At 47.7% G+C, this 52,348-nt stretch carries 58 protein-coding genes; 9 read left to right on the top strand and 49 right to left on the bottom strand.

The features are described 5' to 3' along the window. Positions 1-89: 89 nt before the first annotated feature. The gene (locus PMG25_RS05035) at positions 90-272 is read right to left on the bottom strand and encodes a hypothetical protein (protein ID WP_283765817.1); all 183 of its coding nucleotides are present in this window, start codon (positions 270-272) and stop codon (positions 90-92) included. A gap of 172 nt (positions 273-444) precedes the next feature. Here PMG25_RS05035 and PMG25_RS05040 point away from each other — a divergent pair, with 172 nt between their 5' ends. Continuing rightward, positions 445-2,964: a mannose-1-phosphate guanyltransferase gene (locus PMG25_RS05040; protein ID WP_283765818.1), complete on the top strand. Its 2,520-nt coding sequence runs from the start codon at positions 445-447 to the stop codon at positions 2,962-2,964. A gap of 77 nt (positions 2,965-3,041) precedes the next feature. Here PMG25_RS05040 and PMG25_RS05045 read toward each other — a convergent pair whose 3' ends face one another. The 7 genes from PMG25_RS05045 to PMG25_RS05075 form a co-directional block, all read right to left on the bottom strand. After that, entirely contained in the window at positions 3,042-4,244 is a 1,203-nt protein-coding gene (locus PMG25_RS05045; protein WP_283765819.1) for an argininosuccinate synthase, read from the bottom strand. Positions 4,245-4,438: 194 nt separating this feature from the next. Beyond that, the gene (locus PMG25_RS05050) at positions 4,439-5,320 is read right to left on the bottom strand and encodes a mechanosensitive ion channel family protein (RefSeq protein ID WP_283765820.1); all 882 of its coding nucleotides are present in this window, start codon (positions 5,318-5,320) and stop codon (positions 4,439-4,441) included. Then, on the bottom strand, positions 5,321-6,508 hold the full coding sequence (locus PMG25_RS05055; RefSeq protein WP_283765821.1) for a hypothetical protein: 1,188 nt from the start codon (positions 6,506-6,508) through the stop codon (positions 5,321-5,323). It lies immediately after the preceding gene. Between the two features lie 53 nt (positions 6,509-6,561). After that, on the bottom strand, positions 6,562-6,735 hold the full coding sequence (locus tag PMG25_RS05060; RefSeq protein ID WP_283765822.1) for a hypothetical protein: 174 nt from the start codon (positions 6,733-6,735) through the stop codon (positions 6,562-6,564). 167 nt (positions 6,736-6,902) lie between these two features. Further along, positions 6,903-7,166, bottom strand: a complete 264-nt coding sequence (locus tag PMG25_RS05065; protein WP_283765823.1) for a DUF3226 domain-containing protein — start codon at positions 7,164-7,166, stop codon at positions 6,903-6,905. Further along, positions 7,166-8,254, bottom strand: coding sequence for an AAA family ATPase (locus PMG25_RS05070; RefSeq protein WP_283765824.1), 1,089 nt, complete (start codon positions 8,252-8,254; stop codon positions 7,166-7,168). Before PMG25_RS05070 ends, PMG25_RS05065 begins: the two co-directional genes overlap by 1 nt. A 53-nt stretch (positions 8,255-8,307) precedes the next feature. Beyond that, positions 8,308-9,048 carry an MORN repeat-containing protein gene (locus PMG25_RS05075; protein WP_283765825.1) on the bottom strand — a complete coding sequence of 247 codons (741 nt, stop codon included), beginning with the start codon at positions 9,046-9,048 and terminating at the stop codon, positions 8,308-8,310. A gap of 256 nt (positions 9,049-9,304) precedes the next feature. Here PMG25_RS05075 and PMG25_RS05080 point away from each other — a divergent pair, with 256 nt between their 5' ends. Next, the gene (locus PMG25_RS05080; RefSeq protein ID WP_283765826.1) at positions 9,305-10,819 is read left to right on the top strand and encodes a DUF3370 domain-containing protein; all 1,515 of its coding nucleotides are present in this window, start codon (positions 9,305-9,307) and stop codon (positions 10,817-10,819) included. Positions 10,820-10,835: 16 nt separating this feature from the next. On the opposite strand, the gene PMG25_RS05085 is transcribed toward PMG25_RS05080, so the two are convergent. The 32 genes from PMG25_RS05085 to rplC form a co-directional block, all read right to left on the bottom strand. Continuing rightward, positions 10,836-11,312, bottom strand: coding sequence for a DUF29 domain-containing protein (locus tag PMG25_RS05085; protein ID WP_283765827.1), 477 nt, complete (start codon positions 11,310-11,312; stop codon positions 10,836-10,838). Positions 11,313-11,330: 18 nt separating this feature from the next. Continuing rightward, entirely contained in the window at positions 11,331-12,431 is a 1,101-nt protein-coding gene (gene prfA / locus PMG25_RS05090; RefSeq protein WP_283765828.1) for a peptide chain release factor 1, read from the bottom strand. Positions 12,432-12,554: 123 nt separating this feature from the next. Continuing rightward, entirely contained in the window at positions 12,555-12,773 is a 219-nt protein-coding gene (rpmE, locus tag PMG25_RS05095) for a 50S ribosomal protein L31 (protein WP_283761647.1), read from the bottom strand. Between the two features lie 208 nt (positions 12,774-12,981). Further along, positions 12,982-13,398: a 30S ribosomal protein S9 gene (gene rpsI, locus PMG25_RS05100; protein ID WP_283755965.1), complete on the bottom strand. Its 417-nt coding sequence runs from the start codon at positions 13,396-13,398 to the stop codon at positions 12,982-12,984. Further along, positions 13,398-13,853, bottom strand: a complete 456-nt coding sequence (gene rplM / locus PMG25_RS05105; protein ID WP_283765829.1) for a 50S ribosomal protein L13 — start codon at positions 13,851-13,853, stop codon at positions 13,398-13,400. Before rplM ends, rpsI begins: the two co-directional genes overlap by 1 nt. Positions 13,854-13,888: 35 nt before the next feature. After that, the gene (gene truA / locus PMG25_RS05110) at positions 13,889-14,737 is read right to left on the bottom strand and encodes a tRNA pseudouridine(38-40) synthase TruA (protein ID WP_283765830.1); all 849 of its coding nucleotides are present in this window, start codon (positions 14,735-14,737) and stop codon (positions 13,889-13,891) included. Between the two features lie 97 nt (positions 14,738-14,834). Next, positions 14,835-15,224 carry a 50S ribosomal protein L17 gene (gene rplQ / locus PMG25_RS05115; RefSeq protein WP_283765831.1) on the bottom strand — a complete coding sequence of 130 codons (390 nt, stop codon included), beginning with the start codon at positions 15,222-15,224 and terminating at the stop codon, positions 14,835-14,837. A 48-nt stretch (positions 15,225-15,272) separates the two neighbouring features. Beyond that, the gene (locus PMG25_RS05120; protein WP_283765832.1) at positions 15,273-16,214 is read right to left on the bottom strand and encodes a DNA-directed RNA polymerase subunit alpha; all 942 of its coding nucleotides are present in this window, start codon (positions 16,212-16,214) and stop codon (positions 15,273-15,275) included. Positions 16,215-16,343: 129 nt separating this feature from the next. After that, complete coding sequence (gene rpsK, locus PMG25_RS05125; RefSeq protein ID WP_271938977.1) at positions 16,344-16,733, bottom strand: 30S ribosomal protein S11; 390 nt, start codon at positions 16,731-16,733, stop codon at positions 16,344-16,346. A 90-nt stretch (positions 16,734-16,823) separates the two neighbouring features. Beyond that, entirely contained in the window at positions 16,824-17,207 is a 384-nt protein-coding gene (gene rpsM / locus PMG25_RS05130) for a 30S ribosomal protein S13 (RefSeq protein WP_283765833.1), read from the bottom strand. A 105-nt stretch (positions 17,208-17,312) separates the two neighbouring features. Continuing rightward, positions 17,313-17,426 (bottom strand): 50S ribosomal protein L36, encoded by a 114-nt coding sequence (rpmJ, locus tag PMG25_RS05135; protein WP_271938971.1) that lies wholly within the window; start codon positions 17,424-17,426, stop codon positions 17,313-17,315. A gap of 89 nt (positions 17,427-17,515) precedes the next feature. Beyond that, positions 17,516-17,740 (bottom strand): translation initiation factor IF-1, encoded by a 225-nt coding sequence (gene infA / locus PMG25_RS05140; protein ID WP_271938968.1) that lies wholly within the window; start codon positions 17,738-17,740, stop codon positions 17,516-17,518. 139 nt (positions 17,741-17,879) lie between these two features. After that, positions 17,880-18,440: an adenylate kinase gene (locus PMG25_RS05145; protein WP_283765834.1), complete on the bottom strand. Its 561-nt coding sequence runs from the start codon at positions 18,438-18,440 to the stop codon at positions 17,880-17,882. A gap of 4 nt (positions 18,441-18,444) precedes the next feature. Next, a complete protein-coding gene (secY, locus tag PMG25_RS05150) occupies positions 18,445-19,752 on the bottom strand; it encodes a preprotein translocase subunit SecY (protein WP_283765835.1) in 1,308 nt (435 codons plus the stop codon). Positions 19,753-19,876: 124 nt separating this feature from the next. Continuing rightward, positions 19,877-20,323 (bottom strand): 50S ribosomal protein L15, encoded by a 447-nt coding sequence (rplO, locus tag PMG25_RS05155; protein WP_283765836.1) that lies wholly within the window; start codon positions 20,321-20,323, stop codon positions 19,877-19,879. A 54-nt stretch (positions 20,324-20,377) separates the two neighbouring features. Beyond that, positions 20,378-20,917: a 30S ribosomal protein S5 gene (gene rpsE / locus PMG25_RS05160; RefSeq protein ID WP_283765837.1), complete on the bottom strand. Its 540-nt coding sequence runs from the start codon at positions 20,915-20,917 to the stop codon at positions 20,378-20,380. Between the two features lie 18 nt (positions 20,918-20,935). Then, positions 20,936-21,301, bottom strand: a complete 366-nt coding sequence (rplR, locus tag PMG25_RS05165; protein WP_283765838.1) for a 50S ribosomal protein L18 — start codon at positions 21,299-21,301, stop codon at positions 20,936-20,938. Positions 21,302-21,303: 2 nt separating this feature from the next. Further along, the gene (gene rplF / locus PMG25_RS05170; protein ID WP_283765839.1) at positions 21,304-21,867 is read right to left on the bottom strand and encodes a 50S ribosomal protein L6; all 564 of its coding nucleotides are present in this window, start codon (positions 21,865-21,867) and stop codon (positions 21,304-21,306) included. A 73-nt stretch (positions 21,868-21,940) separates the two neighbouring features. Further along, positions 21,941-22,342: a 30S ribosomal protein S8 gene (gene rpsH, locus PMG25_RS05175; RefSeq protein ID WP_283765840.1), complete on the bottom strand. Its 402-nt coding sequence runs from the start codon at positions 22,340-22,342 to the stop codon at positions 21,941-21,943. A 25-nt stretch (positions 22,343-22,367) separates the two neighbouring features. Next, on the bottom strand, positions 22,368-22,913 hold the full coding sequence (gene rplE / locus PMG25_RS05180; RefSeq protein ID WP_283765841.1) for a 50S ribosomal protein L5: 546 nt from the start codon (positions 22,911-22,913) through the stop codon (positions 22,368-22,370). A 17-nt stretch (positions 22,914-22,930) separates the two neighbouring features. Further along, positions 22,931-23,278, bottom strand: coding sequence for a 50S ribosomal protein L24 (gene rplX, locus PMG25_RS05185; protein WP_347178747.1), 348 nt, complete (start codon positions 23,276-23,278; stop codon positions 22,931-22,933). Further along, positions 23,278-23,643, bottom strand: coding sequence for a 50S ribosomal protein L14 (gene rplN, locus PMG25_RS05190; RefSeq protein ID WP_283761664.1), 366 nt, complete (start codon positions 23,641-23,643; stop codon positions 23,278-23,280). Before rplN ends, rplX begins: the two co-directional genes overlap by 1 nt. 51 nt (positions 23,644-23,694) lie before the next feature. Further along, a complete protein-coding gene (gene rpsQ, locus PMG25_RS05195; protein WP_283765842.1) occupies positions 23,695-23,937 on the bottom strand; it encodes a 30S ribosomal protein S17 in 243 nt (80 codons plus the stop codon). A 3-nt stretch (positions 23,938-23,940) separates the two neighbouring features. Continuing rightward, positions 23,941-24,195, bottom strand: coding sequence for a 50S ribosomal protein L29 (gene rpmC, locus PMG25_RS05200; protein WP_283765843.1), 255 nt, complete (start codon positions 24,193-24,195; stop codon positions 23,941-23,943). 6 nt (positions 24,196-24,201) lie between these two features. Next, positions 24,202-24,618 carry a 50S ribosomal protein L16 gene (rplP, locus tag PMG25_RS05205; RefSeq protein WP_283765844.1) on the bottom strand — a complete coding sequence of 139 codons (417 nt, stop codon included), beginning with the start codon at positions 24,616-24,618 and terminating at the stop codon, positions 24,202-24,204. A 38-nt stretch (positions 24,619-24,656) separates the two neighbouring features. After that, positions 24,657-25,388, bottom strand: a complete 732-nt coding sequence (gene rpsC, locus PMG25_RS05210; RefSeq protein ID WP_283765845.1) for a 30S ribosomal protein S3 — start codon at positions 25,386-25,388, stop codon at positions 24,657-24,659. 32 nt (positions 25,389-25,420) lie between these two features. Next, positions 25,421-25,783: a 50S ribosomal protein L22 gene (gene rplV / locus PMG25_RS05215; RefSeq protein ID WP_283765846.1), complete on the bottom strand. Its 363-nt coding sequence runs from the start codon at positions 25,781-25,783 to the stop codon at positions 25,421-25,423. Between the two features lie 61 nt (positions 25,784-25,844). Continuing rightward, on the bottom strand, positions 25,845-26,123 hold the full coding sequence (rpsS, locus tag PMG25_RS05220) for a 30S ribosomal protein S19 (RefSeq protein ID WP_283765847.1): 279 nt from the start codon (positions 26,121-26,123) through the stop codon (positions 25,845-25,847). A 59-nt stretch (positions 26,124-26,182) separates the two neighbouring features. Then, on the bottom strand, positions 26,183-27,046 hold the full coding sequence (gene rplB / locus PMG25_RS05225) for a 50S ribosomal protein L2 (RefSeq protein ID WP_283765848.1): 864 nt from the start codon (positions 27,044-27,046) through the stop codon (positions 26,183-26,185). A gap of 13 nt (positions 27,047-27,059) precedes the next feature. Next, positions 27,060-27,374 (bottom strand): 50S ribosomal protein L23, encoded by a 315-nt coding sequence (locus PMG25_RS05230; protein ID WP_283765849.1) that lies wholly within the window; start codon positions 27,372-27,374, stop codon positions 27,060-27,062. Continuing rightward, positions 27,361-27,996, bottom strand: coding sequence for a 50S ribosomal protein L4 (rplD, locus tag PMG25_RS05235; protein ID WP_283765850.1), 636 nt, complete (start codon positions 27,994-27,996; stop codon positions 27,361-27,363). The genes PMG25_RS05230 and rplD overlap by 14 nt, the downstream gene beginning before the upstream one ends. Before the next feature lie 63 nt (positions 27,997-28,059). Beyond that, positions 28,060-28,710 carry a 50S ribosomal protein L3 gene (rplC, locus tag PMG25_RS05240; RefSeq protein WP_283765851.1) on the bottom strand — a complete coding sequence of 217 codons (651 nt, stop codon included), beginning with the start codon at positions 28,708-28,710 and terminating at the stop codon, positions 28,060-28,062. Positions 28,711-29,288: 578 nt separating this feature from the next. On the opposite strand from rplC, the gene PMG25_RS05245 reads away from it, so the two are divergent. Beyond that, positions 29,289-29,843, top strand: coding sequence for a DUF924 family protein (locus tag PMG25_RS05245; protein WP_283765852.1), 555 nt, complete (start codon positions 29,289-29,291; stop codon positions 29,841-29,843). Between the two features lie 53 nt (positions 29,844-29,896). Here the strand turns inward: PMG25_RS05245 and PMG25_RS05250 are convergent, their stop codons facing one another. The 3 genes from PMG25_RS05250 to hisD form a co-directional block, all read right to left on the bottom strand. After that, complete coding sequence (locus tag PMG25_RS05250; protein WP_283765853.1) at positions 29,897-30,952, bottom strand: hypothetical protein; 1,056 nt, start codon at positions 30,950-30,952, stop codon at positions 29,897-29,899. A gap of 88 nt (positions 30,953-31,040) precedes the next feature. Continuing rightward, complete coding sequence (locus PMG25_RS05255; protein ID WP_283765854.1) at positions 31,041-32,216, bottom strand: class I SAM-dependent methyltransferase; 1,176 nt, start codon at positions 32,214-32,216, stop codon at positions 31,041-31,043. Between the two features lie 6 nt (positions 32,217-32,222). Further along, positions 32,223-33,530: a histidinol dehydrogenase gene (gene hisD / locus PMG25_RS05260; protein WP_283765855.1), complete on the bottom strand. Its 1,308-nt coding sequence runs from the start codon at positions 33,528-33,530 to the stop codon at positions 32,223-32,225. 246 nt (positions 33,531-33,776) lie between these two features. On the opposite strand from hisD, the gene rpsT reads away from it, so the two are divergent. The 4 genes from rpsT (at position 33,777) to PMG25_RS05280 (ending at position 42,946) form a co-directional block, all read left to right on the top strand. Next, a complete protein-coding gene (gene rpsT / locus PMG25_RS05265; protein ID WP_283765856.1) occupies positions 33,777-34,076 on the top strand; it encodes a 30S ribosomal protein S20 in 300 nt (99 codons plus the stop codon). A gap of 226 nt (positions 34,077-34,302) precedes the next feature. Beyond that, on the top strand, positions 34,303-35,103 hold the full coding sequence (locus PMG25_RS05270) for a TatD family hydrolase (protein WP_283765857.1): 801 nt from the start codon (positions 34,303-34,305) through the stop codon (positions 35,101-35,103). Positions 35,104-35,266: 163 nt separating this feature from the next. Then, positions 35,267-38,617, top strand: coding sequence for a DNA-directed RNA polymerase subunit beta (rpoB, locus tag PMG25_RS05275; RefSeq protein ID WP_283765858.1), 3,351 nt, complete (start codon positions 35,267-35,269; stop codon positions 38,615-38,617). Between the two features lie 117 nt (positions 38,618-38,734). Further along, entirely contained in the window at positions 38,735-42,946 is a 4,212-nt protein-coding gene (locus PMG25_RS05280; RefSeq protein WP_283765859.1) for a DNA-directed RNA polymerase subunit beta', read from the top strand. 126 nt (positions 42,947-43,072) lie between these two features. Here the strand turns inward: PMG25_RS05280 and PMG25_RS05285 are convergent, their stop codons facing one another. Next, on the bottom strand, positions 43,073-43,243 hold the full coding sequence (locus PMG25_RS05285) for a hypothetical protein (protein ID WP_283765860.1): 171 nt from the start codon (positions 43,241-43,243) through the stop codon (positions 43,073-43,075). A gap of 154 nt (positions 43,244-43,397) precedes the next feature. Here PMG25_RS05285 and ald point away from each other — a divergent pair, with 154 nt between their 5' ends. Then, on the top strand, positions 43,398-44,486 hold the full coding sequence (gene ald, locus PMG25_RS05290) for an alanine dehydrogenase (RefSeq protein WP_283765861.1): 1,089 nt from the start codon (positions 43,398-43,400) through the stop codon (positions 44,484-44,486). A gap of 29 nt (positions 44,487-44,515) precedes the next feature. Here the strand turns inward: ald and PMG25_RS05295 are convergent, their stop codons facing one another. From PMG25_RS05295 to PMG25_RS05315, 5 genes are all read right to left on the bottom strand, one after another. Beyond that, positions 44,516-45,151 carry an acyl carrier protein phosphodiesterase gene (locus tag PMG25_RS05295; protein ID WP_283765862.1) on the bottom strand — a complete coding sequence of 212 codons (636 nt, stop codon included), beginning with the start codon at positions 45,149-45,151 and terminating at the stop codon, positions 44,516-44,518. An 8-nt stretch (positions 45,152-45,159) separates the two neighbouring features. Next, complete coding sequence (locus PMG25_RS05300; protein ID WP_283762217.1) at positions 45,160-45,375, bottom strand: hypothetical protein; 216 nt, start codon at positions 45,373-45,375, stop codon at positions 45,160-45,162. 138 nt (positions 45,376-45,513) lie between these two features. Beyond that, entirely contained in the window at positions 45,514-46,965 is a 1,452-nt protein-coding gene (locus PMG25_RS05305; protein ID WP_283765863.1) for a methyl-accepting chemotaxis protein, read from the bottom strand. Between the two features lie 25 nt (positions 46,966-46,990). Then, the gene (locus PMG25_RS05310) at positions 46,991-48,079 is read right to left on the bottom strand and encodes a chemotaxis protein CheW (protein WP_283765864.1); all 1,089 of its coding nucleotides are present in this window, start codon (positions 48,077-48,079) and stop codon (positions 46,991-46,993) included. 17 nt (positions 48,080-48,096) lie between these two features. Beyond that, positions 48,097-49,638, bottom strand: coding sequence for a CheR family methyltransferase (locus PMG25_RS05315; RefSeq protein WP_283765865.1), 1,542 nt, complete (start codon positions 49,636-49,638; stop codon positions 48,097-48,099). A gap of 341 nt (positions 49,639-49,979) precedes the next feature. On the opposite strand from PMG25_RS05315, the gene PMG25_RS05320 reads away from it, so the two are divergent. After that, on the top strand, positions 49,980-52,280 hold the full coding sequence (locus tag PMG25_RS05320; protein WP_283765866.1) for a diguanylate cyclase: 2,301 nt from the start codon (positions 49,980-49,982) through the stop codon (positions 52,278-52,280). Positions 52,281-52,348: the final 68 nt, after the last annotated feature.

Consider the following 52,348-nt stretch of genomic DNA (forward strand, 5'->3'; position numbering starts at 1 on the left):
GGGAATAGGGAATAGGGAATAGGGAATAGGGAATAGGGAATGGGGAATAGGCAATTACCGATTACCCATTACCCATTACCCAATTTTAATTATTTCAAAGCCTTTCTAAAATTGCGACGATAGGAGCCATTAAACACCAACACCGGCCAACCCAGGGAAAGGAGAACCTTATTCATCAATCCTGGCGTAAAATTGGTGCGAGAATAGCCCTTCCAAAACTTCCAAACCCCGATCGCATAGCCGACGAGTCCCAACACAATCAATAGCTTCATCTGGTTACCGCTCCTAATCTAGTCCATTGGCCCACTCTCCGTTTAGGATCGTGAGAGTATGCTACAGTTCTAGCAAAATTGTATAAGTGTTGATCGTCACTATCATTAAGTTTAGTTAATTTCCCTATTCCCTATTCCCCATTCCCCATTCCCTAAACTAGAGGAGCGTCTTATGAGAGCAGTGCTAATGGCGGGTGGTTCAGGAACCCGGCTAAGACCTTTAACCTGTGAGCTTCCCAAGCCGATGGTTCCCGTCCTTAACCGACCGATCGCCGAGCATATTGTCCGTCTACTGAAACAGCATCACATTGATGAAGTGATTACTACGCTCTATTACTTACCCGATGTGATGCGGAATCACTTCCAAGATGGGCGAGAGTTTGGCATTCAAATGACCTACGCAGTTGAAGAAGAGCAACCTCTGGGAACGGCTGGATGTGTAAAAAATGTGTCAGAATTATTGAAATCGCCTTTCCTCGTCATTAGTGGCGATTGTATCACCGACTTCGATTTAACGGCGGCGATCGCCTTTCACACCCAAAAAAAAGCCATGGCTACCTTGGTTTTAACCCGTGTTCCTAATCCCCTAGAATTTGGTGTGGTCATTACGGGGCGAGATGGTCGCATTCAACGATTTCTAGAAAAACCTTCCAGTAGTGAAGTATTCTCTGATACGGTTAACACCGGAATTTATATCTTAGAACCGGAAGTTCTCGATTATCTACCGCCCCAAGAAGAAGCAGATTTTTCTAAAGATTTATTTCCCTTTCTCCTGGCCCAAGACCAACCCCTTTATGGTTATATAGCCGAAGGCTATTGGTGTGATATTGGCCATCTAGACGCTTATCGAGAAAGCCAATATAGCGCCTTAGCCAAACGAATTAACCTAGAAGTCCCTTACCCGAACCGATCGCCAGGTTTATGGATTGGGGACAATACGGCGATCGATCCCACCGTAAATATAGAACCCCCGGTGCTAATTGGCCATAATTGCCGCATTGGTAGCCATGTGCATATCGAACCCGGAACCATTATTGGCGATAATGTTACCATTGGCTCCCACGCCACGTTAAAGCGGCCGATTATCTGGAATGGGGCCTTTATTGGTGATGAAAGCCATCTGAGAGCTTGTGTCGTCGGTCGAGGAACTCGGATCGACCGTCGGGCCCATGTGTTAGAAGGGGCAATTGTGGGTTCTCTGTCTACGGTTGGCGAAGAAGCGCGGGTTTCTCCTCAAGTGCGGGTATGGCCGAATAAGAGAATTGAAGCGGGAGCGATCTTAAATCTGAATCTCATTTGGGGTAATGTGGGCCATCGTAACCTGTTTGGACAACGGGGAGTCTCCGGTATCGCCAATGTTGATATTACCCCGGAATTAGCAGTCAAACTGGGTGCGGCTTATGGTTCCACCTTGCCACAAGGGTCTGAAGTCACCGTATCTCGCGATCAACGAAGCATTTCGCGGATGGTGACGCGATCGCTGGTTGCGGGGTTGATGTCTGTGGGAGTCGATGTGCAAAACCTGGAAAATAAGGCGATTCCCATCGTCCGTACAGTGATTCCGACCCTAGGGGTGGAAGGGGGAATTCATGTGCGTTTGCATCCAGAGCGGGGCAGTTCCTTACTGATTGAATTCCTAGATCATAAGGGGATTAATATTTCTAAGGCTAAGGAAAAGAAAATCGAAGGTTGTTTCTTCAAAGAGGATATGCGGCGATCACTCCTGTATGAAGTCGGCAAGGTCACGTATACCTCGGAAACTCTGCAAATCTACAGGTCGGCTTTTGAAAAACATCTCAATTTAGAAGCGATCGAAACCGTGTCCTCTAAAATCGTCATTGACTATGCTTTTGCCGTTAGTGGCGCAGTCTTGCCCCAACTGCTGGCCAAATTTGGCTGTGACGCGGTGGTTCTCAATGCCAGCTTAAACCCCAAACCCCTTTCCTTAGAAGAGCAAGAAGAGTTACTCAATCAGTTAGGGCGGGTAGTTGCTGCCCTGAATGCGACCATGGGGGTACAAGTGTCCTCCAATGGCGAAAAATTTATCCTCATTGATGAAACCGGAACAGCGATTCGAGGGGAAATGCTCACCGCTTTGATGATGCAAATGATATTAACGGCCCATCCTAGGGGAGCGGTGGTGGTTCCCATCCATGCTTCGAGTGCTGTGGAAGAAATTGCCCATCGCCATGATGGCCGGGTGATTCGCACAAAGGCCAATCCAGCCGCTTTAATGGAAGCCTGTCATGCCAATCCCAATGTGGTGTTAGGGGGCAGTGGAGATATGGGCTTTATTTTTCCCCAACTCCATCCCGGTTTTGATGCCATGTTTGCCACGGCTAAGTTGATGGAGATGTTGAAATTACAGGAAATAGCCTTGGAAACCATGCGATCGAAATTACCACCTATTGCCCATCGGATGACGACTATTCGCTGTCCTTGGACGGCTAAGGGGGCAGTGATGCGCTATTTGGTGGAAACCCATGCTCCGGAGCAATTGCAGTTAGTCGATGGTGTGAAAATCATCTCTTCTGATGGTCACCATTGGGTGCTGATTTTGCCCGATGCTGGGGAAGCGCTGGTGGATATTATCGCTGATGGTTGCGATCCAGAGATGGTGGATAGTTTACTGCAAGATTACCGCGATCGCGTACAAAGTTTTATTGAGTCTCATCAACAGTTGGATGACTAGGCAAGATGGGGGGATTCTTTTGACTGGGTTTTTGTAGGAGTAGGCTTTTAGGCCCATCCCCCCATCTCTCCATCGCTCTAGCCCCTGGTTTGTTGAGACCACAACCGGGTGGGGAGTCCCCAAACATAAATAAAGCCTTCAGCCGCTTTATGATCGAATACGTCTTCTTCGCCGTAAGTGGCCCAATCTAGACTATAGAGACTATTGTCAGATTTGCGGCCGACAATGGTGGCCGATCCTTTGAAGAGTTTCACCCGGACTGTACCCGTCACCCGTTCTTGGGTATTGGTGATAAAGCCATCTAAAGCGGCTTTCAGGGGAGAGAACCAAAGGCCGTTATAGACCAATTGACTATAGGTTTGCTCAATTCCCCGTTTATATTGGGTCACATCAGCCGTTAGGGTTAAGCTTTCTAAATCACGGTGGGCTTGGATCAGGACTAGAAGAGCTGGGGTTTCGTAAATTTCCCTGGATTTAATGCCCACGAGACGATTTTCGATCATGTCAATGCGACCGATACCATGGTTTCCGGTCATTTGATTGAGTTGGGTAATTAAGGCTACCGGCTGGAGCGCTTCACCATTGAGGGAAACGGGGCAACCTTTTTCAAACCCAATGTCTACATATTCCGGTTCATTCGGGGTATCGGCGATCCCCTTGGTCATTTGATAAATGTCTTCGGGGGGTTCTGCATAGGGATCTTCAAGCACTCCGGCTTCGATCGCCATCCCCAATAAGTTGCGGTCAAGACTATAGGGAGATTTCTTTTTCACCGGTGCAGGAATGCCATATTTTTCCCCATATTCAATGGTTTGTTCGCGGGAAAAGCCCCATTCCCGTGCAGGAGCGAGGATCTTTATGTTGGGGTTGAGTGCGCCAATGGCTACATCAAAGCGCACTTGGTCATTGCCTTTTCCGGTACATCCGTGGGCGATCGCATCTGCCCCATATTTTTCCGCCGCTTCTACCAGCAGTTTGGCAATCAACGGCCGAGCTAAAGCGGTGGATAAGGGATAGCGATTTTCATACAGGGCATTGGCTTGAATGGCGGGAAACCCATACTCTTTTACAAAGGTTTCTGTCCCATCTGCTACTAAGGATACACTGGCTCCAGAGTCAAGAGCTTTCTTGCGGATGGGTTCTAATTCATCCCCCTGGCCCAGATCTGCGGCCAACGTAATCACTTCTTCTACTCCCCATTCATTCATCAGATAGGGAATACAAACGGAGGTATCAACCCCTCCAGAATAGGCTAAAACAACTTTCTTCGCACGACCCATAGGTTTATCACCCTAAAAACACTAATCAGCTATTGTATCTACTCAATTAAAAATTAAAACTCAAAAATTAAAAATTAAAACTTGATTACGAGAAGCCAGTTTCCGCGATCGCCAACGCCAGCATCAGGGTTTGACTCATCCCCTACAGCACTTTGCACAGTAATGAGGTATAATAACAGAACCTTCCCCCTACCCTAATCCGACTCCCCAACTTCAGTATTTACTCTTGGGCTATGTAGCGATCGCTTGAGATAAGGCAGGCTATAACGGGCAAAGGCGCGTTTGGCTCGACGGATTAAATCAGTTTTATACATAAATTCATCGCGAGCATCCATGGGATAAGAGCGCAGCTTAAATTTAGTGCCCCAACGTTCTTCTTCCATCACCACAACAATGGGAAGTTTCAGTTGTGTATATTTGCTGCTGTAGGCGGCTTGATAGAGAATCTGGATCACCCGTTCATCATCAACATCATGATCGAAATAAAAATCCGTAGCTACTTGAGCCTCTAAATGACCGCCATTAGAATTAGAAACGGGTTCTGTCCAGGTTTTATTGTGGGGAATAGTAATTGTATTATCATCCGGGGTTTGAATCTGAATCCCGCGCAGTCCATAGCTTATCACTTCGCCATAATGGTCTTGGATTTGAATGCGATCGCCGACACGATAGGGGGCTTCAAATAAGGCAATGATTCCGGCAATAATGGAACTAACATAATCCTTAAAAGCGAAACCGAGGGCAACGGCAATGGTTCCGGTTAAGGCGATTAAATTGGCTTCAGAGAGGTTGAAAAATAGCCGGAGTAGATAGGCAATTACAAGAATTAAAATTAGTCCTTTCCAGAATGGGACAGATTGTTTAATCAGCAGTCGGAACCGGCGAGGGACTCGCTCGGAACTCCAGGTCGTTAGTTTTTCGACTACGGAGGTACTGCCATAGGCGATCGCCACCGCGATCAGCGCTCGGAAAATTTTCGGTAATGTAAAATCCGTCAGTAGTTGCTCCGGGAGATTCGGGGAGGACTCTACTTGAGCCAAGAATGCTAGAATCTCCCCAGAAAATATAGCGATCATTTAGTCTTTACCCACAAAGAAATTATTATTACTCAGTTCCCGAACCACTTTTTGATAGTGACTCGGTTGCACAGATAAGCTTCCCTGTTTCGCTTCGAGCAGATCGGCGCGTAAAAGCCATTGTACTCTTGCCTGAATTTGACTTTCAGATTCCCCCAAACTGAGGGCGAGATGGCTGCGGGTGATGGAACCATGAATTAAAACAGAGTGGAGCAAATAGCGATCGCTCGGCTCTAAACTTGGTAAACTAGGCAAATAAGGTTTTGTTTCATACAAAACCATTTCCGGGTTATTCAAGGAAGGAACTCGATCGTCTTGAACGGCATCGGGTTTAATTCGCAAACTTTGCAACCACAAGTAAGTAGCAATTTGACTGACTCCCGATGATTGAGAGGCTAAGGCTTCCCAATAGGTTTTGGTCGGTTCAGCATCTTCTCCAGAGAGTAACTTAGGAGCCACAACTGTTTGAGTGATGGGGTTTAACCACTCTTCTAGTAGAGTAGCATCAAGTTTGGGTAAGGTCTCTATCTGACTAAAATAAGCGCTCACTTGACAGACAAAATCGAGGAAATCCCACGCCCAATGATTACAACCGATCGCCCAAAAACATTGGGGATTCTGAATCATCAAGTCTCGGAGTAATTCGACACTCTCCCAACCCCCGATCGATCGCAGGAAACATTGTTCTAAACAGGGAATCACAATCAGGGTTTGGCGCTCTTCGAGTGCGTCTACATCCAGGGAATGATCGGCTTCTTGGCTAGGGTTGAGATGGATATGAGGATAGGGTTGTAGGGCTTGTTGGATACGTTGCGTCAGGGTGAGGGGGTTCTGGGGACGATGGAGAGCAGAGAAGGGAGTCAGAATCTCTAAAGCGGGGGGGGAGTCCCAATGAGCGAAACTATCCTGTAAGATTTTGGCGATCGCCTCTACGGGATGAGCGAGAATCACCACATGATTGGCTGCCTCTAAATTTTTTTGCCAGGTTGTCACCCCAGTGGCGATCGCCTCTTGAATCGTGGTTTGATAAGCTGTAGGACTCGATAAGGACGCAAGACGTTGGCTTAACTCCGCCCAGAGAGTATCCGGTAACTCAATTAAATCTTCCTCCGGATCAACTGTTTTTTGAGCCTTCGTAAACCAGGATTGAATCTGTTGGCGAACATGAGGGAATAAGCTCTGGATCATCGATTTCCACCGAATTGATGATCCTCTATCATAGTTGATGTGTTGATCTCTGGTCAGCTTACACCCAGATCCCAACCTTGGGTTTCCATGCGAGTGAGCGATCGCCCAGTTTTCAAATATTCCATCTGGGTTGCTTCCAGAATATAGCTCATTTTTACCGGTTCCTGGGCATCAGCCGCTAAAAATGCCGCATTCAGGGCAATGGATTTAATATTACCTCTAAACACTGGGAGCTATTGCCCTATTTTAGCTGAAACAATCCACTACAATTTTCAGAGATTTTGTACAAATTCAATCAAGTCTCTAAATGCTGGATGTTCCCACTTAACATAGCCTGCTCTCGCCGCTTCGCCTAAACGCTTATCTGGTTGATCTTGACTCGCTAACCACGCATTCACTGGATACTTTGAGATTTAGAGGTAAATGAATCATCCGCATCGCCCGTGATGCCTAAAGCCACAACACTGGAAAATCCAGGCATTAATGGAACCGTTTTTAAGAACTTTTTTAAATTTCCTTTTCCACCATAATTCTCAATCTGAATATCCTCAAGCCCTAAATACTTGATCAACCCGGAGAAAAATAATTGTTCATCCTTTCCTTCGCCAAGGATTACCTTTGTTTTATTAAAGGTTACGGTTTTGCTGACTTGACTCATTAACGCATCTCCAGATTCAGGTCTACAGAAGTCCCTAGAGTTTCTTGGTCGTAGACTAAAGATTTAATCAAAGAAGAATCTTTTTCCCGTTCTAGCCTGATATAACGAAAATCATAGGATTCAAACTGAGAAAAGGCTTGATGAGCAGCGAGAATACATTCACGACTATGAGTAGTGGCAAAAATCTGGGTATTATACTTTTGAGTTGCCAGGGCAATTGATTGCCAAACTTTTTCTAAAACAGAATAATGGATACCATTATCAATTTCATCAATTAACAAGATGCCATCACTAATACTCATGATCGACAGAATAATAGAAAGTAATCTGCTCATTCCTTCTCCCATTACGGCAATAGGAATTAAAGATTCCATTCCTACATCTCCATAAATCATAGGAATTCCCTCATTCACTAAAATGGCTAAACGCTTTAATCTTGGCTCTAAGATTCTCAAAATATCGACGACTTCCTGCTGTCTATTTATGGCTTCTAGATCGCTAAATCTTTCTGCATCCTCACTGGGAGATATTTTTGTTCGACTACTGATAAAATAAATGACATCAAAAAAATCTATTTCCGCTTCTTCGGGAATACTTTCTTGTTCAATGCCTAGTCTCATTTCACTAGCATCTTCTTTGTCTAGTGTCAGAAAAATAGTAAAAACTAAGTGTTGATTGTTTTGTTTGAATTCTAATTTTAAGTCTTTGAAAAACTTTCGGGTATTAGATCTTAAACTTAAAGGCAATATTCTGGGTGTTGAAGCCTTATCCAAGCTTAACTTCAGATCAGAGTTTATATCCTTATGATCGACGATCTTGATTTTAATACTACGATCGGATCGCTTTTCATAAAATACCCACTCACAAATCTCTTCTATATTAAAGTTGGGGTGACGGACAATTCCCCGGTCAAAGTTGAGTCTTAGGGGAGTTTCTAGGGAATTTAAGCTGGTTGATAGGGCGATCGCCTCTAGCAGGGTCGTTTTGCCCACATTGTTCACTCCCCCAATTAAATTCACTCGCTCTAGGTTAGGGATGCTGATGTCCTTAAAGCATCGAAAGTTACTAACCGTAATGTCTTTAAACATAGCAATATTGTGGATTACACCGTTCTGGCTTGATTATATCTGAGCGATCGCCCCTACTGTTTCAGCACTCCCGCTTCCCAGTTGCCCTCTAACTTCGTGCCATTGGTATAAGTAAACACGCCCCAACCTTGTTTCATGCCATTGCGAAAATTGCCCTCATAACGATTGCCACTGGGAAAAAGACAAGTGCCAAACCCGTTCAATTGCCCATCCTGAAACGCACCACTGCATTGGGTTCCATTGGCAAAATTGAGAGACCCACGACCATCAGGACGACCATTACGAAAGGCTCCTTGATAGCGATCGCCATTTCGATAGACACAAGTCCCCATCCCATTCAACTGCTGATTCTGCATCGTTCCTTCACAGCGCGTTCCTGTACTCAAGACGATCGCCCCTTGGCCCATACGCTGGCCATTTTGAAACTGTCCTTCATAGCGATATCGTCCCGGAAACGAACACACCCCATCCCCTTGTAACTTCCCATTGCGGAAGGTTCCTTGACATTGAGTTCCATTGCGAAAGCGCAGGGTTCCTTGACCGTGAAAAATTCCCTCCACAAGTTGCCCTTGATACTGAGTCCCACTCGGAAGCGTACAAGTCCCTTCACCGGTTAATGTTGGGCCACTAAAATTCCCTCGACAGAGAGAATTGGGGTTTGCTTGTGCAGAGAGGCTAAACCCTGCGATCGCCACTCCCGTGCTGGCAATTAGGGCGATCGCAAAGCGACTCCCCAGGAGTATCGCGAACCCATGAGCTAATCTGAATTGGGGTTGTTCTATCATCCGTTTCATTGCCGTATCTTCCATGATCTGGTCTTAATGTTCAAACTTCTCTATCATATAGGTTTAAACTTGATCCGGTTAATGGAAAAAAGTTCCAGACAGCAGCGATCAAAACTTCCCCGATCTCAATCAAGATCCGAGGGAGTAATGTAGAGCGCCAGGTGCTGGTAATCGGGACTTGATGGAGCGATCGCCGAATATCGCCTAATCAAGTAAACCCTTGTACACCTTTGGAGTTATCGTTAATTAACCCTACCGCAACCCCATGCTGCCATTAGTTTCTTTGTTGATTTTCGCCCAAATTCCGATTCCGCCTTCTGAACCCGCTCCCATACCGATCGATCGCGCTCCTCAACCGACTACTGAACCGACTACTGAACCGACTCCTACACCCACCCCTCCCCCTCTTCCCCCACCAGAGCGCCTCAATCCCCTTGAACAAATTCCCAAGCTTCCTCCCTTGCCCCAATTTGAATACCTCCAACCCACTGAAATTCGACCCCTATCCGGTCAACTCGATCAGGTTCCTGTCTTTAACAGTAATAGTCCCGAACTGGTCAAAACCGAAGGCATTCTCTTATCCACGTTTCCCAAACAGGGAATGCGCTATCCCCAAGCCCACTTGGATTATCCCCTAGAGGGACGATTTGATATTTTTGCCCATCACATTTCTCGCGCAAGAACTCAAGCGGAAATTCGTTCCTTTTTTCAAGGGATTTTAATCTATAACCCCACGGATAAACCCATTACTCTCAGAGTTTTGGAAGGAGCCAGTTATTTAACTCGCCCTGATGCGATTTTTATCGACTTGCCCCCAGTGGTCGATAATCGCTTAGGAACCATCTTTTCCGGGCCAGGAAGTCGGGCCGCGGGGGATGTGTTGCGCGGTCGTAAGCAAGGGACTTGGCCCGATGTGATGGTGATTCAACCGAGGGAAATTACTCAACTGATGAATCTTCCCATTCCTGCGGGAACAGTGCTGCCGACTTCTAATGGTCGTTCAACCCTATTGCGAGTGGAAACCGATGGCCCGGTTTATGTGGCGAATTTAGCCATGCTTTCTCCGAAAAATCCGGACGGGACGGAGCGCGTACCGACCCTGCAAGAATGGCAGAATTTATTGGTCAATGGCACGTTATCGGGGCCGCGAGATTTACGACCGACCCCCATTGACAATAAAACAACTAATTTTCCCGCTCGGTTTATCTATGGTCGCGTGGCGGGTATTTCCCAGGGATCGCAATGGACAACCACGTTAACGGATACTCCCCAATCTGAGGATTTAACGATTCCAGAACCCGGACGGGCGATCGCCTACGGTCTGAGTTTATTGCATCGCGGTCGCTTGGGTACAGGGCAAATCCAAAGCGCTCCCATGTTAACCCGCTATCCGGATACCGCCTATTTTGGCCATGGCAATTATGGAGTCGAGTATAATTTGACGTTGCCTTTATATAACAATACCCAGCAAGCCCAAAAGGTGACCATCGCTTTGCAAACGCCCTTAAAAGATGATGGAACCCAGGGAATGTTAATGTTTTTAGAGCCTCCAGAAGAGCGGATCTTTTTCCGGGGAACAGTGCGAATTGTCCATCGAAATTCCCAGGGACAAGAGACGGAACGTTATATGCATTTGGTACAACAGCGAGGACAACGGGGAGAACCCTTATTAGAGCTAACCCTGCCTCCCGGCGATCGCCAACAGGTACAGGTTGATCTCATTTATCCCCCTGATGCAACTCCTCCCCAAGTATTAACGGTTAAAACTGAGAATCAATAGTAGCCCCTCTCAGGATTTACTCTGGAATATAATCTTCATCAAGGAGATTATCTACAGTCAGCTTGGGGTCAACTGGAAATAATTCCGGATCGAGTTCATACTTCCTAATAATATCCTGCCTCGCATTTCCATAACACTGAGTCCAGACCTCAATTAACAAAACTTTGAGGCTAGGACTCTCTTCTAATAGATATTGAATTTGCCTGCGCTGCTCAACGATGGTTTGTCGCCATCCTCTGGCATTATTCGCTTTTTCAGATTCCCAGTATTCAATTTTTAAAAGATGTTCAATTAAAGTTGTCAGCCTGCTTTTTAGCTCCTTTTTCTCTCGCTTCCCCATGCTTTCAACTTCTTCAATCACACTCTCAAAATCGATTCGATCGAGCTGCCTTTCTTTGAGTAACTGCGCTGTTGTCTGTACCCATAAATAGAAATCTTCCTTGTAAAGTTCTGATAAATTAGAATCAGTTTTTACCTGCAACTCTGGATTCATACTCCTTTGAATGTTTTCTTAAGCTTGAACGGTTTGATTGGCAAGTTCTTCTAGACGCAGTTGCTGATCTTGAGTGATGCAAGCTTGAATTAAGGTTTCAATGTTGCCTTCTAAGGCACTTCCAAGGGAAAAGTTTTGACCCAGACGGTGATCGGTAATGCGATTATCTTTGTAGTTGTAGGTGCGGATTTTTTCCGATCGCGAACCTGTCCCTACCTGCGATCGCCGCATATCTGTCACCGCATCCTGCTGTTCTTGCAGCTTCATTTCATACAATTTTGCCCGCAAAATCTGCATCGCCCGTTCTCGGTTTTGCAACTGCGATCGCTCTTCCGTACAAAACACCCGAATCCCCGTCGGCTTATGGAACAAGTCTACCGCCGTTTCCACCTTGTTCACGTTTTGTCCACCCGCGCCGCCGGAACGAGCTGTACTAATTTCTACATCTTTAGCATCAATTTCCACTTCCACCTCATCCACTTCTGGCATGATCGCCACCGTCGCCGTTGAGGTATGCACTCGTCCCCCCGTTTCCGTCACCGGAACCCGTTGCACCCGGTGAACCCCCGCTTCAAACTTGAGCTTACTATAAACCTGCTCACCTTTAATCTCTAAAATCGCCTGCTTAAATCCCCCCATTTCTGCTGGGGACTCGCTCACCAGTTGCACCTTCCAGCCTTGTACTTCTGAATAGCGGGAATACATTCTCAACAAATCTCCCGCCCAAATACTGGCTTCATCTCCCCCCGTTCCAGCACGGATTTCCAACATAATATTCTTATCATCGTTGGGATCGCGGGGCAGCAATAAAATGGTTAACCGATGTTCTAACTGATCGATTTTCGTCTCTAACTCCTGCACTTCCAAAGCGGCGATTTCTTGCAACTCGCGATCGCCACCTGACTCCTTATAGATCTCTCTCGCTCCCGTCAACTCCTCTTGAGCCTGTTTCCATACCTCATAGGTATTCACCACCTCTTCTAGAGACGAACGAGCCTTTGCCACCTTTTGTACCTCATCTGGGTTGGTGGCAATATCTGGATCGGCTAACCGACGAGTCAATTCATTAAACGTCTGTTCAACAGAAGTTAGTTTGTCAAGAAGATATGCTTCAGCCATTATGTCAGGTGTCCAAGATTGAGGTTATTTACGGTTACCGAGCGGAGTCGAGGTACAGCAGGGAATAATACATGGACTGTAGGTTAAACCCCTACAACCCACAAAGACCAATCGCAATGGCTGCTACTTCTTACTTCCCATCCAGTTATACCGTTTCTGGAACCGTTCAACCCGTCCTTCCGTGTCAATAATCTTCTGAGTTCCCGTATAAAACGGATGATTTCCAGACCAAACATCTACGTGAATTTCCGGTTGAGTCGAACCCACCGTCATCACGAATTCGCCATTACAATACACTTTGGCTTCCGGATACCATTTGGGGTGAATATCAGATTTAGGCATGATGATTACACTTTCAAAAACACTAGCAACTACGTGGGTTTAAACCCTATTATATATCGAATTCCAATTGCTTCCCAGGTGGGTTGGGGCGGGTTGGGGCGGGTTGGGGCGGGTTCACTCAGATCTTGGTAAAAAAAGGGAAAAACTGATGAACCCGCCCCTACATCTTGGTAAAAAAAGGGAAAAACTGATGAACCCGCATCTACCCTTACCGTTTCGAGTATTGAGGAGCTTTTCTGGCTTTGCGTAAGCCATATTTTTTCCGCTCCTTTGCCCTCGGATCGCGGGTCAGATACCCTTCAATTTTCAAGGGTTGGCGATTATCTGGATCGAGTTCACACAAAGCTCTAGCCACACCCAAGCGAATTGAATCCGCTTGTCCCGTTAATCCCCCCCCTTTCACATTCACCAGAACATCATAGTCATTTTCCAGACCCAAGGTTTCCAAAGGAGCTTTAGCTGCTCCCAGATATTGGGGATTAAACTGGAGATATAAATCTCCCGGTTTACCATTAATTTTCAATTCCCCTTGACCGGGAACCAAACGGACGCGAGCAACAGAGGATTTTCTCCGTCCAGTTCCCCAATAAACAGCCCGATCTTTTTGACTCTCAGTAGCTTGCATTAGTTATCTTCTCCTGGTACGGTTTTCAGTTCTAAAACTTCCGGGGTTTGTGCCTCATGGGGATGCTTGGGCCCCGCATAGACTTTTAACTTGGTAAACAGCTTGCGTCCTAAAGAGTTTTTAGGCAACATTCCTTTAACTGCTTTTTCCACAATGCGTTCTGGAATTCGCCCTTGCAATTTGGCAAACGTTTCGGTTTTCATTCCCCCTGGACGACCGGAATGGCGGCGATAGAGTTTTTGCTCCCGCTTTTTACCCGTCACCTGAATTTTTTCGGCATTGACAATAATGACAAAATCCCCAACGTCCATATGGGGAGTAAAGGTGGGTTTATTTTTGCCTCGTAAGATACTAGCCACTTCTGTGGCTAAACGACCTAGGCGCTGGCCATCGGCATCGACCACATACCATTTTCGGTCTAGACTCTCTTGGGGAGGTAAGTAAGTTTTAGTCATAATGAATTGTTTTGCTTGATAGAGGGCAATTCGGTTTAACCCAATTTAAACTGGGGTTGGGTGTCAAACCAAACTTCTGGAGGAAAGGGAGGGTCTGGGTAGCCCACACGCAGTAAGCACAAGCCTTGGGCTGGGGCTGCGTATTTGACTAAATCCCGCCGTTCTTCTTGCCACAGATGGGTAAATTCTGTGGGAGTTATTTCGGCTGTGCCCACTTTAACCAATAGTCCCACCAGAAGTCGCATCATCCCATAGAGAAATCCATTAGCTTGGACTTCGATCGCCAAAAATGGGTCTTGGGTGGTGCATTGGGCTGTCTGAATGTCTACCCAGGAGTGCTGGCGACTCGATCCGGCCCGATGAAAGGCGGATAGGTGATGACGACCCAGTAAAGGGTCAAGGGCGGCTTGAATCCGGTTGGCATCCAGAGGTTGATAATAATAATGCCAAGTCAGATGCCGCACAAATAAGTTAGGGTTGGCGTGGGTATAGAGGGTATATCGATACCGTCGCCAAAGGGCCGAAAACCGGGCGTGCCAAGTGGGAGGAACCTGGGCTGAACCGCGAATGAGAATGTCTGAGGGTAAGCGACTATTGAGAATGGTCGCCCACCGTTGGGGAGGAATGGGCCCGGAGACATCGAAGTGGGCAACTTGAGCGGCTGCATGGACTCCGGTATCGGTTCGACCAGCCGCCACGACGGGAACGTGCTGATTGATCACCGAGGCGATCGCCTTTTCCAGTTCCTCCTGTACCGTTCGTTCTCCTTTTCCTTGGCGCTGCCAACCGTAGAAATGGGTTCCCAGGTACTGAATGACTAGAGCAATTCGTTGACGCTCATCCGTTAAATCCTCTGAGTCTTTCAGTTGCCAACGGGATTTCATTGGTTCTCCCCTGTATTCCCCATCACCTATAGTAGGGGCGGGTTTGTCCATCTTTCTCTTGGCCTACCCAGATCTTAGTGAACCCGCCCGGTTTGACTTAGACTAATTCAATAATCGCCATTTCTGCATTGTCCCCCCGACGAGGAACAGTGGGTAGAATGCGCGTATATCCACCCTGGCGATCGCTATACCGAGACGGAGCTTGTTCAAACAGAGCATGAACCAATTGCTTTTTCTTCAGCATATGTTCTTTGCGGTCTGGACTCCCACTCAGATATAGATAACTCAAAACCTGGCGACGAGCCGCCAGAGTTCCGCTTTTCGCTAGGGTAATCATTTTTTCCACTTCACTGCGGACAGCTTTCGCCCTAGCTTTGGTGGTCGTAATCCGACCATGACGAATCAATTCAGTCGTTAAGGATCTCAGCAGAGCCTTACGCTGATCGGCAGGTTTTCCCAGTTTTGGGACACGACAACGATGACGCATAACACTTTTCCACGTTTCAAAGTTTAGACAAAATTAAACCCATGAACGTTAGGATTTGGCCTTTTCATGGGGCAGAGTAATCCCTAACCTCTGTTGCAGGGCTTCAATCACTTCTTCGGCTGATTTTGCCCCAAAGTTTTTGATCTCCAACAAATCTTCTTGGGTGTAATCGAGTAGATCGGATACATTATTAATCTGCGCTCGTTTGAGACAGTTGTAAGCTCTCACCGATAACTGTAATTCCTCAATCGGAATCTGACTATTGGGATCATCTGTCAGTTCTGGCTCATCCTTGAGCGGCTCAAAGGTAATATCTTTGAGTGGACTAAATAAATCAACCAATATCGTCGATGCTTGAGATAAGGCTTCTTGGGGAGTGATACTCCCATTGGTGGTTACATCAAGGATTAGCCGGTCTTGTTCCAAGGAACCCCCTACCCGTGCATCTTCGACCATATAATTGACTTTAGATACGGGCATAAAAATCGCATCGATCTGGAGAAAGTCTAAGGCGCTCGGATCTTGGCGACTACGGTCTACAGAGCGGTAGCCTGTACCCGTTTCTATCCGAAACTCCATTTCTAAGGTTGCGCCCTCCGAGAGGGTGGCAACTTTTTGAGTGCCGTTGACTAATTCCACATCCGATGGTAGGTCAAACTCACTGGCTTGAACTGTTTTTGGCCCCGTGGCCACTAAACGGCCGATTTGGGGTTGATTAGAGTAGCTTTTGATAATGATTTCCTTCATGTTCAGTAAGATTTCTAATACATCTTCCCGAACGCCTGGAATCGTTGCAAACTCATGGTTTACGCCAGCAATCCTCACCGAGGTCACGGCTGCCCCGGATAGATTAGAGAGCAATACTCGTCTGAGAGCATTGCCTACTGTTGTGCCTTGACCTCGTTCTAAGGGTTCTAGAATAAATCGGCTGTACTGACTTTGATCTTTTTCTGTATAACTTTCAACACATTCAACCTGAAACTGCCCCACAGAGCCACCTCCCTTCGCCTGCTTTCTAGGAGGGCTGTATATGACCTTCCTAGCTGTTTGTTTGTCATTGAATGGGCCATGCTTGCCTCATCTGCTGGTTGGGCAGACTCGGCACGGATCGCCTTTGTCCTAGACTCGCCGCCGTTTTGGAGGACGGCATCCATTATGAGGGATGGGGGTGACATCTCGAATGAGAGTGATTTCTAAACCTGAACCTTGTAGGGCACGGATAGCGGTTTCTCGTCCCGATCCGGGGCCACTAACCATGACTTCAATTTGCCGCATTCCTTGGTCGATCGCCCGACGAGCGGCACTATCTGCGGCTGTTTGAGCGGCAAAGGGAGTTCCTTTTTTGGCTCCCTTAAATCCACTCGATCCGGCTGAAGCCCAAGAGATTACATCGCCGTTGGGGGCAGTAATCGAGACAATCGTGTTGTTGAACGTCGATTGAATGTGGGCTACACCATTAGGAATATTTCGCTTTTGCTTCTTCGGGCCTGTTTTTTTCGGTCGTGCCATAGTTTATGTTGCACTCTATGTATCTTGGTCTCAGAGGTCTGTATTGGATGAAATTGGCGATCGCATGGGGGCGATCTCATCAACTGCTACCTATTTCTTAGCGGCTGCTTTTTTCTTACCAGCAACTGTGCGGCGGACTCCACGACGAGTACGGGCATTGGTACGGGTTCGCTGTCCCCGTACCGGCAGTCCCATACGATGCCGTCTTCCACGATAGGTTCCAATATCCATCAGACGTTTGATATTCATTGCCTCCCACCGTCTGAGATCCCCTTCAATTTGGTATTGGGTCTCTACAGCTCCTCTTAAGGCAACGATATCATTATCTGTTAAATCTTTTACTCTTGTATCTGGATTGACACCAGTATCCGCTAAGATCTTTTGGGAACGGCTTAAGCCGATCCCATAGATGTAGGTTAGACCTATTTCTATCCGTTTATCTCGCGGTAGGTCTACACCAGCTATTCTGGCCACGCTTTTTCTCCCTCGTCTTGAACAACTTAACTTAATGCCTCTCCCTAGGGGGAGGGTTGATCCACTCTAAATGTAATCCCAAGTGATTCAGGTCTGGGGTTGAAGTTAACCTTGACGTTGCTTATGTTTTGGGTTAGAACAGATCACCATTACCCGACCTTTACGGCGAATAACTCGGCATTTCTCACACATTTTACGGACGGATGCTCGGACTTTCATCCCGTGTTTTTGAATGTCTACAAATATAACATCTTATCAGTTTTACTTTGGTTTTGTCAAATCAGACAAGAGAGACTTTAGAACGGTTTTTACTTCTTACGCAATCGATAGGTGATTCTCCCTTTGGTTAAGTCATAGGGAGTCAATTCTACTTTGACGCGATCGCCAGGCAAAATTTTGATATAGTTGCGGCGAATTTTACCCGAAATATGGGCTAACACATTAAACCCATTATCCAGGTCTACCCGAAACATAGCATTCGGCAAGGATTCTGTTACTTGCCCTTCCATTTCAATTAGATCTTGTTTAGCCAATGTCATCTCTCCTCAATTCTACAGGTCTGGGTCACAGAACTTCAATTTCCATGACTTTTACCCGAAAACAAAATTTCCGGGGTCTTTACATATCTTATCAAATTTTTTTCTCAAACTCGATCGGGTTATGGTTTCACCGCTAATGTCCCATGGTCAAAGCATGTTGTAAATCCTGGGTCACCTTTTCCACGGGCTGATTTCCCCGAATCCGCTTCAGTTTCCCCCGAGCGCCATAGAAATCAATCAAGGGTTGAGTTTCCTCGTGATAAACCTCCAAGCGATGACGAATCGTCTCGGTCGTATCATCAGCCCGTCCTCTAGACAAAAGTCGCTCAACTAAAATCGCTTCTGGAACCTCCAAGAAAATGGCATAATCACAATCTTTATTCTTGGAATACAACATTTTTTGGAAGGTTTCAGCCTGGGAACTGTTACGAGGAAACCCATCCAAAATCCACCCATTTTGGGCATCTGTTTCACTCAGCCGCTCTTCTACCAAATCCAACACCAACTGATCTGGAACCAAAGAGCCTTGATCCATATAGAACTTGGCCTTTAATCCCAAATCCGTTTCGTTGGCCACACTATTGCGGAGAATCTCTCCTGTAGAAATATGGGGAATTTTTTCCCGTTTGGATAGTTCGGCGGCTTGAGTTCCCTTGCCAGAACCGGGTGGCCCAATAAAAATCAACCTTGACATGACACTATTGTTTCACCATCCCTTCATAACGTTGAGAAATCACATAGGTTTGAATTTGCTTCGCGGTGTCAATCGCCACCCCAACCAAAATCAATAGGGAGGTAGCGCCTAATCCTTGAAACGTCGGGACGCGGGTCAAGCCTTCAACCACTGTGGGCACAATAGCCACAATGCCCAAAAACACAGCCCCTAAAAACGTCAACCGATTCAGAACCCGTTCAATATACTCACTCGTTGCTTTTCCGGGACGAATGCCGGGGATACTCGAACCCATTTTTTTCAGATTCTGAGCCACATCTATGGGATTCATAATCAAAGAAGCATAGAAATAGCTAAAAAACAGAATCATCGTCAAATAGAAAGGAACATATAATGCTCCTCCTGGACTCAGATATTGAACCGCACTCAGAACAGCCGAACTTCCGGTTAATTCAGCCAGGGTAACCGGTAAAATCAGGACAGCAGAAGCAAAAATAATCGGCATTACCCCACCTTGGTTTAATCGCAAGGGGAGGTAGCTACTTTTTTCCAAATACAGTTTTCTACCCACTTGGCGACGAGCGGAGATGATCGGAATTCGGCGAGTTCCTTCTTGAACAAAAACAATACCGACAATCATCACCAGGAAGACCAGCACCAAAAGCAGAGTTCGTCCGACAATACCACTATCTCCACTGGAGGCTAATTCAATCGTTTGGCCAATGGAGCGCGGCAAGGTAGAAACAATATTGACAAAAATGAGTAACGACGCACCGTTGCCGATACCTCGTTCAGTAATCACTTCTCCAAACCACATCACCAACATGGAACCCGCACTGAGGGCTAAAATCGTTTGGAGAATAAATATGGGCCCTGGGTTTAAGGCAACTCCGGGGGCATTATTTAACCATAATCCAATCCCTACACTTTGAAGGATGCACCATCCTAGGGCAACATAGCGAGTAATTTGGGAGAGTTTTCGCCGTCCGGCTTCCCCTTCATTCTTTTGTAAGTCTTCTAGGGTAGGCAGAGCAGCAGTTAAGAGTTGGATGATGATGGATGCATTAATAAAGGGGAGGATGCCGAGGGCAAAAACGCCCAGTTGAGAAATTCCTCCACCGGAAAACAGGTCTAAAAATCCAATAATTGGACTGCCTTCAATATTGCGGCTAAATTGATCCCGGTCGATGCCGATAACGGGGATATAAACCCCTAATCTAGCCAAAATTAATAAGCCCAGAGTGATCAGTAACCGACCTCTGAGGCCGGCTGCCTGAGCCATCTGGATAAAGGTTTCTTGAGCGCTTGGAGTTTTGTCTCGACTAACGGTCATTAAGGGACACCTCGATGACGACGGTAAATAGGTGGGTTAACAGTGGCAAGGATGCCTCCGCATTGCTGAGGCGATCGCCAGCTTAAATTTAAGAGCTTGGGCGATCAGGCTCTGCATCGCGCTGTTATTCTAAAACCTGACAACTCCCTCCAGCACCTTCGAGTTTAGTCCGAGCATTAGCCGTAAATTGGGCTGCTGTCACTTGCAGGGGTACGCTAATTTCTCCGTCTCCCAAGATTTTCAAGGGGCCGTCATTGGTGGTCACAATCCCTGCGTCCATCAATGATTCTAAAGTCACTTCGGTATTTGCTGGCAGGGTAGCCAGTTGACGAATATTAATCGTAGTGTACTGTTGTTTGTTAATAACTGTAAAGTGCTTGAGTTTAGGCACACGCCGATATAGGGGCATTTGTCCCCCTTCAAAGCCGGGACGAGTGCCCCGACCTGAACGGGATTTTTGTCCCCGCATTCCAAAGCCACAACTGGCTCCCTGACCTGCCGAGATTCCGCGACCGACTCGACGGCGGCGTTTACGGGAACCTTTTTGAGGGGCAAGATTTTCTAATCTCATGGTATTTATCCTTGGGCTTACCGGTTTACTCTCTAGTTAGTCCCTTTTTGGGAGCTAGACATAAAGCTGTTCGATGGCAATTCCTCTTTCCTGGGCGACATCAGCAAAGGTACGGAGGCTAGAGAGGGCATCAATGGCTGCCCTAGCATTATTGAGCGGGTTATTAGAGCCAAGTTGCTTGGCTAGGGCATTTTGAACCCCTGCCAGTTCTAGCACGGTACGCACTGACCCCCCAGCAATCACCCCAGTACCGGGAGCGGCTGGACGCATCAGCACTCTAGCTCCTGTGGCTTCTCCAGTGGAAGGATGGGGGAGGGAGTTGGCTTTGGTTAGGGGAACGGTAATTAGGTGTTTTTTGGCATCAGCGACTCCTTTTTTCACCGCTCCGATGACATCACCGGCTTTACCCACACCTACACCGACTTGACCCCGCTCGTTGCCGACGATGACGATCGCCCGGAAGCTTAATTTTTTACCTCCTTTGACGACCTTCGTCACCCGGCGGATTTGTACTACCCGCTCTTGCCATTCGCTTTCTTTTTCCCGATTGCGGTTGCCTTTGCGTGATTTGCCTTTCTTTTCTTTGTCTTCCATGGTTTTTGTGGGTCTGTCCTAAAAGTCTAATCCAGCTTCACGAGCCGCGTCTGCTAATGCTTTAACGCGACCATGGTACAAGTTGCCACCTCGGTCGAAGACCACCCTGGAAATTCCTTTATTGATGGATCGCTCGGCGATCGCCTTACCCACTTGGGCAGACGCTTCACAAGTCCGGCCCACAGCATTCAAGGCGGCTTTCATTTCCGGCTCTAAGGTGGAGGCAGCAGCTAGGGTATGATGCTGGGTATCATCAATGACCTGAGCATAAATGTGGTTGTTGGATCGAAATACCGCTAACCGGGGACGCTCAGGAGTTCCACTAACTGACTTACGAATGCGATTGTGTCTACGCTGCCTGAATTCTTGTCTGGTTCGTTTCATGGTTATTTCTTACCTGCCTTACCCGCTTTACGTCTGACGATTTCGCCCTGATAGCGAATGCCTTTACCCTTATAGACTTCGGGAGGACGAACATCACGAATTTTGGCGGCGGTATTGCCCACGATCTCTTTATCGATGCCGGTTACTACCACCAAAGTTCCTTGATTAACGGCTTTACCCGTATTATCAACGATGGCAAAATCAATCCCCTCTGGGGCTTCAAAATCGACCGGTTTACTATAGCCCACATTCAAGGTGAGGGCTTTGCCTTTGGCTTGGGCCCGGTATCCTACCCCTTGCAGTTCTAGACGCTTTTCAAATCCTTTAGATACCCCTTCCACCATATTGAACACGAGGGTACGGCAGAGGCCATGGGCTGCCCGACATCTGCGGGAGTCATTGCGCCGTTGCACGATCAGGGTATTGTTCTCTTGTTCAATTGTGACTTCTGAAGGCAAGATGCGCTCTAGTTGTCCTTTGGGCCCTTTGACAGAGACTTGTTGACCATTAAGGGTAACTGTTACTTTGTCAGGAATATTAATAGGACGTTTACCAATTCGAGACATAATCTTTTACTTGTTGTCCTTGTTCATGGGTCTAATCATTGATTTTTGCTCTGGGGCAATCGTCAATTCAAAGTTACCAAACATAGCAAAGCACTTCACCACCAATGCCTTGGCGACGGGCTTCACGGTCAGTCATGATGCCATGGGAGGTTGAAATAATGGCAATTCCAATCCCACCTAAAACACGGGGGAGTTCCTTGCGATTTTTATAAACCCTCAGACCCGGACGACTGACCCGTTCGAGCTTGCTGATAATTGGACTTCGGTTTTTGCCCTTATATTTAAGGGCAATCCGGAGGTTGGTTTTGACTCCTTCCCCCACCGTCTCAAAGTCGGAAATAAAGCCTTCATCTTTTAAGACTTGGGCAATACTCCGGGTGAGTTTGGTGGATGGGACTTGAGTGGTTTGATGCCGCGCTAAGTTCGCATTGCGAAGGCGCGTGAGCATATCCGCGATCGTGTCGTTTACGGCCATCGTTTACTCTCTCGATAAAACTCCTTTAGTTTTCCCGGAAAGGCATTCCCATTTCCCGCAGTAGGGCGCGTCCTTCTTCATCGGATTGAGCGGTTGTGGTAATGGCAACATCCATCCCTCGAATTTGGTCGATTTTGTCATATTCTATTTCGGGAAAAATCAGTTGTTCCCGCAGACCGAGGTTATAGTTTCCGCGCCCATCGAAACTTTTTGGACTAATGCCTCGAAAGTCCCGAATCCGGGGCAGAGCTAAGTTGATTAATCGGTCTAGAAAGGCATACATCCGATCGCTGCGTAGGGTTACCATGACCCCAATGGGCATTCCTTGACGAATTTTGAATCCGGCGATCGCCTTTTTGGCCCGAGTCACTACGGGTTTTTGTCCCGTAATCAGGGCCAATTCGCTCAGGGAGGCCTCTAAGGATTTGGCATTTTGAGATGCTTCTCCGAGACCTCGGTTAATGGTTACTTTTTGAATTTTGGGTACTTGATGAATATTCGTGTACCCAAATTGCTCCATCAATTTGGGAACAATTTTTTCTTGATATCGGGTTTTGAGGGGTTGTACCATAGCGATTTCCTGCCAATTTAATCAATGATTTCCCCAGTTTTTTTCAGCATCCGTACCTTTTTTCCTTCTTCGGTGAAGGTATAGGAGATACGAGAGGCGACTTTTTCCTTGGTGGAATAGAGCATTACATTTGAGCTATGGATGGGAGCTTCAAAGGTCTTGATTTGTCCCGATTCTCCTTCTTGTCTGGGTTTAACGTGCTTCGTTCTAATGTTCACGTTTTGCACCACAACTTTACTGAGTTTGGGGAGCGCCTCAATCACTTCTCCGACTTTTCCCTTATCCTTGCCCGCAATCACTTGCACGGTATCGCCTTTTTTGACATGCATTTTCGAGGCAAGTGATTTCTGTTTGGGTTTAGCCATTACAGAACCTCCGGTGCTAGGGATACGATTTTCGTGTAATTCTTATCTCGCAGTTCGCGAGCGACTGGGCCAAATACACGGGTTCCCCTGGGATTGCGATCTTTGTTAATAATGACGGCAGCATTATCATCAAAGCGAATGCTCATACCACTTTGGCGACGCAAACCTTTTTTAGTTCTCACAATCACCGCTCGAACTACATCGGATTTTTTGATCGCCATATTGGGGTTGGCATCTTTAACGACGGCAATGATTTCATCACCAATGGAACCATAGCGTCGGTTGCCACCTAGAACTCGAATACACATGAGCTTACGAGCGCCACTGTTATCGGCAACATTGAGATAGGATTCTTGTTGAATCATGGGTTTATTCCTGGGATCAAAAAGGGAATCAACGCTCTAAATAAAGGGTTACTAACGAGTCTCAAGGATCTCACTAACGATCCAACGTTTGGTTCGACTCAAGGGACGAGATTCTTTAATTAAGACGCGATCGCCTTCTTTACAGTTTTCGTCTTCGTCGTGGGCTTTATAATGCTTAGTCTTGACCACAGTTTTACCGTATTTGGGGTGGGCACTACGATTTTCAATCGCCACCACCACGGTCTTCTGCATTTTCGTACTAATGACTCTGCCCACTCTTTCTTTGACGGCCATAGATTATGACTCCTCTTTGTCCTCTACAGGTGTCGCACTTTCTTGAGATTGAGCTTGAGTCAACTGCCTCTGTCTCTCAACCATCAAGAGTTGGGATTGGCGGTGTTTGAGGTGTTTGAACTGATGAGGTTTTATTTCTCCCTGGCCGGTCGCTTGTTGAAGCCGTAACTGAAACAGTTGTCGTTTGATGGCTACAATTTGCTCGCCAAGTTCCTCATCACTCAGGTTTCTTACCTCGTCAATTTTAGGTAATGGCATCTTTTTCTAACCCTGGGTATCACGCACCAAAAATTTAGTCTTGATCGGGAATTTATGGGAAGCCAGACGCATGGCTTCACGAGCGGTGGCTTCGGGCACACCGGCAATTTCATAAATTATCCGTCCGGGTTTGACCACAGCTACCCAATATTCTGGGTTTCCTTTCCCGGAACCCATACGGGTTTCGGCTGGTCGCATGGTTACCGGTTTGTCGGGGAAAATCCGAATCCAAATTTTCCCACCCCGCCGGATATACCGGGTCATGGCTCGACGACCGGATTCGATTTGGCGGGAGGTAATCCAGTGAGGTTCAAGGGCTTGGAGTCCAAAGTCTCCAAAGTTGATGACGTTCCCACGGGAAGCCAACCCTTTCATTCGACCTCGGTGTTGTTTGCGAAATTTTGTTCTTCTTGGACTTAACATGGCCAGAACTCAATTCAATAAGGGGTCACCCACAACGATTAGCTTTCGTTGGATCGGTCTTCAAATTGCGGCCGACGGCGATTACCTCGACGACGACTGGGGTTTGGCCCCGGTGGGGGAGTTTCTTCTTGTCCGGGGATAATTTCGCCTTTGAAGACCCAAACTTTAATGCCCAAGATTCCATAGATGGTTTGGGCGGTGCGGTAAGCGTAGTCAATGTCAGCCCGGAGGGTATGCAGGGGAACTCGTCCTTCTCTTGTCCATTCTGTACGGGCAATTTCTGCTCCGTTCAGACGGCCACTCACTTGGATTTTAATCCCTTGAATGCCTGCTCGTTGGGCCCGTTGGATGGCTTGGCGCACGACTCGACGGAAGGAAACCCGACGTTCGAGTTGTTGGGCGATATATTCAGCCAACAGACCGGAATCGGCATCAACGCGGGTGACCTCAACGACGTTGATCCGAATTTGGCGATTGCTATCACCGATTTCTTTTTGCAGGCTAGTGCGTAGGGACTCAATGCCTTGACCCCCTCGACCGACGACAACGCCGGGCCGGGCGGTATGGATTTCTAGGTCAATCTGATCGGCTTTGCGCTCGATGCGGACGGTGGAAATCCCGGCGTTATTGAGTTGTTTTTCTACATATTTACGAATCTTAAAGTCTTCTTGTAAGATTCCTGGGTAGTGTTTGTCATCTGCGAACCACCGAGAACGGTGTTCTTGGGTGATTCCTAGCCGAAACCCAGTTGGGTGTATTTTTTGTCCCACAGAGTAATCCTCTCGATCGATCAATGGTTGAGCTAACTGTTGGCCGCTTCGGGGGCAACAGCTACTGTAATATGACAGGTGGGTTTACGAATTTGATAAGCCCGTCCTTGGGCCCGGGGGCGAAAGCGCTTTAGGGCTGGGCCAGCGTCGGCAAAGGCTTTGCTGACCACTAGGGTTCTGGGGTCGAGTCCCTCATTGTGTTCTGCATTGGCGACTGCCGAACGCAAGACTTTTAAGACGGGTTGACAGGCACGGTAGGGCATGAATTCGAGGATGATCAGTGCATCCCGATAGGTTTTTCCCCGAATTTGGTCTAATACTCGACGGACTTTATGGGGGGACATGCGGATGTACCGTGCGATCGCACGAGTTTCTACAGAAGTATCGATTGCCATCGTTTTTCTTTCATCCTGAGTCAATATGGGGGAAACCGATGATTCCTAGGGGGAATGTTGATTATCGGCGAGCTTTTTTGTCGCTCTTTGCATGGCCTCGATAGGTTCGAGTGGGGGCAAATTCTCCTAATTTATGTCCGACCATTTGTTCGGTGATGAACACGGGAACATGCTGGCGGCCATTATGTACAGCAATCGTATGGCCAATCATCTGGGGCACAACGGTTGAGGCGCGAGACCAAGTTTTGATCACTTGTTTTTCGCCTTTATCGTTGAGTTTTTCCACTTTAGTTAACAGATGGTCGGCAACAAACGGGCCTTTTTTCAGTGAACGAGCCATAAGACTTTCAATGTTATGTAATCAGGGGAGTCAATTAAAAATTAAAAATTTTTAATTGCTTAGGCTTGACGACCTCCGCGACCGCGTTTGGAAGTCCGACGACGACGGCGCACGATTAGGCGATCGCTGGATTTATGTTTTTTCCGTGTTTTTGCACCCAAGGCGGGTTTACCCCAAGGGGTTACGGGGCCACTGCGACCAACGGGGGCCCGTCCTTCTCCACCTCCATGGGGGTGATCCACGGGGTTCATGACGCTACCTCGCACTTGGGGTCTACGACCTTTCCAGCGCGTCCGCCCGGCTTTACCCAGGCTGATGTTACGGGCTTCCACATTACCGACTTGGCCAATGGTGGCGTAACATTCGCGACGTACCATCCGAACTTCGGTGGAGGGTAAGCGCAGGGTTACATAGTCCCCTTCTTTGGCCACAACTTGGGCGGTAGCTCCAGCGGCCCGCACAATTTGCCCTCCTTTTCCGGGAACGAGTTCGATGTTGTGGACGCTGGTTCCCAAGGGCATGTTTGCTAGGGGCATACAGTTGCCCACTTCGATGGGAACGGTTTCACCGGAGATTACGGTTGTGCCAACGGCTAATCCTTTGGGATGAAGGATATAGCGTTTTTCACCATCGGTGTAAAACAGCAGGGCTAGGCGAGCGTTGCGGTTGGGGTCGTACTCGATCGCCGCTACTTTGGCGGGAATATTATGTTTATTGCGCCGAAAGTCTACGAGACGATAGCGCCGCTTGTGACCGCCCCCCCGATGGCGACAGGTGATGACTCCTCGGTTATTGCGTCCTTTGACCCGATGTTTTTTCTTAATCAGGGATTTCTCTGGCCGGTCTTTGGTGATTTCCGCAAAGTCGGAAACACTTTGTTGCCGGGTACTTGAGGTATAGGGTTTGTAGGATCGAATGCCCATAACAGTTTATGAATTACACTTCTGGGAACAAGGTGATCTGGTCGTCCGGGGATAGGGTCACGATCGCTCGTTTGTATTGAGCTTTGTACCCACTGAAGCGACCGACACGCCGTTTTTTACGGGGAGAGCGATAGGTGTTGACTTGGGTGACTTTGACCTCAAATAGGCTTTCGATCGCCGCTTTGATTTCGGGTTTGGTCGCCTGGGGAAGGACTTCAAAGACGTATTTGTTATCTTCTAGGAGTCGGGTTCCTTTTTCGGTGACGATCGGGCGGCGGATCAAGTCAGGTAGGGCACGGTTGGTTGAAATTGTCTTATTGCTCACCATAGACCTCCTGGATTTTTTCTAGGGCGGAACCGGTGGCGATGATTTTGTCTGCATTGAGAACGTCGTAGACGTTCAGTTGCTCGGCCCGGATTAACCGCAGTCTGGGGACATTGCGGGCAGACAAATAGAGGTTTTCATGGCGTTCGGGGATGATCAGCAGCACTTTGTCGGTTTCTGCTGCTCCCCAACGGGCGATCGCCTCTAGAAGGTCTTTGGTTTTGGGCCGAGCAAGGTTATCGCCGAATTCTTCGACCACTATCAGGTCATCGGTTCTACCCATTAAGGCGGTGGTTAAGGCCAAACGCCGCTCTTTGCGGTTCATTTTGGTTTCGTAGCTTCTGGGTTTGGGCCCGAAGATTACCCCACCTCCCCGCCACAGGGGAGAACGGATCGAACCGGCACGAGCGCGGCCAGTTCCTTTTTGCCGCCAGGGTTTGCGTCCACCTCCTCTGACTTCGGCGCGGGTTTTGCTAGAGGCGGTTCCTTGGCGGCCATTATTGAGTTGACGCACTAGGGCCCGGTGGACAATGTGAGCGGCTGTTTCTTCTTTGGCAACTTTGAGTTCAAGGTTGGCCATGCCTACCTCTGACCCTTGCCAGTCTTTCCTTACGCAACTAACCATAGTTTCGATCTTTCCTTTTCTACTTGCTTTGATCCTTTAGATAGAGCTTCTCTTTCTGTTGGATCAGCCGCCCACTTTATTGGTTGGGGCGATACTCAGGAGCGTTCCGGGTTTGCCAGGGACTGAACCTTTAATCAGCAGTAGGTTGCGATCGGTATCTACCCGCACGACTTCGAGTTTGCGGATCGTGATTTGGGCATTGCCTTTACGTCCTGCCATTTTTTTACCCGGATAAATTCTTCCGGGTGTCGTTCCTGCTCCGGTCGATCCAGGAAGGCGGTGGTTTTTTGAACCGTGGGACATGGGCCCCCGGCGGAAGTTATGGCGCTTTTGGTAACCGGCGAACCCACGACCAATACTTTTGCCAACTACATCGACGAGTTGACCTTCTGTAAAGAGATCGGCTTTGAGTTCTTGTCCAAGTTCATAGCTGGTGACGGTATCGCTGCGATATTCCCGCAGATGCCGCAGTCCTGTTTCCCCCGCCACAGCGCCCGATTTTTCTAAGTGCCCAATCTTTGGACGGTTTAACCGCCGTTTGGGGACACTATCATAGCCCAGTTGAATGGCGCTATAGCCATCGGTTTCTGGGGTTTTGATTTGGGTTACGGTGCATGGCCCAGCTTGCACAACGGTAACCGGAATGGCAATTCCTTCTTCCATATCGAAGATTTGGGTCATGCCGAGTTTGGTTCCGAGAATACCTACAGTCACAGGTTGGGTAGTCTCCTTTTTGTTTACAGACAACGATTTAGATCCATCTGCATAGGATGGACTTGATCTATAATTTTCCCTAACTGTTACTCAGCCAAATACCCGCCCTACGTCAACAGCAGGACTAAAGCAGTTGGCTGAATTATTTAGATTCGCATTAAGGGGATTAGCCTTAAAACTTTAGACAACCGGGTTTTGAATCACCGGCTACCCTTATCTATAGCGCCTGGACTTAAGCGGGCTAAGGCTCAGTATCCTTATGGCGACTAGGGTCTCCGCTAGAGGAACTCACCAAAGATGAGTGACCTTAATTTTGGCGACAATATACCACTATAGGGTATCTGGCGGCATTTGTCTAGAGGGATAAGATTATTCTTATGGAGGATGGGCTAACCCTTGTAACCCTTCTCTTTTTTCCTGTTCGCTTAATCCTTTATCCTTCCTTTCCGCTTCGCGGACATGAAAAGCGGTCTGCTGGCAAACCTTGAAAATCAAGACTTTAAGACAGAATAGTTTAAATTCTTACTCATTACCCATGACCGCGCGAAGCGCTATAATAACCACAATCACATCTTAAGATGAACTGGATTCGTATGGAGTATCGAGAAATCATTGAATTTTGGTTTGCAGAAATCGATCCGAAGCAGTGGTGGCAGAAAGATGAAACATTCGATCGCCAAATTAGCGATCGCTTTAATCAAATCCATCGTCAAGCAACGTTATGCGAACTTTACCCTTGGCGGACAGAACCGTTAGGACGATTAGCCGAAATTATCATTCTCGATCAGTTTTCTAGAAACATATATCGCAATCAAGCCTTAGCGTTTGCCTTCGATTCCTTAGCCTTAGCACTAGCTCAAGAGGCGATTGCCTGTCAAATTCAGCAATCTCTTACCCTCGAACAAAAGTCATTCCTTTATCTACCTTTCATGCATAGCGAATCACTGCACATTCATGAAAGAGCAGTAGAATTATTTAGCGAACCGGGATTGGAGTCCAATCTTGAATTTGAATACAAGCACAAAGAAATCATCGAGAGATTTGGACGCTATCCCCACAGAAATCATCTGTTAGGTCGGTTGTCTACACCAGAAGAAACTGAATTTCTCAAACAACCCGGTTCATCATTTTAATGGCTTACCGGTCAAGCCGATCGTAAAAAGGCATGGGTTTCTTCTTTTGTAGATCATTGGTCAACTATTACTTTTTGTACCGATTCATTAAAAAAGTTTAGATTATAACTAACTCCTCCATCATTATCCGAAAGGTTTCTTTGGAAGAGATAGGATTCACCTGGTGAAATTCTAAAATCAAAAGAGTGATTTCCCTGAAGATCGGTTTGACCACATCTTGTTCCTTCATAGTATCTCGCAGATCCTTGTCCTGAAACCACACCTGTTTCCTTATTTAACTGCATTTGGACATCTAGATAACCTTGTACTTCATCTCCAACACAATCTTCCCAGCGATAATTAGTAGAATCGTTTGAAACTTCTACATAAGTATTTACTGGTATGTTCTTATTTTGATCAGACACAATGTATTCATCATCATTCATATTAATAGAACCAGTAATGTGAATCTGACTAATACGAAATTCTTCTTTAGGAGGTCTGTAAGCTTGAATAATTCCGATGGTGTGTTTTTGTCCATTTTCGAGTTCAAGCCTCAATCGTTCGCTGTTATCATCTAATGGAATTTTATCTAATGTAATAGTCAGCAAATAACTTGTTGGATTATCAAGACTGTTGCTAACATCGGAGTCTGGATTTTGGGAATGTTCTAAAAACACTCGAATTGAATCTCTAGTTAAGTTATATCCTGCAATCTCAATCAGTGGGCGACGATCGGGAGAAAGATTCATATCAATTGCACTAGGAGTTGGAGCGCAAAAAACTGGATTTAACTGTAGATCTTCTCCAGTAACTGTTGCTCTCACTTTAATTAATTCATCTCTAGTTCTGTCTCGTAAAAAATCTGTATAGCACTTAGCTTCAACACCCAGATCGCTGGTTGCACGAGATAAAACGTTAGAAACTTCATTGGCTAAAGTAGATTGACCTTCTTGTATCAGTTTATCTCGACTTTCTTCTAAAATCATTTGCCAACTTTCTGAATTAGATTCAAGCCGACGAATTGCTTCATTTAATGTATCAATTCCTGTGTTTACTGTTTGCTGAGGGACTACATCGCAAGAGGTGATTCCCAGAGTTAGCAACAAAATAAAAAAAAGCTTTTTCATAATTTATTCAGAAGTTTTACCCATTCATCTTGCAATATTACGCAGATCAGTAAAGGAAGTTATACTCCATTTTATGTTCCATCTCTCCTCATTCCGGATGGTCTAAGCCTTGTAAGGTTTGTCCTTTCTCCTGTTCCGTTAATCCTTTACCCTGGAGCAAGACCTTAAACCCACCCAAACCGAGGGGATCGATGAGCTGATGTAAGGCATCTCGACGGCTGAACAGTTGGGTAATGGAGAGGGAACTTTCGGATAAGGCTGCTAGACGATCGCCTAAACCCAGTGCCATTAAAAATAATCCTTGTTGGGTACAGCCTAATGGCTCTAGTCCCCAGCGTTTGCCCTGCTGCTCTAGGGTGGTAAAGTCTACATGGGCGGTAATATCCTGATAGCCAATATTAATGTAGGGACAATCATGGCGATGGTGGCGAGTGTAGCATTGTAGGGTTCCCGTGCTGCGTCCGGGTTGATAATAGCGATCAGCAGTGTAGCCGTAATCAATGGTAACCACATAACCGCGATCTAATCGTTGGGCGATCGCCTCTAACCACTCTAACATCCCTAAATTCACCTCTGTCCGATAGCCCTCTGGATAGGCATCCGAGCATAAATCAATTCCCAAGCGATCGAAATATTGGGCTAATTTGGGCGTAGATAACTCCCCCAAAACCTCCCGCAAATTCTCCTCATCATCCAGAGTAACAAACACCTCTTGTAGCCGTTCCCCAGAGCGTACCACCCGATGAACCGGCAATGCATCGACTAATTCATTAGAAAAAAAACAGCCCTGAATCGAGTCTAAATCTTTCCAGTCACACCATTGCACTCGTGGTTTTTGTCCTAACCAAGGGGCTAACGTTTGCTGTTGAACTGCCCTTAAGCCTGGTGATTTTTCCATAATTCGATAGTCGAGGACGCTGAAAAAATCCGGATCAGTGGCTCCTAACTCTGCCAACATATCCGCAGCCACTTGCCCGGTTCCCGCGCCCATTTCCACCAGAGAAAAGGGAGCCGGACAGCCCAAAATCTGCCACATTTGCACCCATTGCCGGGCCAAAAGCTGGCCAAAATCCGCCCCTAGACTGGCCGAAGTGAAGTAATCGCCAGATTTGCCAATTTCTGTTTGATAGGCACTGTAATAGCCAAATTCCGGGTGATACAGCACCGATTCCATATACTGGGCGAAGGAAATTTTTTTCCCTGGCGATCGCCGAATTTTTTCCTTCAGCCATGGATACAACTGGGGATGATTGGCTGCTTGCATAACTGCCTATTCTTCCTCTGGCGATGACGTTCTCACCCGCACCGAATGGGCATGGGAGGGCAGGCCTTCCGCATCGGCTAAGGTCATGATAGCGCTGGCCATTTTCTTCAGGGCAGTGGGGGAATATTGAATTAAGCTCGAATGTTTCATAAACGTCTCTACGCCTAGGGCCGAGGCATAGCGAGCCGCTCCTGAAGTGGGTAGGGTATGGTTGGGCCCGGCTAAATAATCTCCCACCGCTTCCGGAGTCGAATAGCCCAGAAAAATCGCCCCAGCATGACGAATTTGGGGCAAGAGATCCCAGGGTTCGGCCACTTCCAGTTCTAGGTGTTCGGGGGCAAACAGATTAGACAGTTCTACCGCCTCATCTAGGGAGTCTACTACAACAATTAACCCATAATGGGCGATCGCCTTTTCCGTCAGAATTTGGCGCGGATGGTTAATCAGTTGTTGCTCCACCTCAGCCGCCACTGCCCGTGCTAAGGTGCGATCGGTGGTAATCAAAATCGCGGCTGCCATTGGGTCATGTTCCGCTTGAGCCAAAAGATCTGTCGCTACATGCACCGGGTTCGCCTCACTATCGGCAATCACCAACACTTCTGACGGCCCGGCCAACGAATCAATTCCCACGACTCCATAGACCATTTTCTTCGCCAGAGTCACATAAATATTTCCCGGCCCCGTAATTAAATCCACCTTGGGAACCGTCGCTGTACCATAGGCTAACGCAGCGATCGCCTGAGCGCCTCCCACCCGATAAATTTCATTCACCCCAGCCAACTGAGCGGCTACCAGCACGGCCGGACTAATCCCTTTATTGCTTCCGGGTGGCGTACACATGACAATCCGGGGCACACCCGCCACCTTAGCTGGAATCGCATTCATCAACACCGTACTCGGATAGGCCGCTCGTCCGCCCGGAATATAAATTCCCGCCCGATCCACCGGCGTATAATGCTTACCCAGCACTACCTCATCGTGGGCAAAATGCACCCAAGACTTAGGCGTGCGTTGGCGGTGAAACGCTTCAATCTGGCGACTGGCTAATTCAATGGCATCCAGCAGAGGCTTATCCACTTGCTGATAGGCCGCCTCTAATTCCAGGGCACTGACGCGCAACTGACTGACTTCTAGCCGTTGCCCATCAAACTCTTCTGTATAGTCCAAAAGTGCCCCGTCGCCGTTGCGCCTGACGGTTTGCAGTACCTGCTGAACCGTCGCCTCTTTATGAACCATTTCCTCATCAAAGGTGCGATCGCAAATTCGCCGTAATTCCGCTTCTGCTTCCGATCGCTGGCTAATAATTCTCAGCATAGGTTAGATTGATTGCCATGTTAAGTCTCCCCATTGACGCAACCCAGACCCCAGATGCAACCCCAGGGTTCCATCCCCTCGATCCAGGCCATCGTCATTACTCTATAGCTTAACGTGGATTTGACGGGTCGGGTAAGATCCAACTCAGCAGAATAAATGCTATACTCAAATGTCTGACACTTTATCTTAGAATCTTAGATCGGGTCTATCCCGAACACTGTTACTGTTACCCCAACTTTAAATACCGTGCCTAACATCAAGTCTGCTATCAAGCGCGTTCAAATTGGTGAACGCAATCGTCTCCGGAACAAATCCTATAAATCTGCGGTAAGGACTCTGATGAAAAAATTCTTTACCGCCGTTGAAGAGCAAGCCGCCAGCCCTAGCCCAGAAAAAGCACAGGAAATTCAAACCCTGATGAATCAAGCGTACAGCAAAATTGATAAATCGGTGAAAAGAGGCGTAATTCACCGCAACACGGGCGCTCGTCGTAAAGCCCGTTTAGCCAAGGCGCTGAAACAAATTGAAACACCAGCGGCCTCCTAGCCCTCCATTCTCTCCCCTGTTAGTTTGGGGTAAGTTCAGGCCACAGCTATAAGTTTACTGTCCATTCACCCCAAACTCCTTACCCCTGGGGCATCAGCCCACAAGTATCCTCCTGAACATTGGGGGCCGATCGCCAGGAGTGCCTCACTGATTAAGAGTTGGGTAAAGGGGGTTTGGCTGTTGCCGGCCCGAACATGCTTGTTAAACCCTGAAATTTGGGAGAATCATGCAGTTAATCGATACCCATGTCCACATCAACTTTGATGTGTACAATCAAGAAAGAGAAGAGTTAAGGAACCGATGGAGCGGGGCAGAAGTGGTTCAACTGATCCATTCCTGCGTCACCCCCAAGGAATTTGAAAGTATCCAAACGTTAGCCCACCAGTATGAGGAACTCTATTTTGCCGTCGGCCTCCATCCCCTAGAGAGCCAGAATTGGGTTCCAGAAATTGCCGAGCAAATTTTGACTCTAGCCCAAAGCGATCCCAAAGTGGTGGCGATCGGGGAAACCGGCTTAGATTTTTACAAAGCCCAGAACCGAGAGCAACAAGAACAGGCTCTAGGAGCGCAACTGAAAATTGCCCATAAACTGGACTTACCCGTAATTATTCACTGTCGGGATGCGGCGGCTGCCTTAGCCGAATACCTGCAAAAATTTTACCAAACCTACGGAAAACTGAAGGGAGTCATGCATTGTTGGGGAGGAACCCCAGAAGAAACCCAATGGTTTTTAGACCTGGGGTTTTATATTAGCTTTAGTGGCACAGTCACCTTTAAAAAAGCCACTCAAATCAAAGAATCCTGTCAAATGGTTCCCGGCGATCGCCTCCTGATCGAAACCGACTGCCCCTTTTTGGCTCCTGTCCCTAAACGAGGCAAACGCAATGAACCCGCTTACGTGCTATATGTGGCTGAAGCGATCGCCTCCCTACGAGGCATCCCCTTAGAAACCCTAGCCCAGCAAACCACCCAAAATGCTCGAACCCTCTTTCAACTGCCTCCTAGGGATAAGGAGATAGGGAGATAGGGAGACAAGGAGATAGGGGGAATTTTTGCCTATTATCTATTCCCCATTCCCTATTCCCCATTCCCCATTCCCCTCGCCCTGAGCGAAGTCGAAGGGCATTCCCCATTCCCCTCGCCCTGAGCGAAGCCGAAGGGCATTACCCAACCCACAACCCCTCTTGATAATGAATCAGATTACCGAAACTTCCACCCAGTTTACCCTACCCGATCTGGTCGAAATCCAACGCTCAAGCTTTCGCTGGTTTCTAGAAGAAGGATTAATTGAAGAACTCGACAGCTTCTCCCCCATCTCTGACTATACCGGAAAACTCGAACTTCATTTTATCGGCAAAAACTACAAACTCAAGCGTCCCAAATACGAAGTAGACGAAGCCAAACGCCGGGACGCAACCTACGCCGTGCAAATGTACGTCCCCACCCGCCTGATCAACAAAGAAACCGGAGAAATCAAAGAGCAAGAAGTCTTCATCGGTGAACTGCCCCTGATGACCGATCGCGGAACCTTTATCATCAACGGAGCAGAGCGGGTGATCGTCAACCAAATTGTGCGATCTCCAGGAGTCTACTACAAATCCGACACCGACAAAAACGGTCGTCGCACCTATAACGCCTCCCTCATTCCCAACCGGGGCGCATGGCTCAAATTTGAAACCGACAAAAACGGTTTAGTTTGGGTCAGAATCGACAAAACCCGCAAACTCTCCGCCCAAGTCCTCCTCAAAGCCCTAGGCATGAGTACCGGCGAAATCCTCGAAGGTTTGCGTCACCCCGACTACTTCCAAAAAACCATCGAAAAAGAAGGAGACTTCACCGACGAAGAAGCACTACTGGAACTCTACCGCAAACTGAGACCCGGAGAACCCCCCACCGTCAACGGAGGGCAACAACTCCTAGAGTCCAGATTCTTTGACCCCAAACGCTATGACCTGGGCAAAGTCGGACGGTATAAACTCAACCGCAAACTGGGCTTGACCGTCCCCGCCAGTATTCGCGTCCTCACCCCCAAAGACATCCTTTCCGCCATCAACTACCTGATCAACCTAGAATTCGATATGGGTAGCATTGATGACATTGACCACTTGGGAAATCGGCGCATTCGCTCCGTAGGCGAACTGCTACAAAACCAAGTGAGAGTGGGCTTAAATCGCCTAGAGCGCATCATCCGCGAGCGCATGACGGTTTCCGACTCCGACTCCCTCACCCCCACCTCTCTGGTCAATCCCAAGCCCCTGGTAGCCGCCATCAAAGAATTCTTCGGCTCCTCCCAGCTCTCCCAGTTCATGGATCAAACCAACCCCCTAGCCGAACTCACCCACAAACGGCGGTTGAGTGCCCTAGGCCCCGGAGGACTGACCCGCGAACGGGCCGGCTTTGCCGTGCGCGACATTCACCCCTCCCACTACGGTCGCATCTGCCCCATCGAAACTCCAGAAGGCCCCAACGCTGGGTTGATTGGCTCCTTGGCTACCCACGCCAAAGTCAACGAATTTGGCTTTATTGCCACCCCCTACTATCCCGTAGAAAAGGGCTATGTGCGCCGAGACCTAACGCCTATCTTCATGACGGCCGATGAAGAAGATGACCTGCAAGTGGCTCCTGGAGACATTTCCACCGATGAAGAGGGCAAAATCTTAGGGGAAATCATTCCCGTGCGCTATCGCCAGGAATTTACCACCGCTTCTCCCACCCAGGTAGACTATGTAGCGGTTTCTCCCGTGCAGATTATCTCGGTAGCCACCTCTCTGATCCCCTTCCTGGAACATGATGACGCGAACCGGGCCCTGATGGGATCGAACATGCAACGGCAAGCCGTTCCCCTGCTGCGGCCAGAGCGTCCTCTGGTGGGAACGGGACTCGAACCGCAAGCTGCGCGGGACTCTGGGATGGTGATCGTCTCTAAAACCAATGGGGTGGTCAGCTATGTGGATGCAACCCGGATAGAAGTCACCTCCGATCCCGAACCCGATCCGGAAGGAGCAGAGGGGCTTGCCCTGAGCGGAGTCGAAGGGAGCGGAGTCGAAGGGCGCGTGATCGAGTATGAACTGCAAAAATATCAACGGTCTAACCAGGATACCTGCTTATCCCAGCGTCCCATCGTTTATGAAGGAGATCGCGTCCGAGTCGGTCAAATTCTCGCCGATGGCAGTGCCACCGAAGGGGGAGAACTGGCCCTCGGTCAAAATATCCTCGTCGCCTACATGCCTTGGGAAGGCTACAACTACGAGGATGCCATCCTCATTTCCGAGCGCCTGGTCTCTGAAGATCTGTATACCTCCATCCACGTGGAAAAATACGAAATTGAAGCCCGGCAAACCAAACTGGGCCCGGAAGAAATCACCCGCGAAATTCCCAACGTCGGTGAAGACTCCCTGCGGAACCTAGACGAAGGGGGCATCATCCGCAAAGGAGCCTGGGTAGAATCTGGAGATATTCTGGTCGGGAAAGTCACCCCCAAAGGAGAATCTGACCAACCCCCAGAAGAGAAACTCCTGCGAGCCATTTTCGGAGAAAAAGCCCGCGATGTCAGGGATAACTCCCTGCGAGTCCCCAACGGGGAAAAGGGGCGCGTAGTAGACGTGCGAATCTTCACCCGTGAACAAGGGGACGAACTGCCCCCCGGAGCCAACATGGTCGTCCGCGTCTATGTGGCCCAAAAACGGAAGATCCAAGTGGGCGACAAAATGGCAGGACGACATGGGAACAAGGGCATCATTTCCCGGATTTTGCCCCTAGAAGATATGCCCTACCTGCCCGATGGTACACCGGTGGATATTGTCCTCAATCCCCTGGGGGTTCCCTCCCGGATGAATGTGGGCCAGGTGTTTGAATGTCTCTTGGGATGGGCAGGGGAAAACCTGGAGCGCCGGTTTAAGCTGCAACCTTTTGATGAAATGCACAGCCGGGAAATGTCCAGGGCAACCGTCCATAACAAACTCAAAGAAGCCGCCCACTATACGGGTAAAGAGTGGCTCTATGACCCCAAAAATGCGGGCAAAATCCAGTTATTCGACGGGCGCACCGGCGAACCCTTCGATCGCCCCATCACCGTGGGTAAAGCCTATATGCTCAAATTGGTTCACCTGGTAGACGATAAGATCCACGCTCGCTCCACCGGCCCCTACTCCCTGGTCACCCAACAGCCCCTGGGTGGCAAAGCTCAACAGGGTGGACAGCGCTTCGGAGAAATGGAAGTCTGGGCATTGGAGGCCTTCGGCGCAGCCTATACCTTGCAAGAGTTGCTGACGGTCAAATCCGACGACATGCAAGGGCGCAACGAGGCCCTCAATGCCATTGTCAAAGGGAAAGCCATTCCCCGGCCGGGAACGCCAGAATCCTTCAAGGTGCTGATGCGAGAACTGCAATCCCTGTGTTTAGACATTGGCGTGCATAAAGTCGAAACTCGTGAAGATGGAGACTCCAGTGATGTGGAGATCGACCTCATGCAAGAAGGGTCGAGTCGGCGATCGCCCAATCGACCCACCTACGAGTCGATTTCCACTGACTTCTCTGACTAATAGGCCATCAGCCCTTCGACTTCGCTCAGGGCGAGGAGAATGGGGGGACGCTCCAAAAAAGCCAATTATTCCCCATTCCCTATTCCCTATTCCCTATTCCCTATTCCCTAAATTCCCATGATCTTCAAAAATCGCGTTATTGACAAAGGCCAACTGAAAAAACTAATTGCTGCTGCTTTTACCCAATATGGCAGCGCTCGCACCTCCCAAATGGCAGACCGGCTGAAAAACTTAGGCTTTCGCTTCGCCACCCGTGCGGGAGTGAGCATCAGTGTAGATGATTTGCAGATTCCCCCCTCCAAACAAGAACTCCTCGAAGCTGCCGAAGAACAAATCCGAGAAATTGAATTGCGCTATTCCAAGGGAGAAATTACGGAAGTGGAACGGTTCCAGAGGGTAATTGATACCTGGAACTCCACCAGTGAAGCCCTCAAAGATGAAGTGGTGCGCTACTTCAAAGCCACCAATCCCCTCAATAGTGTGTATATGATGGCATTCTCTGGGGCACGGGGGAATATTTCCCAGGTGCGCCAGTTGGTGGGAATGCGGGGGCTGATGGCCGACCCGCAAGGGGAAATTATTTCCTTGCCCATTAAAACCAATTTCCGGGAAGGGTTAACGGTAACCGAGTATATTATTTCCTCTTACGGAGCGAGAAAAGGTCTGGTAGACACGGCCCTGCGGACGGCAGATAGTGGCTATTTGACCCGGCGCTTAGTGGATGTGTCCCAGGATGTGATTATTCGGGAACTCGATTGTGGAACGGCGCGGGGAATCACAGTCGAGGCGATGTGTGATGGCGATCGCATCCTCATTCCCCTAGCCGATCGCCTGTTGGGACGGTCTTTGGCCGAAGATGTGGTATCTGAAACCGGTGAAGTCGTTGCCCGGCGCAATGATTGGCTCAGTGAAGACCTCGCCCAAGTCGTTGCCAAACACACCAAACGAGTGAAAGTGCGATCGCCCCTAACCTGCGAAGCGGCGCGATCGGTCTGTCAAGCTTGCTACGGTTGGAGCTTGGCCCACCATGCCCCCGTAGATTTAGGGGAAGCGGTAGGGATTATTGCCGCTCAATCCATTGGCGAACCAGGAACACAGCTCACCATGAGAACCTTCCACACCGGTGGGGTGTTCTCCGGTGCTGCCCGTGATATCCTAGCTCCAACTGGAGGCAAAATTAACTATGGAAACCTGAAAACTCGCAGCATTGCTGGTGAAGAAGGGCCAGAAATTCAGGTCGAAACCGGGGGCGTACTGGAGCTAATCGTAGATGTGGAAATTCGGGAGATGGAAACCGATGATTCCCCCCTGAACCTGTCCGCCCTTGACCAGAAGAAAAAGCACAATATCCACAACATTCCCATTAATGCCGGGTCTCGCCTGTTGGTTGAAGACGGACAAATGATTAAACCCGGAACCATCATCGCCAATACCCCTCCAGCGAGGGCGGTTTCCCGCTCGACTGAGAGGGCAACCAAAGACGTGAGTACGGATATTGCTGGCGAAGTGCGCTTTGAGGGCATTATTCCTGAAGAAAAACGCGATCGTCAAGGATCGACGACGGTGGTGGCTCGCACAGGAGGCTTAATTTGGGTTTTATCCGGAGAAGTCTATAATCTGCCCTCGGATGCCAAACCCGTGGTCAAAAACCAAGATCAAGTCCAATCGATGGATGTCTTGGCCATGAGCAACATCACCACCAAACATGGGGGAATTGTGCGGCTCCCGGATGGAGAAGAGGGGCGAGAAGTGGAGATTATCACCGCTCAAGTGGTGTTAGACCAGGCAACCGTGACCATACAGGAAAAAGGCAGCAAAGAAATTTACCTGATTACTACCCGCGAATCTCAGCAATTCTCGTTGCTGGCTACTCCGGGGAGTAAGGTCACCTCGGGCCAGGTGGTGGCGGAGTTGATTGATGACCGTTATCGGACGAACACGGGGGGAACCCTCAAGTATGCGGGGATTGAAACCAAACGGCGCAGTGGTTCGAGCAAGTATGGCCAAGAGGTGGTCAAAGGAGGAACCCTGCTCTGGATTCCGGAAGAATCCCATGAGGTCAACAAGGATATCTCCTTACTGCTGGTCGAAGATGGCCAATATGTAGAAGCAGGGGATGAAGTGGTTAAAGATATTTACTGCCAGACTTCGGGGATTGTGACCGTGGTGCAGAAAAATGATATCTTGCGCGAAATCATCATTAAACCCGGCAAGTTGCATCTGATCACTGATCCGGAAGAGATGCCGGCGGAAGGGATGGTGCGGCCTCCGGAAACCGTGATGGGGGAAGCGGTGGAAGATCTCTCATTTCTGGAAATTGTGCAAACTCCTGAAGGGATGGGAGCCTTGCTGCGGCCGGTGACAGAGTTCACAGTTTCTGATAGCCCTCCGGGGCCTTCAACCTCCACGGGAGAGAAGGACTTGATCCAGTTGCGTACTACTCAACGGCTGCCCTACAAGGATGGAGAGCGGATTAAGTCTGTGCAAGGGGTCGATTTGGTGCGGACTCATTTGGTCTTGGAGATTAACCCGGATGATTTTGGGGATGCTTCGGGTGAGGTGAAAAGTTCTTTGGAAGGGTTGGAGTTGGTGGCCGATATTGAGTTGGTTCCTGACCCAGACCTGTCAGAAACCAATGAGGAGGGGGAAGAAATTGAGGTGATGCGCCTCCAGTTGGTGATTTTAGAGTCTTTATTGATTCGTCGAGAGGGCATTGCCGATCTAACTCAAGGACAAATCCAGACTCGATTGTTGGTGCAAGAGGGAGAGGAAGTCAACTGTGGAGATGTGATTGCTTCGACAGAAATTCTCTGTAATTCCCCTGGAGAAATTGCGGGACTGCGAGAGGATGATGAGCAGGTAAGACGGTTGCTCGTAGTTCGTCCAAGGGATCGCTTCACCCTGGATCTGGGCGATCAGATCGATCAGCTTCAAGTGCAAGAAGGGAATCTCTTGGTTGCGGGGACAGAAGTCGCTCCCGGCATTCGCTTGGCTGAATCGAGCCAAGTGGAATTGGTTGATACCACCGATAAAACCTTAATTCTGCGTTTGGCTCGGCCCTATCGGGTGTCTCCGGGAGCGATTCTGCACCTGGGAGATGGAGGCTTAGTGCAACGGGGGGATAAATTGGTGTTGCTGGTGTTTGAGCGGGCGAAAACCGGGGATATTATTCAGGGTCTACCCCGGATTGAGGAACTGTTGGAAGCCCGAAAACCTAAAGAAGGTTGTGTTTTGGCCCGTCGTCCTGGAGAGGTGCAAGCCGTTGAAGGAGAAGACGACGTGCGATCGATCCGGGTGGTGGAAATCGATGGCACGATGACCACTTATACTCTATTGCCCGGCCAGAGCTTGATGGTGGTTGAAGGGGAACGGGTAGAAGCGGGAACTCCCATTTCTGATGGGCAACAAAATCCCCATGAATTGCTGGAAATTAAGTTTGGCTGGTATTTAGAGCAGGGGATGTCCCATTATGAAGCAGCCATGTCTGCTTTAGCGGAGGTTCAACAGTTCTTGGTGGATGCGGTGCAAGGGGTGTATCAGTCCCAAGGCATTGATATTGCCGATAAACATATTGAGGTGATTGTGCGCCAGATGACTTCTAAGGTGCGCCTGGATGATGGCGGAGATACGACCATGCTGCCGGGTGAGCTAATGGAGTTGTATCAGGTGGAACAGGTGAATGAGGCCATGTCGATCACAGGAGGTGCGCCAGCTCGCTATACCCCGGTGCTGTTGGGGATTACTAAGGCTTCTTTGAATACGGATAGCTTTATTAGTGCGGCGAGTTTCCAAGAAACCACCAGGGTATTAACGGAAGCGGCGATCGAGGGTAAATCAGACTGGCTCAGGGGTCTGAAGGAAAATGTGATTATCGGGCGCTTGATTCCCGCCGGAACTGGGTTTAATGCCTATGAGGATGGCTTTAGAGGGCAAATTTCTCCAGATTATGATGGGGCTGGGGATCTCGATGATGAAATTGTGGGATCGGGTCTATCTGATAGCTTCTTGTCTGGCCATGGTTATTCCGGTGCGACTGAAGATGCTGACTATGGACTGATGTCCGATGAGCGATCGGGTAGAGGTGGCCGCAATTCTCCCTATCCCGTGCTGGATGATTCCAAATCTGATGTGGATGATTTGCAGGATTTGGTGGTCGACGATCGCACGGCCTACCGCTTAGATCCGAAATCGAGTTCGGATCGCTCTGGCTCGAAACAGCGTAAAACCTCAAAAGGAAAGTCGAAAAAGTCTGAGCCGGTGGCCGAGCTGGATATAGATCTAGATCCCGAAGATATTATTTATGATCCAACGGAGGAGGATGAGGATTAGACCTTAACCGATGGGAGAAGAAACCGGGTTTCGATTCAATATAAACAAGAAACCCGGTTTTTATTGAGCTTGTTGCTCACTCCCCCATTCCCGCACCCAGAGCGCGAAGCAGTGTATCTACTGCATCTAAGTTAAGCCTAACCAGGTGAGAGTGCCTTGGCCGGTGAGGTATTCAATAACAAGGGTGAGGATAAAGCCGACCATGGCAGCGCGACCGTTGAGACGCTCGGCGTAATCGTTAAATCCGAGCTTGGGTTGGGGGAGTTTGGGGGATACTTTGGGTTTGAGTTCAGCCATAATTTCAGGATAAGAGGGGTTAAAGTTTACAATTCTTCATATTGTCTCTCATTGTAATGTAAGTCATGTCATTTAAGTCGTTTCTCTTCGATCTGGGTTAACCGAGAGCAGTTAAGCTGGATCTTGAGGGTTTTTCAGCACGAAGAGGTGATTGATGGATATCGGAGTTCCTAAAGAACGGAAAGATCAAGAATTTCGGGTGGGACTTACCCCTAGTAGTGTGCGGGTGTTGACGGAACGGGGTCATCAGGTTTTTGTGGAAACGGCAGCAGGAGAGGGAGCCGGTTTTACGGATGGAGATTATTTAGAGGTGGGCGCGAAGATTGTGCCTTCTCCAGAACTGGCTTGGGATCAGGAATTAGTGGTGAAAGTTAAGGAGCCGTTGGCTTCTGAGTATGGGTTTTTGACTTCTGGGCAGTTATTGTTTACTTATTTGCATTTGGCAGCCGATCGCCCCTTAACAGAGCGGTTAATTAAATCGGGAACTTTGGCGATCGCCTATGAAACCGTAGAATTACCCGATGGTCGCCTACCCCTGCTCACCCCCATGAGCGTCATTGCTGGTCGCCTCTCAGTGCAGTTTGGGGCCCGTTTCCTAGAGCGACAACAGGGGGGCCGCGGGGTTCTCCTCGGTGGTATTCCAGGAGTCAGTCCCGGACAAGTGGCCATCCTCGGTGGCGGTGTTGTAGGTACAGAAGCAGCCCGCATTGCGGTAGGCATGGGAGCCAAAGTCCAAGTTTTAGATATCAATGTGGAGCGTCTAGCAGAGTTAGAAACCCTCTTTGGCTCCAGAGTGGAACTGCTCTATAGTAATTCGGCCCAAATTGAACGAGTAGTTCCCCACGCCGATCTGCTTATTGGTGCTGTCTTAGTTCTGGGTCGTCGCGCTCCGCAATTAGTCCCCCGCAATTTAGTCGGGAGGATGAAACCGGGTTCGGTACTGATTGATGTTTCTGTTGACCAAGGGGGATGCATCGAAACGTTGCACCCTACCTCCCACACCCAACCAGTATATGTAGAGGAAGGGGTTGTCCATTATGGTGTGCCCAATATGCCAGGAGCAGTGCCTTGGACAGCAACCCAAGCCTTGAATAATGCCACCCTTCCCTATGTGTTGCAATTAGCCCATGCGGGAGTAGGCGCTCTGAAGCAAAACCCCGCTTTGGCAAAAGGGGTCAATATTAAGGATCATCATATTGTCCATCCAGCCATTCACGACTGTTTTCCAGATTTGGTCAATTGACATACTCCCCTGCCTCCCTATCAACTCTATCAGCAGGGATCGTCTGTTCCAGAGATCCCCTTACTGACGGCTGTTCTGTCTGGTTTTTTTCCCTCCACGTAGTCAACTAACTGGGGAAAAAACTCACAAAAATCTGAGTCTAGACCTTCATAATTAGCGTGAATCACCCGATCGGCTGTGGATAAGTTATTTTTGCGTTTTAAGCGATTGGCTACACGGGTATAAGTCAGTTTGAGTCCCTCTAAGGTTTGACATGACCCTAACCAATCTTGAGCGACCATCCTCGGTAGACTCTGTTTCAATCTCAGGGGTAGGCGGTGTTGGTTGGCTTGTAGAAGGTGATAAATTTCGGCAATAAAACTATCTAAGGGTTGCAGAGAAAAATTGTGCCAGTGATTGGCTAAAAAATGATCGTAGGCAATATCAATGATAATTCCTGAAAGGCGTTGATAGGGTTGCCCTAGCCGCCGCCGACTGTGTAGGGGAATGGGGTGAGTATCCGTAAACTTGTCAACGGCGCGGTGTAAGGCTAGGCCTTGGACTAGGGTGGAACTATAGTGATGTTTTGCCTCAGATAAGGGGCCTTTTACAAAGTCACCGAGTAGGTTACCGAGCTGAAATTCGCTATCCTCTCCTGCTAAGAGAAGATGGGCTAAGTAGTTCATGGGAAGGTTTAGAGGATGGCGGAAATTTCATTGATGGTCTGGATGCGGCCTTTGTAAACAGCGTGTAATAGGCGATCGACGGCAGCTCGTTCTTCTTCAACGAGGGAATCTTCGAGGACAGCAGCTAAGAGACCATAACAGTCCGCTTGGGTGAGGGTGCGGGTCGTGCTGGCTTGGGCAAAGAGTTCAGGTATGGCAAAGGGGAGTAGGCGTAGTTGAATCATAATTTTCGATTAAAACTCATACTATTTTTAGTATGAACGAAAATTCAGGCCATCAGGGTGATGACTATCGAGAAAGGGTGTGATGTCCATCAAGTTTTGAGTTGATGTAGATCACTAAAATAGGAGTTCTCAATCGTCTTAAATAATGCTTTTCAGGCTTAAAGAGGCTTCGTTGAGTTTTTGTGTGCCGATTCGGGTTTGGGAAATACTGGTGGCGGTTTCTTTGGCTCCTTGGTTAATGGCATTCATGGCTTCTACGACTTGTTGAATGGCGATCGCCTGTTGTTTAATGTTTAAGGAAATTTGCTGGTTATTCAACACCACATCATTAATGGCTTCGGCAACTCCACTAAAGGCTTGGGCCGTTTTTTGGGCAATATCCACCCCGGAGGTGACCGTTTTTGTACCTTCTTCCGTCACCATCACGGTTGAATTAATTGAGCCTTGAATATCCATGACTAAGGCATTAATTTTATCGGCTGATTTGCGACTTTGATCGGCTAATTTGCGGATTTCACTGGCGACGACGGCAAACCCTTTGCCATGTTCTCCTGCTCGTACTGCTTCGACTGCTGCATTGAGGGCTAACATATTGGTTTGGTTGGCTAAATCACTGACTAAGGCGGAAATATTACCAATTTGTCCCGTTTGTTCACTGAGCAAAACAATTTGTTGGGCGATCGCGCTCACTTTTTCCCGTAAATCTTCCATCCCTTGTAGTGTATTATCCACCGCCTGACTGCCCCCTTGGGCTAATTCCAATGCTTGTTGAGCAGCCGAGACCGATGCTTCAGCTTGTTCGGAAACCTGGCGCGAGGAAGCGCCTAATTCATCCATGGTGGTCGTGGTTTCATTCACTGAAGAGGCTTGTTGAGTTGCAGTCCGCTCTTGCTGTTCCACCGTAGCCGCAATTTCTGAGGAAGAGGAGGCAATTTCTTCTGTAGATTGATTAATGATTTTCGCCAATCCTCCAGAAATCCACCAGGCGAAAGATACCGCAACTACAACCAAACATGCCGTTCCTAAAGAAATTACCCAAATTAACGTATTCAGGGCATTTCTGACATTTTCGGTTTCTGATTCTAGAAAAGCTTCTTCAACTGCCGAAAATTGATTGGCTAACTCATCAAAAATTGTTACAAACTCTGTTCCTTCACCGGAGTTGAAGAGAGCGATCGCCTCATTCCTTTTCCCTTGATCGATTAAACGATGTACCTGATCTGAAAATTGCTTATATTGATTTTTTAGAGCAATCATCTCATTCAAACGATTCTCTTGTTCTGGATCGTCTACCAAGTTTTGTAGATCGATAGAAACTGTATCAAACTGCTGCGAATACTCTTGATATTCTTGCAAAAATTGTGGATTTTGAACTCCTAAATAGCCTCGACTGCTACGAATCATGCCCTGGCCATTCAAGCTTAAACTATCAATGTCTATAATGATATTTTGTACCCGCTCGACTGTCTGAAACGTGGCAAAAACTTCTTGTGCAGTCACATAAACCCATCCCGACACTACAGCCGTAAAGGTGATAGGAATTGCATATCCTAATATTAACCGTCCTCTCAACCTCAAATTGGACAACATCTATGGTTCCTCCTCAACAATAACACTAATTTTCTTCATTAACTTTTAAGTCTGATTGATGCAAAATTTTTTTCAAATCGAGAAGGCCTAGCATTTTTTCTTGGTATGCCACGGTTCCCCGTAGATATTCTTCATCCACCACATGGACTGCTGTGGGAATGGGTTTAATTTGCGATTTGGAGAGGTAGATCACATCAAAAACTTCATCGACCACTACACCTACCACCAAATCGCCAGTAGAAATGACTACGGCTCGCAAAGGAACCTGATCGTGCCTCACATTCAAAATAGAGCCAATATTAACTAAGGTAACAATTTCCCCCCTCAAATTAATATTGCCTACAATGTGATTAGGACAGCAAGGAATGGGCGTAACTCGTTCAATGGGCGTAAATTCGCGCACCAGTTCTAAATCTATACCAAAATATTCTCCATTTAAACCAATTACAGCAATGGGCATTAAGCCTTTTAGATCTTCATGGGCGAGAGTGTCTCTTAAGTTTTTCGCCCTAGAACGAAAAATTTCTCGCTCTTTTTCACTGGCATGGGGACAAAATAAGGGGCGACCAAGGGCATGGGGTTGATCGTTTTCAGAGGGTTCCTCGTCTTCCGTAATCCCATCTATATCCATCAGCTCCTCGGTTTCTAGCTGTTGGATCAGAGCCTGAGCCTTCAAAATCATGATAATGTGTTGATTGACTTGTACCAGTCCCCTCAGACAAGAATGCATGGATGGAGAAAGAACGGATTTCCCTAGAGCTTTTCCCAGGGTACGTTTTAACCGTCTCTGGGAAAACTGAGTCGAGATTTGTGATTCTTCAATCATCTCTACTTCATGGACTTCATTGACAATCAGGCCCATTGTCATGTCTTCAGAGCGCAAGACGATGACGCTATCAGTGATTTTGTATTCTTGAGCTGCATATCCGAGTCTAGATTCGAGATCGATCACGGGAATGATGTTGCCTCTGAGATTGAGAACTCCGGCAAACTCTCGTGCCATTTCCGTAACTGGGGTTAACTCTGGTAAAAAGAAAATTTCTTCTACACACAGAGCATCTATCCCGTAGCGTGAACCGTTCAGGCTAAAGGTAATAAACGGTTGTCTTTCCATAATCACGATTCTGAATTTTATTGAAGTTCTTTTAAGCGCTTCTTAAGAAAACTCAATAATTCTTCAGGAGTATATTCTTCTAATTGTACTATTTTAGCATCCTGGGGATGCTTTTGGAGTAAACCCAGGGCAATAGTCCAAAATTTTCGAGCTTGTATTTTATTCCCTTGGTGGGCATATAGAGAGCCTAAATCTAAATAGGCGGGGATGAATTCGGGTTCTAGATAAATGATGCGCTTTAGGTATAATTTAGCTTGTTCTAAGTCCCCTTTTTCTTCGGAGATTTGCGCCAACAAGTAATAGGGATCAATGGCAAATGAGCTAATGGATAAACACTCATTTGCATACTGGATAGCCAGTTCGAGTTGGCCCAGATTAGCATAGGATTTGGCGATGGAGAGTAAAAGAATGAAGTCTTTGGGGTTTTGCTTTAAGTATTGCAGTGATTTCTCTATGGTGTTGGTATATTGTTTTTGTTTGAAAAGAGTCTCGATTTCTTTGTTTTTATGATTATTTTTGGGAGGAAAAGTATGGGCAATGGGAGTTTTTGAGGTATGGGATTTTAGAGGGGAAGGATGAGAGGATAGGTGCTGACTTGATTGGGTCGGAGCAAAAGGCAAGGGAAAGGCTGGGTAACGGGAGGAATGATTAGGGAACGAGGGGTGAGATTGAAGTTGAGAAGAAGGAGTTGGATTGGCCAGAGAACATTTTTTTTGATAAATAATCGATGCGGGGAGAACTTTAACTTCAAGACAGTTTAGGTTATGACCATACAGTTCTGTGTGGCTGGTCATTAAATAGGCCTTGCTTTTTAGGGCTTGACAGAATTTTTCTAAACAAATATCAATGGCTTTTTTGGTGAAGTAAATAAAGACATTGCGACAAATGATTAGATCAAAGGGGATGGGTCTCCCGTTTTCTTGTGGAATGGGATCTAGAATTAGATTACTCGATTGAAACTGAACTATTTTTTGTACTTCTGACTTAATTTTCCATAGTTTTTGATGGGGCTGGAAATAGGAGTCTTTTAATTTGGGATCGACGAGTCGAAACGACCAATCATTGTATAATCCGGTGTTCGCTTTGGCGATCGCCATGGCATTGATATCTGTTCCCAGCACCCGCAGATGCCAATTTCTCCAATCGGGAATCAGTTCCATTAACAAAATTGCTAAAGAATATACTTCTTCACCCGTAGAACATCCGGCACTCCAAACCTGCAAAGTGAGGCGATCGCCTCTGGTAGAAGCCTGATGACGTTGATTATTAATTAATTCTGGAAGTAAGTTGGTACGCAGAATTTCGATTTGTCCTTGATCCCGAAAAAAATAGCTTTCTCCCGTGGTGAGCAGGTCAATCAAGAGTTTCCACTCTCGATCGCTGCGATCGCTATGAGAAACTAATAATTGATAATAGTCTTCCACGGAAGACATCCGTAAACACCGAGTCCGATGGATAATCTTCTGGCACAAACTGTCACGATCCTTAGAACGAATCGCTAGTCCAGTCTTATGGTTGATCAACTGAATCAACTGCTCTAACAGGAACACATTAATCATCAGATTCAGTTAACCCCCTTTCTCCTCCAATCGTGTCTGTGTCAAAATTACTTTATCCTATTTTTACCACCAGGGTCTGGGTCAACGAGATTTATGAATCGACATCCAGCCCCATCTTTAGTATCCCTGCTCACATAGCACCCAAATTTTACAGAGTCTATATATCTTAATCGTTATCCTACCATTGAGCAACCCTCACCCAACCATTCATGAAGTTTACTTGACAATCGGCAGATCTGAGAATTTCAGACACTATAGTACAAATATCAGTACCCATCTGCTCCTCAATCCCATAGACGAGAGTGCCTCTCTCCTTTGTTGTTGTTTTGCCGTTTTCTAACATGACTAATCATGAACTCAGAAAAGATCCCTCTTTTTCCCATTCCTCTTTCCCCATTTCTACCTCAATATCCCTGGGACAAAAACCCAGTACAATTTACTCTAATCACCAACAACTAGACTGGATTGAGGGTATCTTTTGGTCAGCTCATCCAGTAACGCTGAGTTTGCACACCATCAGTCCCCAGATTGAAGAGATTACGGATTATCCCCTGGAAACCTTCTACAAAAATCCTCACTTTTGGTTAGATCTGATTCATCCTGAAGACCGGGAAAGGGTAAAAGAGCAGTTGATTGATTTAGTCTATCATCCGTCTCTTCTCAAACTCAGCTACCGTATTATAACTGATGGACAAAAAGTGCAATGGGTACAAACTCAAGCTCGGTTATACCATCCCGATCCAGAGAATTCTGGTCACTTGGCTCCCTCTGAAGGTCTGCTGCAAGGCTTTACGACGACAATTTATCCTCCAGTCCATACACCAGATCCCTTGGGGAGTAGTTTTTCGGGTACTGAAACACTCTTCTCTGCTGTTTTGGCCCATTTACCTCATGTGGGCGTTCTGATCTTGGATGGGGATGGGCAAGAAATTTTACGCATGGGTCAACTGTGGCAGGGGGAAGAGTGTGCCGAAGAATTTGACCGACTGATCCAATTGTGCTTGAACAGAGAAACGGCAGTACAAGAATTCAGGATTGGCGATCGCACCTATCGAGGCTATTTTTCCCCTTGTTTGACCCCTGAATGGATAGCTCTGGGGGCGATCGTTGTTGAAGAGATTACAGCGATCGAGCAACAACAGATTGCCTTTCAGGAGAGTCAAGACAAATATCAAGCCCTGTTTGACCTCCTCCCAATTGGTTTGGCAATCACCGATTGTCAAGGAAATTTTGTAGAAGTGAATACTGCTGCTGAGGAAATTTTAGGAGTCAGTAAAGACCAACTGATGCAATGGTCTTGTGATACCTTTGAACAAGTTGCTTTTTTTCCTGAAGCCGATCGTAACTGGCGGAAAAATCAACATTGTGAAGCGGGACTATTAGGGAAAAAGGGAGATGTAACTTGGCTAGAACTGCATGTTTCTCAGATGCCCGTCAAGGGATATGGTTATCTTTTAAGCTATAGCAATATTACCACCCAAAAACTTGCCGATTTAGCCTTAACCAAACAGGCAGAACGGGAACGATTAATACGGATTATGACTCAAAAAATCCGCCAAAGCCTGAATTTAGAGGAAATTCTAGAGACTACCGTGGGCCAAGTTCGGTTAATCTTAAACACAGATCGAGTGATGGTTTATCGCTTTAATCCCGATAGTAGTGGCCTGGTGATAGCGGAGTCTTGTCGTTTGGGGGTTACGTCCATGCTCGGCTGGCAAATGGCGAATTTACGGGCGTGTGAGCCAGAATGGTTTAGATCCTATTGTCAAGGGAAGATGCAAGTGATTGACAATATCTCTGAAGCTGGATTAGAGTTTTCCTACTCTCAATTACTGCAAGCGTTTCAAGTCAAATCTAAGGTTAGTGTTCCGATTATTTTAACAGCCTTGCCGACTCATACCGATCAGCCTTGTCCCTTTTGTTATCTAGAGGATGAGGAACACAAATCCCATTATCTTTGGGGACTTTTAATTGCCCATGAATGTGGTTCATCCATGGGGTCTCAAAAACACTGGCAACAGTTGGATATTGATTTGCTGAAACAATTGGCGGCACAAGTGGCGATCGCCATCGATCAGTCGATTCTCTATCAGCAACTGGAAAAAGCCAATCAGGAACTCTATGGTTTAGCTACCAGTGACGGTTTAACTCAACTGGCCAATCGTCGCTATTTCGATCAACTGCTCTACCAAGAATGGCAACGGTTGACCAGGGAACAGCAGCCCCTATCGTTGATTTTGTCTGATATTGACTTCTTTAAGCACTATAACGATACCTATGGCCATCAAGCGGGTGATGATTGCCTCAAACAGGTTGCTCTAGCCATTCAGAAGGGGGTTCAGCGTCCTGCGGATTTGGTCGCTCGCTATGGGGGGGAGGAGTTTGTAGTGATGCTACCCAATACTCCCCAATCAGGAGCTGTTGCGATCGCCAAAAGAATTCAAGATCATGTGCAAGCTCTGCAAATTCGCCATCAAAACTCAACAGCCAGTTCGGTGGTGACCTTGAGTTTAGGCATCGCCACAGTGGTTCCTGTTCCAGAAATTAATCCTGAATGGTTACTCAAAGCAGCCGATGAAGCTCTCTATCAGGCGAAAGCTCAAGGACGAAATCAGTGGGTTTATGCCAGGGATGTCTGTTAGAGCGCTTTGGACTTCATATAGCGCTTTCCGCTTCGCGGACATGAACGCGCTAGGGAATAGGGAATAGG

The sequence above is a fragment of the Roseofilum capinflatum BLCC-M114 genome (genome assembly GCF_030068505.1).
GTDB lineage: Bacteria > Cyanobacteriota > Cyanobacteriia > Cyanobacteriales > Desertifilaceae > Roseofilum > Roseofilum capinflatum.

Bases quoted from the DNA above. Each gene is read 5' to 3' on its own strand.
- PMG25_RS05035 (WP_283765817.1), bottom strand. From the start codon at position 272: ATGAAGCTATTGATTGTGTTGGGACTCGTCGGCTATGCGATCGGGGTT.
- PMG25_RS05040 (WP_283765818.1), top strand. From the start codon at position 445: ATGAGAGCAGTGCTAATGGCGGGTGGTTCAGGAACCCGGCTAAGACCT.
- PMG25_RS05045 (WP_283765819.1), bottom strand. From the start codon at position 4,244: ATGGGTCGTGCGAAGAAAGTTGTTTTAGCCTATTCTGGAGGGGTTGAT.
- PMG25_RS05050 (WP_283765820.1), bottom strand. From the start codon at position 5,320: ATGATCGCTATATTTTCTGGGGAGATTCTAGCATTCTTGGCTCAAGTA.
- PMG25_RS05055 (WP_283765821.1), bottom strand. From the start codon at position 6,508: ATGATCCAGAGCTTATTCCCTCATGTTCGCCAACAGATTCAATCCTGG.
- PMG25_RS05065 (WP_283765823.1), bottom strand. From the start codon at position 7,166: ATGAGTCAAGTCAGCAAAACCGTAACCTTTAATAAAACAAAGGTAATC.
- PMG25_RS05070 (WP_283765824.1), bottom strand. From the start codon at position 8,254: ATGTTTAAAGACATTACGGTTAGTAACTTTCGATGCTTTAAGGACATC.
- PMG25_RS05075 (WP_283765825.1), bottom strand. From the start codon at position 9,048: ATGAAACGGATGATAGAACAACCCCAATTCAGATTAGCTCATGGGTTC.
- PMG25_RS05080 (WP_283765826.1), top strand. From the start codon at position 9,305: ATGCTGCCATTAGTTTCTTTGTTGATTTTCGCCCAAATTCCGATTCCG.
- PMG25_RS05085 (WP_283765827.1), bottom strand. From the start codon at position 11,312: ATGAATCCAGAGTTGCAGGTAAAAACTGATTCTAATTTATCAGAACTT.
- prfA (WP_283765828.1), bottom strand. From the start codon at position 12,431: ATGGCTGAAGCATATCTTCTTGACAAACTAACTTCTGTTGAACAGACG.
- rpmE (WP_283761647.1), bottom strand. From the start codon at position 12,773: ATGCCTAAATCTGATATTCACCCCAAATGGTATCCGGAAGCCAAAGTG.
- rpsI (WP_283755965.1), bottom strand. From the start codon at position 13,398: ATGCAAGCTACTGAGAGTCAAAAAGATCGGGCTGTTTATTGGGGAACT.
- rplM (WP_283765829.1), bottom strand. From the start codon at position 13,853: ATGACTAAAACTTACTTACCTCCCCAAGAGAGTCTAGACCGAAAATGG.
- truA (WP_283765830.1), bottom strand. From the start codon at position 14,737: ATGAAATCCCGTTGGCAACTGAAAGACTCAGAGGATTTAACGGATGAG.
- rplQ (WP_283765831.1), bottom strand. From the start codon at position 15,224: ATGCGTCATCGTTGTCGTGTCCCAAAACTGGGAAAACCTGCCGATCAG.
- rpsK (WP_271938977.1), bottom strand. From the start codon at position 16,733: ATGGCACGACCGAAAAAAACAGGCCCGAAGAAGCAAAAGCGAAATATT.
- rpmJ (WP_271938971.1), bottom strand. From the start codon at position 17,426: ATGAAAGTCCGAGCATCCGTCCGTAAAATGTGTGAGAAATGCCGAGTT.
- PMG25_RS05145 (WP_283765834.1), bottom strand. From the start codon at position 18,440: ATGTCAAGGTTGATTTTTATTGGGCCACCCGGTTCTGGCAAGGGAACT.
- secY (WP_283765835.1), bottom strand. From the start codon at position 19,752: ATGACCGTTAGTCGAGACAAAACTCCAAGCGCTCAAGAAACCTTTATC.
- rplO (WP_283765836.1), bottom strand. From the start codon at position 20,323: ATGAGATTAGAAAATCTTGCCCCTCAAAAAGGTTCCCGTAAACGCCGC.
- rpsE (WP_283765837.1), bottom strand. From the start codon at position 20,917: ATGGAAGACAAAGAAAAGAAAGGCAAATCACGCAAAGGCAACCGCAAT.
- rplR (WP_283765838.1), bottom strand. From the start codon at position 21,301: ATGAAACGAACCAGACAAGAATTCAGGCAGCGTAGACACAATCGCATT.
- rplF (WP_283765839.1), bottom strand. From the start codon at position 21,867: ATGTCTCGAATTGGTAAACGTCCTATTAATATTCCTGACAAAGTAACA.
- rpsH (WP_283765840.1), bottom strand. From the start codon at position 22,342: ATGGCCGTAAACGACACGATCGCGGATATGCTCACGCGCCTTCGCAAT.
- rplE (WP_283765841.1), bottom strand. From the start codon at position 22,913: ATGGTACAACCCCTCAAAACCCGATATCAAGAAAAAATTGTTCCCAAA.
- rplX (WP_347178747.1), bottom strand. From the start codon at position 23,278: ATGGCTAAACCCAAACAGAAATCACTTGCCTCGAAAATGCATGTCAAA.
- rplN (WP_283761664.1), bottom strand. From the start codon at position 23,643: ATGATTCAACAAGAATCCTATCTCAATGTTGCCGATAACAGTGGCGCT.
- rpsQ (WP_283765842.1), bottom strand. From the start codon at position 23,937: ATGGCCGTCAAAGAAAGAGTGGGCAGAGTCATTAGTACGAAAATGCAG.
- rpmC (WP_283765843.1), bottom strand. From the start codon at position 24,195: ATGCCATTACCTAAAATTGACGAGGTAAGAAACCTGAGTGATGAGGAA.
- rplP (WP_283765844.1), bottom strand. From the start codon at position 24,618: ATGTTAAGTCCAAGAAGAACAAAATTTCGCAAACAACACCGAGGTCGA.
- rplV (WP_283765846.1), bottom strand. From the start codon at position 25,783: ATGGCAATCGATACTTCTGTAGAAACTCGTGCGATCGCACGGTACATC.
- rpsS (WP_283765847.1), bottom strand. From the start codon at position 26,123: ATGGCTCGTTCACTGAAAAAAGGCCCGTTTGTTGCCGACCATCTGTTA.
- rplB (WP_283765848.1), bottom strand. From the start codon at position 27,046: ATGGGCATTCGATCCTACAAACCCTATACCTCAAGTACCCGGCAACAA.
- PMG25_RS05230 (WP_283765849.1), bottom strand. From the start codon at position 27,374: ATGGTGAGCAATAAGACAATTTCAACCAACCGTGCCCTACCTGACTTG.
- rplD (WP_283765850.1), bottom strand. From the start codon at position 27,996: ATGGTTAGTTGCGTAAGGAAAGACTGGCAAGGGTCAGAGGTAGGCATG.
- PMG25_RS05245 (WP_283765852.1), top strand. From the start codon at position 29,289: ATGAACTGGATTCGTATGGAGTATCGAGAAATCATTGAATTTTGGTTT.
- PMG25_RS05250 (WP_283765853.1), bottom strand. From the start codon at position 30,952: ATGAAAAAGCTTTTTTTTATTTTGTTGCTAACTCTGGGAATCACCTCT.
- PMG25_RS05255 (WP_283765854.1), bottom strand. From the start codon at position 32,216: ATGCAAGCAGCCAATCATCCCCAGTTGTATCCATGGCTGAAGGAAAAA.
- hisD (WP_283765855.1), bottom strand. From the start codon at position 33,530: ATGCTGAGAATTATTAGCCAGCGATCGGAAGCAGAAGCGGAATTACGG.
- PMG25_RS05270 (WP_283765857.1), top strand. From the start codon at position 34,303: ATGCAGTTAATCGATACCCATGTCCACATCAACTTTGATGTGTACAAT.
- rpoB (WP_283765858.1), top strand. From the start codon at position 35,267: ATGAATCAGATTACCGAAACTTCCACCCAGTTTACCCTACCCGATCTG.
- PMG25_RS05280 (WP_283765859.1), top strand. From the start codon at position 38,735: ATGATCTTCAAAAATCGCGTTATTGACAAAGGCCAACTGAAAAAACTA.
- PMG25_RS05285 (WP_283765860.1), bottom strand. From the start codon at position 43,243: ATGGCTGAACTCAAACCCAAAGTATCCCCCAAACTCCCCCAACCCAAG.
- ald (WP_283765861.1), top strand. From the start codon at position 43,398: ATGGATATCGGAGTTCCTAAAGAACGGAAAGATCAAGAATTTCGGGTG.
- PMG25_RS05295 (WP_283765862.1), bottom strand. From the start codon at position 45,151: ATGAACTACTTAGCCCATCTTCTCTTAGCAGGAGAGGATAGCGAATTT.
- PMG25_RS05300 (WP_283762217.1), bottom strand. From the start codon at position 45,375: ATGATTCAACTACGCCTACTCCCCTTTGCCATACCTGAACTCTTTGCC.
- PMG25_RS05305 (WP_283765863.1), bottom strand. From the start codon at position 46,965: ATGTTGTCCAATTTGAGGTTGAGAGGACGGTTAATATTAGGATATGCA.
- PMG25_RS05310 (WP_283765864.1), bottom strand. From the start codon at position 48,079: ATGGAAAGACAACCGTTTATTACCTTTAGCCTGAACGGTTCACGCTAC.
- PMG25_RS05315 (WP_283765865.1), bottom strand. From the start codon at position 49,638: ATGATTAATGTGTTCCTGTTAGAGCAGTTGATTCAGTTGATCAACCAT.
- PMG25_RS05320 (WP_283765866.1), top strand. From the start codon at position 49,980: ATGACTAATCATGAACTCAGAAAAGATCCCTCTTTTTCCCATTCCTCT.